Genomic DNA, 56,770 nt, shown 5'->3' with positions numbered 1-56,770 from the left:
CCCTGGCCGTGGCCACGTTCGCGCGCGTGGCGGTGCGCGCCGCCGCGGCCGCCTTCGCCGCGCTGTTCGCCGCGGCGCTGCTCGCGTGGCCGTACCTCGTCGACGAACCGGCGCGCATGGCGGACCAGACGCCCTGGCTCTACTACCTGGTCACGGTCGCGACCACCGCCGCCGTGATCGCCGTCCCTCCGCTGCCCGCGGCGGCCTACACGGTCGTGATCCCGGTCGTGTACGGGGTCATCCGCGCGACCCCGGCCGGCGGCCGGGCGGAGCCGTTCCTCGCCGCGCTCGACGCGATGTACGCCATGATCCTCGGGATCGTCGCGCTCGTGATCATCACCATGCTGCGGCAGGCCGCCGAGGCGGTCGACTCCGCCCAGGACGCGGCCCTGCAGCGATACGACGTGGTCGCCCGGCAGCACGCGAACGAGATCGAGCGGGTCAAGGTCGACGCGCTCGTGCACGACAGCGTCCTCACCACGCTGCTCTCGGCCGCCGCCGCGAGGACCCCGGCCGAGCGCGCGCTGGCGGCCCGGATGGCGGGCGACGCGGTGCGCCGCCTGGACGAGGCCGCGGCGGAGGTGCCCGGCAGCGAAGACCGGGTGGACCTCGAGGTCCTCGTACGTCGCCTGCGCACCGCGGTGTCGGGGTTCTCGGCGCCCATCGACGTGCGCCCCGCCGACCTCGGCGGCGTCGAGCTGCCCGTCGACGCGGTCGACGCGCTCACGTCGGCCGCGGTCCAGGCGATGGTGAACAGCGTCCAGCACGCCGACGAGCCCGGCCGCACGAGCCGGCGGACGGTCGAGGTCCGGGGCGTCGGCTCGACCGGCTGCGTCATCCGCGTGGTCGACGACGGGCGCGGCTTCGACCCGGCCGACGTCCCGATGAGCCGGATCGGGCTGCGCGTGTCGATCGAGGAGCGCATGGCGAACGCGGGCGGGTCCGCCGCGGTCGAGTCCGCGCCCGGACGGGGCACCGTGATCACGCTCGCCTGGCCCGCCGGCGTCGCGGGGAGCGGCTCGTGATCTCCGTCCCGCGCTGGCTGCTGCTCGTGCTCGGCGCGCTCTTCAGCGGATACCACGTCGTGCTCGGCGTCTACTCGCTCGACAAGCCCGCCTCGCCGTGGCCCGCGGTCGCCGCGCTGGGGCTGTACGTGGTCGCCACCGTGCTCAGCCTGTGGCCGGCGCGCCGCGCGCGCATGCCCGACTGGCTCGCCGCCCTCAACCTCGCGGTGAGCATCGTGCTGCCGCTGCTGGTGACCAGCCAGCTCGACGCCGGCGACGACAACGGCTACGCGACCTGGTACGTGGCCGCGGTGGGCACGCTCATGACGATCACCGCCGCCCGGCGGCAGCTCGTCGCCGCGTGGCTCGGGGTCGGTGCGCTCGCCGTCCAGACCGTCCTGTGGGCGGGACCGCTCGCGCTCGGCACGCTCGGCGTCGTCGGCTCCGTCGTGTGGGTCGCGATCGCCCACATGCTCTCGTCGGCGCTCGCCGGGGCCGCGCGGTCCACCCGGCGGTACGTCCAGGCCGAGCGCGAGGCGGCCGCCTGGCAGGCCGCGCAGGACGCGCACCTGTTCGAGGGCCGCATGCGCCTCGCGCAGACCCAGCGCATCGCGGCGCCCATGCTCCGCCGGATCGCGGACGGCGACCACGAGCTCACCGAGGCGGAGCGGCTCGAGTGCCGCACGCTCGAGGCGGCCATCCGCGACGAGATCCGCGGGCGGATGCTGCTCACCGACGCCGTGCGGCGGTCGGTCAAGGAGGCGCGGGGCCGGGGCGCGACGGTCACCCTCCTCGACGAGGGCGGCATCGACGACCTCGACGAGGACGCCCGGGATCGCGTGCTCTCACGCCTGGCCGACGCCATCTCGGCCTCGCGCGCCGACCGCCTCATCGCGCGCACGGCCGCGGCCGGATCGGCCGTCGCGGTGACCGTCGTCGGCCTCCGCGGTGGCGGCGACGGCGAGGTGCTCGAGTCGGACGACGCCGAGGTCGAGCTCTGGCTGGAGATCCCGCGCGCTGAATGACGTGGCGCGGCGTCCGGCGCCGCCGTCGATCGCGGCGGCACGCGCCGGACAGGGAAGCGGGGGGTCGGCCCCTACCGACCCCCCAGCAAGCCCGAGTCACGGCGGCAACCCGAATGCCGCCCTGACTCGCCCCCAGAAAGCGCCGGCGGTACCCAGCCGTCGGCGGTACGACTCCGTGGAGTTCGTACACCCCATGCTACGGATCCGTGGGCGCAGCGGTAGTCAGCATTTCGGGGGACACGGGCGGTCCCCCTCCCGCTCGGGCGCACCACGGGAGTGCCGCATCCGGCGGTCGGGAAGCCCGCCGCCGGGGGACACCCGCTCAGCGAAGGGCGGAGCTCCAGCGACCGGGCCCGACCTCGACCTGCGGCCGCAGCGCGTGCCTCGGGTGGGACCATTCGCTGCGCGCGGTCGGCGGAGGCGCCGACGCCTCCTCGCCGACGGCGGCGAGGATCACCGCGGTCACCGCGGCGGCCGCCTCGGCGGAGACGTCGCGCGTGATGAACCGGAGGTCGATGGCCTCGGCGCCGTCGCGCTCGCCGGATGCGGTGGTCATGTCGGTCCTCACAGGGGGATGTTGCCGTGCTTCTTCGGCGGCAGGCTCGCGCGCTTCGTGCGGAGCGCCCGGAGCGCCTTGGTCACCGAGACGCGCGTGGCGGCCGGCTCGATGACGCCGTCGAGCTCGCCGCGCTCGGCGGCGAGGAACGGCGAGGCCACGTTGTAGGTGTACTCGTTCGCGAGGCGCGTGCGCACGGCCGCGACGTCCTCGCCCGCCTCCTCGGCGCGCTTGATCTCGCCGCGGTACAGGATGTTGACGGCGCCCTGGCCGCCCATGACGGCGATCTCGGCCGTGGGCCAGGCGAGGTTGATGTCGGCGCCCAGCTGCTTGGAGCCCATGACGATGTACGCGCCGCCGTAGGCCTTGCGCGTGATGACCGTGACGAGCGGGACCGTGGCCTCGGCGTACGCGTAGAGCAGCTTCGCGCCGCGACGGATGACGCCGGTCCACTCCTGGTCGGTCCCGGGGAGGTACCCGGGGACGTCGACGAGCGTGAGGATCGGGATGGAGAAGGCGTCGCAGAACCGCACGAACCGCGAGGCCTTCTCGCCCGCGGCGATGTTCAGCGTGCCCGCCATCTGGCTCGGCTGGTTCGCGATGATGCCGACGGAGCGCCCCTCGACGCGCGCGAAGCCGATCACGATGTTCGGCGCGAAGAGCGGCTGCACCTCGAGGAAGTCGCCGTGGTCGACGATGCCCTCGATGACCGCGTGCATGTCGTAGGGCTGGTTCGGGGAGTCGGGGATGATCGTGTTCAGGCGGCGGTCGTCGTCGGTGATCTCGAGTTCCGTCTCGCTCTCGTAGACCGGCGCCTCCGACATGTTGTTGTCGGGCAGGAACGAGACGAGGGTGCGCGCGTAGTCGAGCGCGTCGGACTCGTCGCTGGCCAGGTAGTGCGCGACGCCCGAGACGGTGTTGTGGGTCAGCGCGCCGCCGAGCTCCTCCATGCCGACGTCCTCGCCGGTGACCGTCTTGATGACGTCCGGGCCCGTGACGAACATCTGGCTGGTCTTGTCGACCATGATCACGAAGTCGGTGAGCGCGGGGGAGTACACCGCGCCGCCCGCCGCCGGGCCGCACACGATCGAGATCTGCGGGATGACGCCCGAGGCGGCCGTGTTGCGGCGGAAGATCTCGCCGTACTTGCCGAGCGCGACCACGCCCTCCTGGATCCGCGCGCCGCCCGAGTCGAGGATGCCGATGATCGGCACGCCCGTCTTCAGCGCGTGCTCCATGACCTTGATGATCTTCTCGCCGGCCACCTCGCCCAGCGAGCCGCCGAAGATCGTGAAGTCCTGCGAGTAGACCGCGACCTGGCGGCCGTGGATGGTGCCCACGCCCGTGACCACCGCGTCGCCGTAGGGCCGCTTCCGCTCCATGCCGAACGCGTGCGTGCGGTGGCGGACGAACTCGTCGAACTCGACGAAGGAGCCGGGGTCGAGCAGCTCGGCGATGCGCTCGCGCGCCGTCATCTTGCCCTTGGCGTGCTGCTTCTCGATCGCCGCTTCGCCCGACGCCGTCACGGCCTCGTGGTAGCGCTGCTTGAGGTCGGCGAGCTTGCCCGCGGTGGTGGAGAGGTCGGGGCCGTCGTTCGTCGATTCGGTCACGAGGCTTCACTCTACCGGCCTGCCTCCTGGCGGGATCGTTGATGGATTCCCACAAAAACGGCGGGGAGCGTGGTGGTGATCGCCACCCCGCGCCCCGGACACTAGCCTGATTGCGACGGATCGGGAGGCGCGCATGGAGTGGGTGCGTTCGCGGGCGGCGGTTCCGCGGTTCGAGTGGCTCGACACGGCCGGGTCCACGAACGACGTGGCCCGCGAGGCGGCCACGGGACCGGACGCCGCGCGCTGGCCGCACGGCAGTGCGATCGTCACCGACGACCAGACCAGCGGGCGGGGCCGCCTCGGGCGCACCTGGCTCGCGCCGACGGGCAAGACGCTCGCGATCTCCGTCCTGCTCCGACCCGGGAGCGTCCTCCCGGCCGACTCGTACGGCTGGATCCCGCTGCTCGCCGGCGTCGCGATGACCGAGACGGTGCGCGCGGCGGTGGCCGCGGCATCCGTCGATCGCGGCGGAGAGGACGACGGCACCGGCGGGGTCGAGGTCGAGCTGAAGTGGCCGAACGACGTGCTCGTGTCGGGATACAAGGTGTGCGGCATCCTCTCGGAGCTCGTCGCGGAGGGCACGGTCGTCGTCGGCGCCGGACTCAACGTCGCGCTCGACGAGCACGACCTGCCGACGCTGACGTCGACGTCGCTGCTGCTCGTCACGGGGCGCACGCCGGACGCGGACGCCGTGCTCGCCGACTACCTGTCGCGGCTGATCGCGCTCGTCGACGGGTTCGTCGCCGCGGGCGGCGACGCGGTCGCGAGCGGCGCGGCCGAACGCCTCGTGGCCGTCTGCGGCACCCTCGGCAGGGAGGTCCGCGTCGAGCTGCCCGGAGGCGGCGAGCTCCTCGGCGTGGCCGAGGCCGTCGCGCCCGACGGCCGGCTGATGGTGCGCGACCACGAGGACGGCGAGATCCGGGCGGTCGCGGCCGGGGACGTCACGCACTTGAGGTACTGATGGAGGCCACGGGGGAGGCGAGGGGCGCGGCCGGCCTGCCGCCGGGCGAGCGCGTCGTCGCCCGGCTCCGGCGCCACGCGCGCGTGCTCGTGCTGCCCGCGCTGCTCCTCATCGCCGTCGCCGGCGCGACCGGCTACGTGGTTCCCGCGCTCGACGAGGGCTGGCCGCGGCTGGCCGCGGTCGTCGTGGCCGCGCTCGTCGTGCTGCTCGGCTGCGTCATCCCGTACCTGTCGTGGCTCGCCGCCCGCACGACGGTCACGACCCGGCGGGTCATCGTGCGGCGCGGGCTGTTCGTGCGCGTCCGTCGCGAGCTGTGGCATCGGCGCGGCTATGACGTGCAGGTGAGCCGGGGGTGGCTGCAGCGGGCGGTGGGTTCCGGCGACGTCCGGCTCGAGACCGGCCACGACGTTCCCGTCGTGCTCCGCGACGTGCCCTCGCCGCTCGCGGTGCAGGCGGCGCTGCACGAGCTGATGGCCTCCGCGCACGCGCTGGGCACCCCCGCCGTCGGGCCCGGGACGGGGCCGGATGGCGACACGGCGCCCTGGGCGCGGCGCTGACGCCGGGCGTTCCGTGCCGGGCACACGGCCGGAGCGCGTACTGTAGTCGGGCGGCTCGCCGTCCCCGCGGGCCGAGCGACGAAAGGCACCACTTGGGCGAGGAATGCATCCACGGATTCGACGAGGGCCTCTGCGCGATCTGCTCGCCACCGGCTGAGCCGGACCCGGCGGTGGCCGCGGCGCGGAGCCGCCAGGTCCGCACGCCGGGCACCTCGCACGAGGCCGCCGCGGCGGCGGAGGCGCGCGCCGCGAAGGCGAAGTCGGCCGGGCGTCCCGCGGCTTCCGCGCGCACCGCCCGCCAACCCGGCACGCGCGTCGCGCGCGGCGCAGGAGGTGCGGGCGAGGCGCCCGTCGACGCCGGGGCGATGCGGCTCTACCACGTGACGCACATCGAGAACCTCGGCCGGATCCTCGGCGCGGGCGCGATCCTCGCCGACGCGGGCGATCCGCCCGCCCAGCCCGCCGTCGACCTCGCCGCGCCCGCGGCCCGGGCCTTCCGTCGTTCGGCGACCGTCGGCGCGACCGGCGCGCGGGTCGCGGAGTACGTGCCGTTCCTCGTGAGCACCGACGCGCACGTCTGGGAGTCGATCCGCACCGGCACGCCCGACCCGCGACTGAACGCCGAGGCCGTCGGCCACCCGATCGCCGACCACGTCATCCTCGTCACGTCGGTGGCGGCCGCGGCGGGCGCCCGCCTCGGCGAGGCGGGTCACGTGGTCGTGACCGAGACGGATGCCGCGGTCGCGGGCGGTGCGTTCGCAGCCACCTGGGCCGAGGCCGAGCGTTCGCTCGTGCGGCTCACGCTCGCCGACGAGGGAGCGGGGCTCCGAGCCGCCGAGGTCCTCGTGCACGGCGGCGTCCCCCTCGAGCGCATCGCGCTCGTCGCGGTCGCGAACGACCGCGTGCGCGATCGCGTCAGGGCCGCACTGCAGGCGGTGGGGTCGAAGACCCGGGTCGCGGTGTATCCGCCCTGGTTCCAGGCGCTCGCCGAGTAGCCGGCGGCGCGTCGGGCGGCGCCGACGGCGGGGGCTCCGTCGCCCGGACGGCGACGTCGGGCGCGGGTGCGAGCGGCGGCTCCTCGAACAGCGCGCGCTGCGCCTCCTCGACGCGCGCGAGGTTCGAGAGCCCGTCCACCCGGTGGTGCCCGAACACCCAGTACCGGTAGAGCAGGAACCGGAACGCGGTGCCGAGCGCGAGTCCGACCACGTTCGTCGCGACGTTGTCGGCGAGGAGGCTCGTGAAGCCGAGCAGGTGGTGGCTGATCCACAGGCAGAGCAGGGCGATCGCCATGCCGCCGACCGACACCACCGCGTACTCGGCGAACTCGCGCAGGGCGTGCCGCCTGCGGTGGCGACGGAAGGTCCAGTACCGGTTGCCGAGCCAGTTGAAGATGATCGCGACGGTCGTCGAGATCGTCTTCGCGCCGATCGCGGACTGCGCCCACGTGCCCTCGCCCAGGACGCCGAGCCGCAGGGCGTTGAACAGCGTCACGTCGATCACGAGCCCGATGAGGCCCACCACGCCGAATTTCACGACATAGGCGAGGAACCCGTTCCAGGCCCGCGACGCGAGGGCGCGGAAGGTCTCTGGCACCCCCCGATCCTACGGCGGCCGCGCCGTAGGATGGGGTGTCGCGGGGCACCCGGCCCCGGGGAACGGATGGTGCACCGGTGCGAGTCGGAGTGGTCGGCGCGGGGCAGCTCGCCCGCATGATGATCCCCGCGGCGATCGAGCTCGGCGTCGAGCTCCGGGTCCTCGCCGAGGGCGAGGGCATGGCCGCCTCGCTCGCAGCCGACCGCGTGGGCGACTACACCGATCCCGACACCGTCCTCGCGTTCGCGCGCGAGGTCGACGTCGTCACGTTCGACCACGAGCACGTGCCGCAGCACGTGCTCCGCGCGCTCGTCGACGCCGGGGTCCCCGTGCACCCCGGCCCCGACGCGCTCCGGTTCGCCCAGGACAAGCTGCTGATGCGGGCACGCCTGGCGGAGCTGGGCCTGCCCGTGCCCGACTGGGCGCGCGTGGCCGCGCCGGACGAGCTCGACGCCTTCATCGCCGAGCACGGCGGCGCGGCCGTCGTGAAGACGCCGCGGGGCGGCTACGACGGCAAGGGCGTGCGCGTCGTGCGAGGCGCCGCCGAGGTGGCCGAGTGGTTCGCCGCCGCCGGCGAGGACGGCCGGGAGGGCGCGCTGCTCGTCGAGGAGCTGGTCGACTTCCGCCGCGAGCTCGCGCAGCTCGTCGCACGGCGTCCGTCCGGCGAGGTCGTCGCCTGGCCGCTCGTCGAGACCGTCCAGGTCGGCGGCGTGTGCAGCGAGGTCATCGCGCCCGCGCCGCGCTCGGCCGGGCGGCTCGCCGACGTCGCCGCCGACGTCGCCATCGCGGTCGCCGAGGGCGTCGGCGTCACGGGCGTGCTCGCCGTCGAGATGTTCGAGACCGTCGACGACCGGGTGCTCGTCAACGAGCTCGCGATGCGTCCGCACAACTCGGGCCACTGGACCATGGACGGCGCGACGACGAGCCAGTTCGAGCAGCACCTCCGCGCGGTGCTCGACCTTCCGCTCGGCGGCACCGGATGCCACGACGAGTGGGCCGTCATGGTGAACCTGCTCGGCGGCCCCGCCGAGGGCACCCTGACCGACCGCTACGCCGAGGCGCTCGCCGGCCACCCCACCGTCAAGGTGCACAACTACGGCAAGGAGCCCCGTCCCGGCCGCAAGGTGGGCCACGTGACCGCGATCGGGCCCGACCTCGACGAGGCGGTCTACGAGGCGAGGGCGGCCGCGGCCGCCCTGCAGGACTAGACCCGCGCGCGGGCTCACGGGTTCACCCAGCCGGCGGCCCTACTATCGACGGGTGATCGCAGGCAATTCCCCCGCACCCCTCGTCGGCGTCGTCATGGGCTCCGACTCCGACTGGAACGTCATGCGCGAGGCGTCCGAGCTCCTCGACGAGTTCGGCGTGGCCCACGAGGTCGAGGTGGTCTCGGCGCACCGCACGCCCGAGAAGATGATCGCCTACGGCAAGGAGGCCGCGGGGCGCGGCATCCGCGTCATCATCGCGGGCGCGGGCGGCGCCGCCCACCTGCCCGGCATGCTCGCGTCGGTCACGACCCTGCCGGTCGTGGGCGTGCCCGTGCCGTTGTCACGGCTCGACGGCCTCGACTCGCTGCTGTCGATCGTGCAGATGCCGGCCGGGGTGCCGGTCGCGACCGTGTCGATCGGCGGCGCCAAGAACGCCGGCCTGATCGCCGTCAAGATCCTCGCCACCGCGGACGACGGCCTCCGGGACGCGCTCGCCGACTACGCCGCATCGCTCGCGGCCCTCGTCGAGGAGAAGAACGAGCGCCTGAAGTCCAGCCGATGACCATCGCCGACAGCCCCATCCGCCACCCCGACGCCGCGTCGCGCCCGCTCATGACGCGGCGCGGCTGGTGGCTCGTCGTGTTGAACATCCTCATCCCCGGGTCGGCGCAGGTGCTCGCGGGCGACCGCCGCCTCGGCCGCTTCGGGCTCGGGGCGACGCTCGTGCTGTGGTTCGTGGTCGCCGTGGCCGCGATCACCTGGTTCGCGGCGCCCGCGGTGATCTACACCGTCGCCTCGAACAGCGTCGCGCTGTGGGTCATCGCGCTCGGCCTCGTCTTCTACGCCGTCCTCTGGCTCGTGCTCACGCTCGACACGCTCCGGCTCGTGCGGCTCGTGAAGACGCAGCCCTCGGCGCGCGGCGCGCTCGCGGCCTTCACCGTGCTCGCCCTCGTCGTGGCCTCCGGGGGCGCCGCGTACGGCGCCTACCTCGCCACGACCGCGAGCGGGTTCTTCTCGACCGTCTTCACGGCCGGGCCGAGCGAGCCGCCCGTCGACGGCCGGTACAACATCCTCCTGCTCGGCGCCGACACCGGGCCCGACCGCGAGGGCACGCGCCCGGACAGCATGACCGTCGCGTCGATCGACGCGGAGACCGGCCAGGCCGTCCTCATCGGCCTGCCGCGCAACCTCGAGGACATCCGATTCCCGTCCGACTCGCCGATGGCGGGCGCGTATCCGAACGGGTACGGCACCGAGCAGGGCTGCCTCGTCGACGTGTGCCTGCTCAACTCGATCTACACCGAGGCCGAGACCGTCACGCCCGAGCTCTACCCCGACGCCGCCGCGCGGAACAGCACGCCGGGCATCGAGGCGATGCGGGATGCCGCGTCGGGCGTCACGGGGCTCACCATCCAGTACTTCGTGCTCATCGACATGCAGGGCTTCGAGGCGCTCATCGACGCGCTCGGCGGCGTCGAGATCACGGTCGAGGAGCGACTGCCCATCGGCGGCGACGAGTACCTGCAGAACGTCGACGGATGGGTCGAAGCGGGACCCCAGCGCATGAACGGCTACACCGCCCTCTGGTACGCCCGCTCGCGCTACAGCGCGACCGACTACGACCGGATGCAGCGCCAGCGGGTGCTGCAGGAGGCGATCCTGCGCCAGTTCACGCCGGCGAACGTCCTGACGAAGTTCCAGGCGGTCGCGGCCGCCGGCGCCGAGACGGTGCGGACCGACATCCCGCAGTCGATGCTCGGGTACTTCGTCGACCTCGCCGGCGAGACCCGGGCGCTGCCGATCCAGTCGGTCGAGCTGACGCCCGAGGCGGGGATCGAGCCGGCGTACCCGGACTGGGACCTCGTCCACGGCCTCATCCAGGACGCGATCGCGACCGCCACCGCGTCGCCGACGCCGCCGGCCACCGAGACCGGCTGAGCCGACGCGACGGTCGGGGCCGGCGGGCGCCGCGGCGCATCGGGGCGGCCCGGCCGGGCCTAGAGGTCGGCGTGCAGCTGCCAGACGCGCTCGGCCGAGTCGCGCCAGTCGAAGGCCTGGGCCCGGTCGGCGCCCGCGATGGAGAGCCGCTCGGCGACGTCGCGCTGCTCGACGACGACGGTGATCGCCGCGGCGAGCCGGTCGACGTAGCCGCCGCCCACCCCGACCGGCACGGCGATGCCCGCGTCGGCCGCGACCTCGGCGTACGCGGGCGTGTCGGAGTGGATGACGGGCACGCCCAGGCCGAACGCCTCGATGAGGGCCGTCCCGTCGCCCTCGTCGTGGCTCGGCGCGACCACGGCCGTCGCCCGGGACAGCACCACCGCGTGGGCGGCCGCGTCGGTCGGCTCCACCGCGAGGACGCGCGACGGGGCCACGCCCGCCTCCTCGGCCACCGTGGCCAGGTGCTGCTCGCCCCAGGTCTGCGGCCCCAGCACCACGAGCGGGATCTCCGGCACGCCGGGGCGGGCGAGCGCGTGCAGGACGTCGACCAGGCCCTTGCGCGGCTCGAGGGTGCCCTCGACCGCGAGGTACTCCGCGGGCAGGCCCAGGCGTCCCGCCACGTCGTCGGCGTCGGCCGGTACGGCGAGGCCCGGACGGGCGGCGGTGCCGATCACCCGGATGCGGTCGCCGAGGTCGACGAACTGCGCCAGCCGCTCGGCGAGCGCGTGCGTCGGCACGACGACGGCGTCGGCATGGCGGCGGGCGCGCTTCAGCATGGCCTTCTGCCACGCGACCGAGGACGAGGTCAGCGACTCGGGGTGGGTCCACGCCAGCACGTCGTGCACGGTGACGACGACCTGCTCGCCCGGAACCGTGCGATCGTGCCGGCGCAGCGGCGCGAAGAGGCTGGGGGCGTGGATCATGCCGCCGCCGGGAGAGGTCGTCAGGCCGAACTGCCACGCCGCCGCGAGCTCGCGACGCGCGAGGCTCGACTTGTAGAGCCCCGACAGGCCGGGGAAGGTCTCGAGGAGGCGGTCGTAGTCGCTCGGGAGCGAGCTGGAGACGACGCCCTCCACCTGGCACCCTCGTGGCGCGGTGGCGATCAGGGCACCGGTGAGCGCCTCGGCGTATCGGCCGACGGGCCCGGGCACGGGCGCGACGACCTGGTCGACGATCACGCGGAGCGTGGTGGGCATGCCCCTCCCTCGGATGCTCGTGCGGCGGCCCGTCAACTGTAACGGTCGCACGCGGCCCGTGTCCCCGATCCGGGGGGTGCGCGTGCACGGCGACCCGGTCCGGACAGGGCAAGATGGATGGGTCCCGTCCCACCGAGATCCGAGAGCCGATGAGCCCCAGCACCGCATCCGCGCGCGTCGTCGCGGTGGTCGTCGCCTACAACCGCCGCGACCTGCTCGCCGAGGTGCTCGCCGCGCTCGCGGCACAGGAGACGCCCGTCGCCCGGATCGTGGTGGTCGACAACGCGTCGACCGACGGGTCCGGAGACGTCGCGCGCGCCGCGGGCGACCTCGTCGACGTGGTCGACCTCGCCCGCAACACCGGCGGGGCCGGGGGCTTCGCGGCCGGCATGGCGGTCGCGATGGCCGACCACCGGCCCGACTGGCTCTGGCTGATGGACGACGACACCGTGCCCGAGCCCGCGGCGCTGCGCGAGCTCCTGACGGCGGTCGGCGGCACCGACGCGGTCGTGGCCGGGTCGCGGGTCGTCTGGTTCGACGGCAGCGAGCACCCCATGAACACCCCGCGGGCCAAGCCGTTCGCGGGCCGGGGCGAGCGCCGCGCCGCCGGAGTCCGATCGGTCGTGCCCATCCGCAGCACCTCGTTCGTCTCGATGCTCATCCGCGCCGATGTCGTCCGCGAGGTGGGCCTGCCGATCGCCGACTACTTCATCTGGAACGACGACTTCGAGTACTCGACGCGGGCGCTGCGCGGCCGGCGCGGCGTGCACGTGCCGGCATCCGTCGTCGTGCACAAGACGCGAGTGCTCGGGTCGACGGATGCCGACCCCGGGGCCCGGTTCTACTACGAGGTGCGCAACAAGCTCTGGATGTTCCGCCGGTCCCGGGGCCTCGCGCCGTGGGAGAAGCTCCTGTACGGCGGCTCGAGCGCCCTCCGGTGGCTGCGCACCTTCGTGCGCTCCGCCGACCGGACCGTGCTCGCCGACGGCTGGCGGCGGGGCTGGCGCGACGGCACCCGCTTCCGGCCCCGGCCGAACGCCGACGCGCTCGCCGGGCTGGGCCGGGCCTCCGACGCGGTCGCGGCGGTGGAGGCGCCGTGAGCGAGCCGTTCTCCCTCCTGATGGCCGTGTACCGCGGCGACCATCCCGTGCACTTCGCCAAGGCGTTCGCCTCGAGCGTCGAGGCCCAGACGCGGCGTCCCGCGCAGGTCGTCCTCGTCCAGGACGGCCCGGTCTCGCCCGGGCTCGAGGGCGCCATCGAGACGGCGATCGCCCAGTCGCCCGTGCCCGTGCTGCACCACCGGATCCCCGACAACGCCGGGCTCGCGCACGCGCTCGCCGAGGGGCTCGCGCGCTGCGAGCACGACATCGTCGCGCGCATGGACGCCGACGACATCTCGCTTCCCGAGCGCTTCGCCGCCCAGCTGCCCCTCATCGAGGGCGGACTCGACCTGGTGGGAACGGGGATGCTCGAGTTCCTCGACGACGACGGCTCGATCGTGGGACGACGCGTGCCGCGCACCGAGCAGGCCGAGATCGAGCGGTTCGCCCGCTTCCACGATCCGTTCAGCCATCCCACCGTCGTCTACCGGCGGAGCGCGGTCGAGCGGGCCGGCGGCTACCAGCCGCTCGGCCTCATGGAGGACTACTGGCTGTTCGCGAGGATGATCCACGCCGGCGCGCGCGTCGGCAACCTCGCCGAGCCGCTCCTGATGTACCGGGTGGGCGACGGCGCGTACGCGCGGCGCGGCGGTCGCGCCCAGTGGAGCAGCGAGATGCAGCTCCAGCGCGCGCTCCGGCGCATCGGCTTCACCACGCGCCTCCAGTACGCGCGGAACGTGCTCGTGCGGGGCACGTACCGCTTCGTCCCCGAGCCGATCCGCCGCCGCGCCTACCGGCGGCTGATCGCCCGGGGATCCAGCGCCGACCACGCCTGATCCGCCGCCGGCAGCCGGCGCGCGAGTCGTCGGGGGCTCACCCGCCGCGATGCGACGCGCCGGGAGCCAATACCCCTGGCGGTCCGCACCCCGCGCCTAGCATGAGGCCCGTGTCCCCGCGTGCGGGGACGGTTCGGGGGATGTGCCATGGCGTCGATACGCGCGATGATGACGACGGCGGCGACCGTGGTCGCGCTCGTCGCGAGCGCGCTCACGGCGCAGGCGGCGATGCCGGCCCAGGGGGCGGCGGCCGCGGATCCGAAGAACTTCAACCCCGGCATGATCATCAGCGACCAGGTCTTCTACGACAGCGCCTCGATGACCGCCGCGCAGATCCAGAGCTTCCTGAACGCTCGCGTGCCCACGTGCGCGAGCGGCTACGTGTGCCTCAAGAACTACTCCCAGGCCACCACGAGCCAGCCGGCGCGGAGCGAGGGCTGCGCCGCGTACGCCGGGCAGGCGAGCGAGACGGCGGCCGTCATCATCTTCAAGGTCGCGCGCGCGTGCGGCATCAACCCGCGCTCGCTGATCGTGCTGCTCGAGAAGGAGCAGGGCATCGTGTCGGATGCCACGCCGTCGTCGCGCCAGTACCGGTCGGCGACCGGCTACGGGTGCCCCGACACGGCCGACTGCGACGCGAACTACTACGGGTTCTTCAACCAGGTGTACAACGCGGCCTGGCAGTTCCGGAAGTACCGCGCGAACCCGGGGATCCGGGCGTACCAGGCCGGTCGCTGGAACACGATCCTCTGGCACCCGAACACGTCGTGCGGCTCGTCCCAGGTCTACATCCAGAACCAGGCGACGGCGGGCCTCTACGTCTACACGCCCTACCGGCCGAACGCGGCGGCGCTCGCGAACCTGTACGGCACCGGCGACGCGTGCTCGAGCTACGGCAACCGCAACTTCTGGCGGATCTTCACGGACTGGTTCGGCTCGACCAGCGCGCCGGCGGCGCCGGCGCCGGTCGCCGTCGCGACGGGAGGGATCCCGCTCGTGTACGCCGTGGACGGCGCGGGCGCGCTGTTCCTCTACCCGGGCACGGGCGCGGGGGCATGGCGCACGCGGTACCAGGTGGGCACCGGCTGGGGCGGCATGAGGTTCGTCGAGGGCGCGGGCGACGTGACGGGCGACGGGCGGCGCGACGTCCTCGCGGTCGACGGCGAGGGCCGGCTCTGGACCTATCCCACCGACGGGACGGGACGCTTCCTCGACCGGGTCGCCGCCGGCACGGGCTACGGCGACGCGACGGCGCTCATCTCCGCCGGCGACTTCGACTCGGACGGCGACCAGGACGTCTTCTCGCGGGACGCCTCGGGCACGTTGCGCCTGCACGCGAACAACGGCGCCGGCGTGTTCGCGCCGCCGACGGCCGTCGGCCTCGGCTGGGGCGGCTTCACGGCGCTCGTCGGCGGCATCGACTTCGACGGGGACCGCCGTCCCGACGTGCTCGCGCGCGACGCGAGCGGCGGGCTCTGGCTGTATCCCGGCAACGGCCGGGCGGGCTGGGGCACCGCCGAGCGCGTCGGCAACGGATGGAACACCCTGACGGCGATCCTCACGCCCGGCGACTTCGACGGCGACGGGGCGGCCGACGTCCTCGCGCGCGACGCAGCGGGCGCGCTCCGGCTCTACCCGGGCGACGGGACCGGCGGCTGGAAGACGCCGAAGGTCGTCGGCAACGGCTGGGCCGGCATGAAGACCATCTCCGGTCCGGGCCCGAAGGCCGGCGCCGCCGTGGCGCTCACCACCGGCGTGGGCGACCTCACCGGCGACGGCACCCGCGACCTCATGGCCCAGGATGCCGGGGTCGGCACGTGGATCTACCCCTCGAACGGCAGCGGCGGATGGCTCGCTCGCCGGAATGCACCCGGCGAGTGGTCGGGGCTGGACGCGCTGATCGGCGCCGGCGACTTCGACGGCGACGGGCGGCGCGACGTGCTCGGGCGGGATGCCGCTGGCGACCTGTGGCGCTACCCGAGCGACGGGGCCGGCGGGTTCGGGCCGCGCGTGAAGGCCGGCAACGGGTGGGGCGGATTCACCATCGCCGGCGCGGGCGACGCCGACGGCGACCGCGACTGGGACCTCGTCGCGCGCGACGGCTCCGGCACGCTCTGGCTGTACCCGGGCGACGGGGCCGGCGGATTCGACCCGCGACGCAGCCTCGGCGGCGGCTGGCAGGACCTGCGCTGGCTGTTCAGCCCTGGCGACTTCAACGGCGACGGCCGGGCGGACCTCATCACGATCACCGCGGCCGGCGACCTGCGGCTCCACCCCGGCGGGGCGAGCGGCTACGGCAGCCCCGTGAAGATCGGCAACGGATGGCAGGGCATGACGTGGGTCGGCAGCCCGGGCGACTTCGACGGCGACCTCCTGCCCGACGTGCTCGCGCGGACGGCCGACGGGGCGCTCCGCGTCTACCCGGGGAACGGCAAGGGGGGCTGGCTCACCGTCCGGCAGGCGGGCAACGGCTGGCAGGCCATGGAGCTCATCGGCTGAGGCCCCGCCCCGCCCCGCGCCCGTCCCGGAGCCGCCTCCGGCGGTCCGCTAGGATCGTCGGGTGTGCTGCGCGAGGTCAGGGGAGTGACGGCCGCCGCCGGCACGGTCGCGGAGATCGTCATCGCCGTCCATGACGCGCGGCGCCCGGTCGGACGCGCCATCGGTTCCATCGTCGGCGCCGATCCCGGGCACGGGCCCGTCGCAGTGACGGTGGTCTGCCACAACATCGCCGTGAGCGAGTTCGCCGAGACGGTCGCCCGGTTCGACGCCCACCCGGTCCGCTGGGTCGAGCTGCACGACGGGCTCCGCAGCCCGGCCGGCCCCTTCAACCACGGCCTGGCGCTGGCTGAGGCCCCGTACATCGGCGTGATGGGTTCCGACGACTGGTTCGACCCGGGCGCCGTCGAGGCGCTCCTCGGCCACCTCGAGCGCGATCGTCCCGAGGTGCTCGTCTTCCCCCTGCGATACCAGGACGGGCCGCCCATGGCGAACCCGCTGAGCCGCCGAGGCCGCCATCGGCGGCTCGATCCCGTCCGCGACCGTCTGGCCTATCGGACCGCCCCGCTCGCGCTCATCGAGCGGCGACTGCTCGACGAGCTCGGCCTGCGGTTCACGGCGGGCCGCCGCACGGGCGAGGACGCGATCTTCTCGGCCCGGTTGTGGAACCTCGCAGGCCGCATCGACTTCCACCCGGGCGATCCCGGCTACGTGATCGGCGCCGACGCGGAGGAGCGCGTGACGACGGGACCCATGGACGTCGCTGACGAGACGGGCCCGTACCTCGAGCTGTTCGCGTCGTCGTGGGTCACCGAGCTGCCCGTCCGCAACCGCGAGGCGCTCGTGGTCAAGACGCTGCGCATCCACCTGGTCGGCTCGGTCGTGCGACGTGCGCTCGACGGCACCCTCGGACCCGCCGAGCACGACGCGTACCGAGCGCTCGCGCGGGGGGGCCTCCGCCTCGCACCGCGAGCGCTCGCGCCGATGGCGCGCCGCGACCGGGCGATCCTCGACCTGCTCGCCTCGGAACGTCCGGCCGACCTCGAGGCGGTGCGGTCGGCCGGGCGCCGGCGGAACCACGCCGGCCGGATCGACCGGCTGGTCCCGCGCGACCTGCGTCGCCTGCTCGCGCGCGAGTCCGACCTCCGCCGGCTGCTGCGCTACGTGGGATGGCCACGATGACCGCCGACCGGGCGGACGAGAGGGGAACGATGACCCGACCCGAGCTGCTGATCCTGTCGTTCTCGTCCATCGACGGCGACGCGCGCGTCCTCAAGCAGGTGCGCCTGTTCCGCGAGCGCTACGCGGTGACGACCTGCGGGTACGGCCCCGCCCCCGAGGGCGTGGCCCGGCACATCCGGATCCCCGACGACCGGTCCGCATCCGAGCTCGCCGGCCGCCTCATCACGCTCCGCTGGTACCGGCGCGCGTACTGGTCCGTCCCCGCGGTGCGCTGGGCGCGCGAGGCGCTCGGCGGCCTCTCGTTCGACGCGGTGCTCGCGAACGACCTCGAGGCGGTGCCGGTCGCGGTGCGGCTCGCCGGCGGTGCCCGAGTCCACGCCGACCTGCACGAGTACACGCCGCGGCTCCACGAGGAGCACGAGGCGTGGAACCGCCGGATCCGGCCCTTCCATGAATGGGTCGCCCGCCGGTACGCGTCGCGCGCGGCATCCTGGACCACGGTGAGCGGCGGCCTGGCACGCGAGTACGAGCGCCGGTTCGGCTTCCTCCCGCGCATCGTGACGAACGCCGCCCCGTACGCCGACCTCCGGCCGACGCCCGTGGCCGATCCGATCCGGATCGTCCACAGCGGCGCGTGCCTGAAGAACCGCAACATCCTCGCGATGGTCGACGGCGTGATCGCCGCCGCACGGCCCGTCACGCTCGACCTCTACCTCACCCCCAACGACCCCGGGTACCTCGAGGAGATCCGGCAGCGTGCGCTCGGCAGCGCCGGCCCCGACGGCGTCCAGCGCGTCGTGCTGCACGATCCCGTGCCGTACTCCGACCTCGTGCGCACGCTCAACGAGCACGACCTGGGCATCCACGTGCTGCCGCCCGTGAACTTCAACAACGAGTGGGCGCTGCCCAACAAGCTCTTCGACTACGTCCAGGCACGCCTCGGCGTGGTCGTGGGTCCCTCCTCCGAGATGGCGCACTACGTGCGAACGCACGATCTCGGCGTCGTCGCCGACGACTTCACGGCCGAGGCGCTGACCCGCGTGCTCGACGGACTCGACCGCGATCTCGTCGCGCAATACAAGTCCTCGGCCGACGGCGCCGCCGAGGCGATGTCCGCCGAGGCGCAGGTCCACGTGTGGGCGGAGTGCGTCGACCGGATCGTCGACGGGCGGGTCGCATGAACGGGCGCCGGCTCCTCATCATCTCGTTCTCGAACCTCACCGCCGACGCGCGGGTGCTGAAGCAGATCCGCGAGTTCACGCCCGACTACGAGGTCACGACGTGCGGTTACGGCACGGCTCCCGAGGGCGTGGTCGACCACGTGCGCCTGCCCGACGATGCTCCGGCCTGGCGCTACGACAAGGTCTCGGTCGTCCTGCGCCGATTCCGGCGCGCGTACTGGACCAACCGCGCCGTGGCCGCGGCGTGGTCGCAGCTCGAGGGGCGCCGCTTCGACGTGATCCTCGCCGACGACGTCGACACGGTCCCGATCGCCCTCCGTCTCGCGCCGTCCAAGGGGGTGCACGCCGACCTGCACGAGTACGCCCCCAGGCAGAAGGAGGACGTGCTCGTGTGGCGGCTGTTCCTCGGCCCGCTCATGCGGTGGCTCGTCCGGCGGTCCGTCACGCGGGCCGACTCGGTCACGACCGTCGGACAGGGCATCGCCGACGAGTACCGCCGGGTGTTCGGCATCGACGCCGGGGTCGCCACGAACGCCGCCCCGTACGTCGACGCGGCGCCCGGCCCGGTCGGCGATCCGATCCGGCTCGTGCACAGCGGCGCGGGCCTGCGCGACCGGAACATCATGGCGCTCGTCGACGCGGTCGAGGCGGCGTCCTCGCGCGTGACGCTCGACCTGTACCTCACCGAGAACGACCCGAGCCTCATCGAGGAGCTGCGCGGCCGCCAGTCCGCGCGCGTCACGCTGCACCCTCCCGTGCCCTACGCCGAGCTCTCGGCGACCCTCAACCGGTACGACGTGGGCATCCACGCGCTGCCGCCGACCAGCTTCAACAACCGCTGGGCGCTGCCGAACAAGCTCTTCGACTACGTGCAGGCCCGGCTGGGCGTGCTCATCGGACCGTCCCCGGAGATGGCGCGGATCGTCGAGCAGTACGGACTCGGCGCCGTGGCGAGCGGATTCGGCACGCCCGAGCTCGCCGCCGAGATCGACCGGATGGATGCGGCGACCGTCGCGCGCTGGAAGGCCGCGTCGGATGCCGCGGCGCACGAGCTCTCGAGCGCGAGCCAGGTCGAGGTGTGGCGGCGAGCGATCGACGCCCTCGCCGCCCGGCCCGGCTCAGCGTGAGCGGCGGAGGAGCTCCTCGATGACCCGCTCGGCGGCCCTGCCGTCGCCGTAGGGCGTCGCGTCCGTGGGCGCGGGCGCCTGGCGCGACACCGCACGACGGATCTCGTCGCCGCTGTTGGCGAGCACGTTCCATCCGAGCTCGACCGTCTCGACCCACTCCGTCTCGGTCCGGACCGTCGTGCACGGCACCCGCAGGAGGAACGCCTCCTTCTGGAGACCGCCCGAGTCGGTCACGACGCCGCGGGCCGACAGGGTCGCGTTGATGAGGTCGGGGTAGGCGAGCGGGGCGTGCGAGACGAGCGACCCGGCGTCGAGGTCGATGCCGTGCTGCTGGGCGCGCGCGATGACGCGGGGGTGCGCGAGGAGGACCACGGGGTGGTCCATCGCGGCGAGGGACTCGACGATCATGCGCAGCCGCGCCGGGTCGTCGGTGTTCTCGGCCCGGTGGATGGTCGACAGCGAGTAGCCGCCGGGCTCGAGGCCGAGCTCGTCGAGGAGCGCGACCGGCCGGCCCTGCTGGGCGTCGCGCACCTGCATGAGCACGTCGGTCATGACGTCGCCGACGACGACCGTGCGCTCGGCGAGGCCCTCGTCGGCGAGGTGGCGCGCCGCGACCTCGGTCGGGGCGAGCAGCAGGTCGGCCGCGTGGTCGGTGAGCACGCGGTTGTGCTCCTCGGGCATGCGACGGTTGAACGAGCGGAGGCCGGCCTCGAGGTGGGCCACCGGGAGGTGCAGCTTCACGGCGCTGAGGGCGGCCGCGAGGGTGGAGTTCGTGTCGCCGTAGACGAGCACCCAGTCGGGGGCGTGTTCCTCGAACACGGCGTCGAGCGCGCCGAGGATGGCGCCGGTCTGCACGCCGTGGGAGCCCGAGCCCACGCCCAGGTGGACGTCGGGCGCGGGGATGCCGAGGTCGTCGAAGAAGACGTCCGAGAGCATCGGGTCGTAGTGCTGGCCGGTGTGGACGATCTCGTGGTCGACCCCCGCGGCGGCCGCGGCGTGCGCGATGGGGGCGAGCTTGACGAACTGGGGGCGGGCGCCGACGACGCTGATGACCTTCACGGGCCTCGATTCTACGTGGGCGGGGCGGTGCTAGCGTATTCGGGTGAAGGTCCTGGTCGTCTCCACGTGGTTCCCGTCCGCGTCCGCACCGGCCTCCGGGGTCTTCGTCCGACGCGACGTCGAGCTGCTGCGTCGCACGCACGAGGTCGACGTGCTGCACCTGCACCCGCCCGGTGCGGTGGGGCCGGCGGATGCCGCGCCTGGCGTCCGTCGCCTGGCGATGTCGCCCTCGAACCCCCTCGACGTCCTGCGTGCGTCGCGCGCGCTCCGCGCCGGCATCCGACGCTACGACCTCGTCCACACCATGTCGCCGTCGGCCCTCCTGCCCTTCGCGCCGCTGCGCGTCCGAGTGCCCTGGGTGCACACCGAGCACTGGTCGGCGCTGCTCGACACCTCCACCGTCGGACTCCCGGCCCGGCTCGGACTCCGCGCGGCGCTGCGGCTCATGCGCCGGCCCGACGTGGTGGTGGCCGTGAGCCGCGCCCTCGCCGACCACCTGGCGGTCCGACTCGGGCGCGCGGTCCGCGTCGTCGCCAACGCGGTCGACGGCCCCGAGCACCCGACGCCGCGAGCGCGCCCGGGCGGACCGCTCCGGCTCGTCGCGGTCGGCGGTCTCATCCCGCGCAAGGGACCCACGGTCGCCGTGGAAGCGGTCGCCGAGCTCCGGCGTCGTGGCCACGACGCGCGCCTCGCCTGGGTCGGCGAAGGCCCGCAGGGGCCCGAGGTCGCCGCGCTCGCCGAGCGGCTCGGCGTCGCCGATGCGGTCGAACTCGTGGGCGGGCTCGCGCCCGAGGGCGTGCTCGACGCGCTCGCGGCATCCGACGTCTTCATCCTGCCGACGTCCGTCGAGACCTTCGGGGTCTCGATCGCCGAGGCGCTGCTGAGCGGCCGGCCGGTGGTGGTCGGAGCCGAGGGCGGGCAGCGCGACTTCGTGCGCGAGCCCGACGGCGTCCTCGTCCGCGAGCGGACCGGTCCGGCCTACGCGGACGCGGTCGAGCGCTCGTTGGAGCTCACCCGCGACCGGAGCGCCGAGAAGATCGCCGCACCGCTGCGCGAGCGCTTCGGCCCGCAGGCGCGCGCGGCCGCCTACCGGGCCGTCTACGCCGAGGCGATGCGCGCGCATGGCTGAGCGGCCGCTCGACGTCGACGTCGTCATCGCGGTGCACGACCCGGACCGCGCGATCGACCGCGCCGTCCGCTCCGCGCTCGCCTCGCGCGCGGCGCTCCGCGTCACGGTCGTGTGCCACGGCCTGGCCGCCGCAGAGGTCGCGGATCGGCTCGGGCCGCTCGCGCGCGACCCGCGCGTGCGCCTCATCGAGCACCACGACGGCATCCCGAGCCCGACCGGCCCGTTCAACGCCGGACTCGACGCGGCGACGGCGCGCTTCACCTCGATCATGGGATCCGACGACGAGCTCGAGCCCGGTGCGATCGACGCCTGGCTGCAGGTCGCCGACCACGACGGCGCCGAGGTCGTCATCGCGCCGCTGCGCCACGCGGGCGGCGCGCGCATCCCCACCCCGCCCGCCCGGCCCCTGCGCGCACGTGGGCTCCACGTGGTCGCCGACCGCCTGCACTACCGGAGCGCGCCGCTCGGACTCGTCTCCCGCGCGCGCTTCGGAGCGGCGCGCATGATGGCGGGCGTCCGCGTCGGGGAGGACCTCGACTACTCCGGGCGGCTGTGGTCGTCGGGCGCCCGCATCAGCCTGGCGCGGCGTAGCCCCGCGTACCTCGTGCACGACGACGCGCCCACGCGCGTCACGTTCACCCCGCGCCCCGTCGCCGACGAGCTGGCCTACCTGCCGCGGCTCCTCGAGGCGCCCTGGCTCGTCGGGTCGCCGCTCGGCGAGCGCACGGCGTGGGCGGCCAAGATGTGGCGCATCAACGTGTTCGGCGCCCTGTACTACCGCAGCGACCACGCATGGTCGCGTGGGGACCGCCACGCGCTGGCGGGCCTCGCCCACGACCTCGCGGCCTTCGCCCCCGATGCGCTGGAGCGGCTGTCGCGGCTCGACCGCGACCTGGTCGACGCCGCGGCCGACGAGTCGGTCCCCGATGACGAGCTCAACCGCCGGGCCAGGGCGCGGCGGCGGTTCGCCAGTCCCGGCGCGGTCCTGACGAGGCGACTCCGGTTCACCTGGGCGCGCGAGGCGCCGATCCGCTACATGCTCGCGACGCTGCTCGCGAGCCGGTGACGGATGCCGCGGGGCCGCCCCGGCACGCGAGCGGGCCGGCCCCGCGGCATCCGCTCGGTCAGGCCCGGCCGATCACGCGGTAGACCACGTCGTCGCCCCAGGCCTCGGGGCTGCTCACGCGACGCCCGTCGATGAACGCGCGGATGCCGGGCAGGTCGGCCGGTGCGAGGGAGCGGTACTCGGCGTGGTCCGCCTGCACGATCGCGGCGTCGATCGGCTCGCCGAGGTGGTAGGGCGCGAAGCCGAGACGGGCGAGCTCGTCATCCGCGTACAGCGGGTCGTGCACGAGCACCTCGGCGCCGCGGCGCTTCAGCGACTCGACCGTGTCGAACACGCCAGAGAACGCGGTCTCCTTGACGCCGCCGCGATAGGCGGCCCCGAGCACCGCGACGCGCACGCCGGAGAGGTCGCCGAGCGCGCCCTCGAGCATGCCGACCGCGTAGTCGGGCATGTCGAGGTTCGCCTCGCGGGCCGCACGCACCACGGTCGCCTCCGGGTCGTTCCAGAGGTAGAGGCGCGGGTAGACGGGGATGCAGTGGCCGCCGACCGCGATGCCCGGCTGGTGGATGTGGCTGTAGGGCTGCGAGTTCGACGCCTCGATGACCTTGTAGACGTCGATGCCCGACTTCTGGGCGAACCGGGCGAACTGGTTCGCGAGGCCGATGTTGACGTCGCGGTACGTCGTCTCGGCGAGCTTGGCCAGCTCGGACGCCTCGGCCGAGCCGAGGTCCCACACGCCGTTCGGGCGGGGCAGGTCGGCGCGCTCGTCGAAGTCGAGCACCGCCTCGTAGAACTCGACCGCGCGCTGCGCGCCCGCATCGGACAGGCCGCCGACGAGCTTCGGGTACTTCCGGAGGTCTTCGAAGACCCGGCCGGTGAGCACGCGCTCGGGCGAGAAGACCAGGTGGAAGTCGCGGCCCTCGACGAGGCCCGACGACTCCTCGAGCATCGGCTTCCAGCGCGTGCGCGTGGTGCCGACGGGGAGCGTGGTCTCGTAGGCCACCAGGGTGCCCGGCGTGAGGTGCCCGCCGAGGGAACGCGTCGCGGCATCCATCCACCCGAAGTCGGGGCGGGCGTCGGCGTCGACGAACAGGGGCACCACGAGCACGACCGCGTCGGCGCCCGGGATGGCGTCGGCGTAGTCCGTCGTGGCCCGAAGGCGCCCGGCGGGGACGAGCTCGGAGAGCTGCTCCTGCAGGTGCGCCTCACCGGGGAACGGCTCGACCCCGGCGTTCACGAGTTCGACGGTCCGGGGATTGACGTCGACGCCGACGACGTCGTGGCCCTTCGACGCGAACTGGACGGCCAGCGGCAGCCCGATCTTGCCCAGGGCGATGACGGCGATCTTCACGTGGTGCTCTCCTTCTCAGGTGTGCGACGGGCTCAGCAGCCCGTCACCTCGTACAGTCTCGCGTCGCCCCGCTCGGCCAGCAATGTGAGGCCCTCGGGGTCGCGCGGCAGGTCGGTGAGGCCCGGGTACAGCTCGGCGCGCGCGTCGCCCGTGAACAGCATGCGCGCGTCCGAGTCGATGACGTGGGTCACGCCGAGTTCGGCCGCGGCGGCGCAGGCCTCCGGGGTGGCGTCGGCCAGGCCCTCGGCGATGGCGCGGTGGGACTCCGGGTAGGCGCCGCCGACGTGGGGGAACAGCGCCCGTCGGCCGGTGTACGCGTAGACGAGGGCGCTGCCGTTCCAGGGGTTGCCGGCGATCACGGCGTCCTCCGGGACGAGTTCGGCGACGTCGCCGAAGAGGGCGACCTCGTCGGGGTTCACCGACGGGCTCCACGGGGCGAGGCGATACGCGCCGGCGAGGTTGCCGTCGATGCTCTGGACCGCGCCGAACTGCGTGCCGACCACGGCGAGGGCGGCGACGAGCGAGAGCACCGTGACGCGGAGTCCCGCTGAGGGCTCGGTGCCGCGACGTCGTGCGGCATCGTCGAGCAAAGCCCCGACGCGATCGAGCACCAGCACCAGGCCGACCACCGCGAGGGGGACCGCGACCACCGGGCCGAGCGCGGCGAGCCGGAACGCGTCGTTGTACCAGAGCCCGGTGATCGCCGTCCGCAGGGCTCCCTCGGGCCAGCCGTTCGCGAACGCGAACATCACCGCGGCGAGCAGCCACGACGCCACGAGCCAGACCGGGGTCCGGCGCCAGAGGAGCCCGGCCACGACGCCGATGCCGACGAGGAGCGTCACGACCCAGCCGACCGTGATGTCGAGCGGGCTGTTGCGCAGCGCCTCGGCGAGCGAGAGGTAGAAGGGCCGCACCGAGGGCCATCCGTTGTCGCCGGTCTGGAACCGGGTCCAGATGAAGGCCTCGACCGCGAACAGCGCGACGGTGCCGGCGACCACGAGCACCCGGCGGGACGCGCCCGCGGCGTGGCGGACCGCGCGCACCGCGGCAGCGACGACGAGCGGGGCGCTCAGGACGAAGATCGAGAACAGCGCGTTCGGGTGCGCGAGGGTGGCGGCACCCGTGGCCATGGCGGCCGCGACCGCCCACCCCGCCGGCGCCAGTCCGGCGTCCAGGCGGGCCGGCGGCGCTCCGGCGTCGTCCCCGCGGCTCGTGCCGTCGAGGCGGCGCGCGCCGCCGCGGAGCAGGCCGGCGAGGGCCCCCAGGGCGATCGGCACGAGCGCGATCGCGAGCGAGTTCGGGTAGAGCACCCCGTACCACGCGAGGAGGTACGGGAACGCGGCGAAGCCGGCGCTGAGCGCGCCCGCGAGCGCGAGCACCACCGGACGCGAGCCGAAGAGGAGGCGCACGAGGAACACGCACGCCACCGGCCAGGCGAAGGCGGCGACGACCAGCTCGAGGGAGTTCGCGGCGACCACCGGATCCGAGCCTGCGGCGGGCATCATGAGCGCCGCGAAGGCGTGCCACGTGGTCGGGTAGAAGCCCGACGACGAGCCCGGGGTGGTCATCGTCATGTGGAGCGGCGAGGCGTCCCCGGTGTCGACGATCCAGCGGATCGCGTTCACGTGGAACACCGCGTCGTACGTCTGCGACGGGTTCCGGGGCGAGCCCATGCCGGGCAGGAGCGTCGACAGGATGAGCGCGGCGCCCGCGACGAGGCCGCCGGCGGTGGGCAGCAGGTCGGACCAGCGACCCGCGTCGGGGGAGTCCGCGCGGCGCGTCCACCTGCGGAGGGCGAACGCCCCGAGGCCGGCGAGCACCGCCCCGATCCCCACGGGCAGCAGGCTCCAGTCGAGCCCGGCCAGCGGCGCGGCGAGGCCGGCGATGCCGACGACGCCCACGGACGCGGCGACCGCGACGCCCAGGAAGGCCACGCCGCGCATGCCGAGGAGCAGGGCGAACGGTGCGCCGGGGACCACGAAGAGCGCGATCGCGACGGCGACCGCGGGAAGGGCCTCGAACCAGGTCATCGGTGGCGGCGGCGCGGGATCAGGCCTCGCCGTCGCCGGACTCGAGCGGGCCGGAGCCCTCGAGGAACGGACGGAGGCGGTTGTCGAACATGGTGAGCGCGGAGCCGATCGCCATGTGCATGTCGAGGTACTTGTACGTGCCGAGCCGGCCGCCGAAGAGCACGTCGCGCTCCTGCGTGGCGAGCGTGCGGTACTTCAGGAGCCGCTCGCGGTCGTCCGCGGTGTTCACGGGGTAGTACGGCTCGTCGCCCTGCTCGGCGAACCGCGAGTACTCGCGCATGATCACGGTGCGGTCGGTCGGGTACCAATCGCGCTCGGGGTGGAAGTGGCGGAATTCGTGGATCCGCGTGAACGGCACGTCGGCGTCGGGGTAGTTCATGACGCTCGTGCCCTGGAAGTCGCCGGTCGGGAGGACCTCCTGCTCGAAGTCCAGCGTGCGCCACTGCAGCGCGCCCTCGGCGTAGTCGAAGTACCGGTCGACGGGGCCGGTGTAGACGATCGGCAGCCGCCCCACGGCGGCGCCCTTCGAGAACGGCTGCGTCTCGTCGAAGAAGTCGGTGTCGAGCCGGACCTCGATGTTCGGGTGGTCGGCCATGCGCTCGAGCCACGCCGTGTACCCGTCGGTGGGCAGGCCCTCGTACGTGTCGTTGAAGTAGCGGTTGTCGTACGTGTACCGCACGGGCAGGCGCGAGATGACCTCGGCGGGCAGCTCGCTCGGGTCGGTCTGCCACTGCTTGGCCGTGTAGTGCTTGATGAACGCCTCGTACAGCGGGCGGCCGATGAGCTGGATGCCCTTGTCGTTGAGGTTCTGCGGGTCGGTGCCGGCCAGCTCGCCGGCCTGCTCGCGGATGAGCTCGCGCGCCGCGTCCGGCCCGTGGGCCGACCGGAAGAACTGGTTGATCGTGCCGAGGTTGATCGGCATCGGGAACACCTCGCCGCGGTGCTGGGTGTACACCCGGTGCACGTAGTCGGTGAAGGTCGTGAAGCGGTTGACGTACTCCCACACGCGCTCGTTGGAGGTGTGGAACAGGTGCGCGCCGTACCGGTGGACCTCGATGCCCGTTTGCGCCTCGTCCTCGCTGTAGGCGTTGCCGCCGATGTGGGGCCGGCGGTCGATGACGGTCACTCGGAGGCCGAGTTCGCGGGCCGCGCGGTCGGCGATGGTGAGGCCGAAGAAGCCGGATCCGACGACGAGCAGGTCTGTGTTCACGGGGTGGGGGTTCCTCTCGGGACGACGATCAAGCGTACTCGACGGCACATCCGGGCTTGCCGGGAGCCGGTCGCGGATGCCACGGCTCAGCGGCTCGCTGCCAGGACGGCATCGGCGGCCGCCGTGCCGACGGCGTCGAGCGACGCGTTCGCCTGCACCCAGCCGGAGCGTCCGGCCCGCCCGGCGTCGGTCTCGCCCGAGCGCCACGCGTCGATCGCCCGGATCATGGCCTCGGCCGCCGCCTCCGGGGTGAACGCGACCGCCTCGCCGAGGCCGTGGTCGCGCACGAGCGCGGCGCCGCTGCCGGTGCCGGCGAAGATGACCGGCGCACCGCACGCCGCCGCGGCGTACGTCTTGGTGGGGCGCGCGAAGTCGTAGCCGATGCCGGGCACGATGCTCACGAGCGCGGCGGCGGCGCCGCGGATCCACTGCGCCGCCTCGGCCGGGGGCACGACCCCGCCGAGGACGATCCGGTCTCCTCCGACGCGCGCCGCCTCGGCGCGGATGGCGGGCTCCGACGCGCCCTGGCCGAAGAAGCGCAGGCGGGCGTCGGGGTGCCGCTCGAGCACGGCGGGCATGGCCCTCGCGAACAGCTCGGCGCCCTGCCACTCCGACATGGTGCCCGTGTAGACGAGGTACGGGCCGCCGTCGTCGGCCGCGGGACCGTCGGGCGAGAAGAGGCCCGTGTCGACGCCGTTGCCCACCGTCGCGATGCGCTCGCGCCGGGCGCCGAGCTCGACGAGCCGGTCGGTGACCTCGTCGGAGATCGACAGGACGCTCGCCGCGCGCCGCAGCACCGCACCCTCGACCGCGCGCATCATCCGCACGACGATGCCGGGCGCGCCCATCGAGATGACGCCGTCGGTCCAGACGTCGGCCGCGTAGTAGGCGAACGGCGTGCGCCGCAGCGCGCTCACGATCGAGACGACGAGCCCGGTCGTCGGTGGCGCCTCGGCGACCGCGACGTCGTAGCGGGCGAACAGCAGCCGGAAGAGCAGCGGGATGTCGAAGCTGAGGTACTGCACGTAGCCGCGCACGTTCCCGCCGCGATCGCGCAGCACCGGCACGCGCGAGACCTCGAGCCCCGGCTCCTCGACGCGCATGGCCGGGGCGGTCTTCGGCGGGGTCGTGGTGACGACCCGCACGCGGCACCCGCGACGGACGAAGCCGCGGGCGAGTGCGCGCAGGCGGAACGCGCCGGCGCTCACCTCGGGCGCGAACAGGCGCGAGGCGATGAGGACCCGGGGAGCGTCCGCCATCGATCAGTCGACGGGCAGGGTCTGGGCGACCCCCGTGAGCGCGGACTCGACGACCGCCTCCGCGACGCGCAGGGTCGTGAGGCCCTCGCGCATCGTGACGGTGTGGTTCGACCTGCCGAGGATGGCGTCGCGGAACGCCTCGTGCTCCGAGCGGAGCGGCTCGCGCTTGGTGAGCGCGTACCGGATCATCGATCCCTCGGAGACCCCGCGGAACGCCGCGACGGACTCCCACTCGGTGGTCTGCGTGCCGTTCTCGTAGAACGTCAGGTCGGCGCTCACCGTGTCGGCGACGAAGGCGCCGCGCTCGCCGGTCACGACCGTGATCCGCTCCTTCATGGGCGAGAGCCAGTTCACGAGGTGGTTCGTGATCGCGCCGCTCGCGAGCTGCCCGGTCGCGGACACCATGTCCTCGTGGGGGCGGCCGCTGCGCGTGGTCGTCCGCGCGGCGATGTTCGTGTACGCCGACTGCGCGAGCCAGGCCGTCAGGTCGATGTCGTGCGTGCCGAGGTCCTTGACCACGCCCACATCGGCGATGCGCGCGGGGAACGGGCCCTGCCGGCGGGTGGCGATCTGGTACAGGTCGCCGAGTTCGCCCTCCTCGAGACGGCGCCGCAGGTCTTGCAGGGCCGGGTTGTAGCGCTCGATGTGGCCGACGGCGCCGACGAGGCCGGCCTGCTCGAACGCGGCGGCCACGCGCTCGCCGGCCGCGCTGTCGCTCGCGATGGGCTTCTCGACGAGCGTGTGCACGCCCGCGGCGGCGAGCTCGAGCGCCACGGCCTCGTGGTAGCCGGTGGGCACCGCGACGACGGCGGCGTCGATGCCCTCCTCGATGAGCGCCGCGACCGACTCGAGCACGGGCAGACCGCCGGCGACCCCGTGCGGGTCGCCCTGCGCGTCGGCGACGGCGACCAGGCGCACGCCCTCGAGCTCGCGCGTGACGCGCACGTGGTGGCGCCCCATCATGCCGAGGCCGATGACGCCGATGCGGATCTCCGCCATCACGCACCCGCCTTCGCGAGCGCGTTCACCGCGGTGACGATGCGCTCGAGGTCGGCGTCGGACAGCGAGGGGTGCACGGGCAGCGACAGGGCCTCCCGCGCCGCGCGCTCGGTCTCGGGCAGGTCGAGGTCGAGGCCGAACGACGGGAGACGGTGGTTCGGGATCGGGTAGTACACGCCCGACCCGATCCGGTACTGCTCGCGCAGCGCCGTGGCGAATCCGTCGCGGTCCTCGGGGACGCGGATCGTGTACTGGTGGTACACGTGCTCGGCGCCCTCGGCGACCGGCGGGACCACGACGCCCTCGATGTTCGCGTCGAGGAAGGCGGCGTTGCGCCGACGGGTCTCGGTCCAGCCGAGCACCTTGGTGAGCTGCACCCGGCCGATGGCGGCGTGGATGTTGGTCATGCGGGCGTTGAAGCCCACCACCTCGTTCTCGTACTGCTTCTCCATGCCCTGGTTGCGCAGGAGCCGCAGCATCCGCTCGACGCCCGCGTCGCCGGTCGAGACCATGCCGCCCTCGCCGCTCGTCATGTTCTTGGTGGGGTAGAGGCTGAACATCGCGAACCGGCCGAACGTGCCCACCTTGCGGCCGCCGAGGCTCGCGCCGTGCGCCTGCGCGGCGTCCTCGTAGAGCGCGAGTCCGTGCTTCGCGGCGAGCTCCTCGAACGCGGTCATGTTCGCGGGATGCCCGTACAGGTGCACGGGCATGATGCCGACGGTGCGCTCGGTGATGCGGGACTCGACGTCCGCCGGGTCGAGGCAGAAGTGGTTCGGCTCGATGTCGGCGAACACGGGCGTGGCGCCGGTGAGCGCGACCGAGTTGGCGGTCGCGGCGAACGTGAACGAGGGCACGATGACCTCGTCGCCGGGACCCACGCCGGATGCGAGGAGGCCCAGGTGCTGGCCGGCGGTGCCGGAGTTCACGGCGACGACGGCGCGGCCGTCGAGCAGCACGTCGGAGAACTCCTGCTCGAAGGTGGCCACCTCGGCGCCCTGCGCCAGCATGCCGGAGGCGAGGACCGCGTCGACCGCGGCCCGCTCCTCGTCGCCGACGATCGGCTTCGCGGCGGGGATGAACTCGGTCATGACTGCTCCTCCCGCAGGATCCCTGCGTCTTCGATGTAGCGCTCGCCCGTCTCCGGGCACACCCATGCGTCGCCCTGCTGCTCGAGCGGCACGCCGGCGCGCCCGACCCAGCGGATGCGACGGGCCGGGACGCCCGCGACGAGCGCGAAGTCCGGTACGTCCTTGGTGACGACCGCGCCTGCGGCGACCGTGGCCCAGCGGCCGATCGTGACCGGCGCCACGCACACGGCGCGTGCGCCGATCGAGGCGCCGTCGCGGATCGTGACGCCGACGGGGGTCCAGTCGTGGGCGCTCTTCAGCGACCCGTCCGGGCTGATCGCCCGCGGGTACGTGTCGTTCGTCAGGACGACCGCCGGGCCGATGAACACGCCGCGGCCGAGTTCGGCCGGCTCGTAGACGAGCGCGTAGTTCTGCACCTTGCAGTTGTCGCCCAGCACGACGCCGCTGCCGATGTAGGCGCCGCGGCCGACGATGCAGTTCTCGCCGAGGCGGGCGTCCTCGCGGACCTGCGCGAGGTGCCAGACCTTGCTGCCGTCGCCGATGACGGCGTCGTCTGAGACGTCCGCGCTCGCAGCGATCGTAGTCACGGGCATGTCCTTTCCGGCACGGCGCCCGGAGGTGGGCGCGGGCCGCGATCAGTCGGGGGAGTCGGTCTCGGCGTCGTCGGGTCGTGACGCCCGTTCGAGGCGGTCCAACTTTACCTGCTGGAGCGCGACCTCCTCGGCGAGGGTCCGCGTGCGGTCCTCGAGGTCGGTCAGTTCACCCGCGTGCTGCAGGCTCACGAGGAACAGGATGACGATGCTGACGAAGAACACGAGGTTCGACGGGACCCCGACGTTCAGCAGGTCGGCGGCCCAGGTGAGCAGGCTCGGGAACAGGCCGACGAGGAGCGCGCCGAGCGCGGCGATGAACCACCAGACGGCGTGCCGTTCGCGCAGGCGACGTCGGCGGAGCAGCTCGACGACGGCCGCGAACGCGATCAGCGCGGCGACGACGCCGAGGAGGTACGTGCCCGTGCTCATCGGCTGCCTCCGGTCTCGGGGATGACCACGCGCGGGCGCAGCAGGGCGAACCCGAGCGCGACGAACGCCCGGACGAGGTACACCGCCGCCTTGACGGGGTGGTGCGAGGGGGCGCCGCCCTGCCTCGGGCGCATCGCGACCGGCACCTGCCGGATGCGCAGTCCCGCCCGAGCGGCGATGACGAGCGCCTCGACGGTGTCGCCGAGGTACTCGGCCGGATAGTGCTCGGCGAAGAGCGCGATGGCCCGCGGCCCGTTGGCCTTGAAGCCGCTCGTGGTGTCGGTCAGCCTCGTGCGGCTGATGCCGCTGATCACGCGCGACAGCACGAGCATCGCCCAGCGGCGGGGGCCGCGGGCCGTGTACTCGCCCTTGCCGGCGAACCGGGCGCCGATGGCGATGTCGCAGTCGTCGAGCGCGGCGATGAGCTCGGGCACCTCGGCCGGGTCGTGCTGGCCGTCGGCGTCGAGCTGGACGACCGTGCGGAAGCCCTCCGACCTGGCGTACCGGAAGCCCGCGCGCATCGCGCCGCCGACGCCGAGGTTGTAGGGCAGGCGGAGCACGGTGGCGCCGGCGGCCGCCGCGCGGTCGGCCGTGGCATCCGTCGAGCCGTCGTCGACGACGAGGCAGGGCACGCCCGGCATCGCGCGCTGGATCTCGCCCAGCACGGCTCCGACCGAGGCCTCCTCATTGAACGCGGGCAGCACGATGAGCGTGCCCTGGGGCCTCGGAAGCATGAAGGGATCGTATCAGCGGCGTCGCCGCCCGCCGGGGACGCCGACGCGGACGGCGGCCGACTCAGCGGGCATGCATCGCCGGTGTGGGAGGATGACCCCCGCGACACGTGAGAGGAGAATCTGGTTCCGTGAAGCTCATCTGGCGGACCTTGCGCCGCCTGCTGCCCATCCTGCCCCCCGAGGAGCGCGCCTTCCTCTGGTGGTTCGTGGTCCTCTCCAGCGCCCTCGCCCTGCTCGACATCCTCGCCCTCGGCATCCTCGCGCTGTCGCTCGGGTCGATGGTGCAGTCGGCCCCGATCAACCTCCCCGGCATCGGCGAGGTCGGCATCGACGGGTACGCCTGGGTGCTGCTCGCCGTGTCGCTGCTGATCATCCTCAAGTCCGGCCTCAACGTGCTCCTGCAGTGGGTCGCGACCCGCAAGTTCGCGCAGTACGAGCTCGCCGTCGGCGACCGGTTGTTCGACGCGTACATCCGCGCCCCGTGGGTCGAGCGCATCACCCGGAGCACGTCGCAGCTCGTGCGCCTCGTCGACGTGGGCGTCGCGACGACCACCTCGGGCTTCCTGCTCCCGGTCATCACGCTGCCCTCGCTCATCACGACGTTCATCGCCGTGCTCGTGGTCGTGCTCGTCGCCGCCCCGCTCACCGCGCTCATCACCGTCGTCTACCTCGGCGCGATCGGGCTCCTGCTCTACCGCTGGGTCTCGCGCAGGGCCGTGCAGGCCGGCCGGGTCAACCGCGACTACTCCATCCGCGCCGCCTCGATCATGACCGACATGGTCAACGCGCTGAAGGAGATCACGCTCCGCAACAAGGCGGCCGAGGTCGCCGCGAACGTGCACCGCAACCGCATCTCGTCGACGCGGGCGCGCGCGAACCTGTACTTCCTCGGCGGCGTGCCGAAGTTCGTGCTCGACGGCGCGCTCGTCGGCGGCTTCGTGATCGTCGGCGGCGCCGCCTACCTCGTCGGCGGGTTGTCCGAGGCGATCGCCGCGGTCGCGCTGTTCGGCGTCGCGGGCTTCCGCATCGTGCCGTCGATCATCTCCTTCCAGGGCCTGCTCACGAACGCGCAGGCGAACGCCCCGCACGTCGAGATGGTCGTCGCCGACGTCGAGGACGCGCAGGAGCACCTCCGCCGGGCCGAGGAGATCGGCCACGAGCCGCTCCGCGGCGAGCCCGAGCGACTCGTGCTGAACGATGTCGCCTTCAGCTACCCCGGTGCCGAGCGGCCGGCCGTCCAGGGCATCGACCTCGACATCCCGATGGGGTCGACGCTCGGGCTCGTCGGCCCGTCCGGCGCGGGCAAGTCGACCGTCGTCGACATCCTGCTCGGCCTCATCTCGCCGTCGCAGGGCACCATCGAGGTCGACGGGATGCCGCTCGAGCGCGTGCTCGCGGCGTGGCGCGACCGCGTCGGCTACGTGCCGCAGCAGGTGGCGCTGTTCAACGGCACGGTCGCCCAGAACGTGGCCCTCTCGTGGGAGGGCGAGATCGACTACGACAAGGTGCGGCGGGCGCTCGAGCGCGCGCAGCTCTGGCCGGCCATCGAGTCGCGCCCGGGCGGCATGGACTCGCGCATCGGCGACGCCGGCATCTCGCTCTCCGGCGGGCAGCGCCAGCGGCTCGGCATCGCGCGCGCGCTCTACAGCGAGCCGCTCGTCCTCGTGCTCGACGAGGCCACGAGCGCGCTCGACACGAAGACCGAGGCGGATGTCGCACAGGCCATCCGCGCGCTCGAGGGCAAGGTGACCGTGGTCTCGGTCGCGCACCGGCTCTCGACCGTGCGCGACAACGACCTGCTGTGCTACCTCGACGACGGCCGGATCGTCGCGCAGGGCACGTTCGCCGAGCTGGTCTCGCGGGTCCCCGAGTTCAAGGTGCAGGCCGCCCTCGCCGGCCTGACGTGACCCGGCGATGACGCCCCCGTCGCTCGCCGCGCGCGCTCGCGCGGTCCTGCCCGCCGGCGTCGTGCGCGGGCTCGACCGGGCGATCTCGACCGTGCCCGACCTGCGCCGCCCGCCCGCTCCGCTGCGGCCGCCGGAGGGACGGCGACGCCTGCTCGTGGCACCCGCCAACTTCGCCGGACAGGGATGGGCCTGGGCCCGCGCGGCCGAGCGGATCGACGGCGTCGGCGCGCGCAACATGACCTACCGCGGTGCGGCGGGCTTCGGGTTCCCGAGCGACTACGCGGTCGACACGCGCACCTTCCTGCGTTCCCGCGCCTGGCAGCGGAGCTGGTTCGACACGGTCGCGAGCGGGTTCACCCACGTGCTCGTCGAAGCCGAGCTGCCCGTCTTCGGGCGGATGTTCCGCGGCGACGTCGTGCGCGAGGTCGCCGCCCTGCGCGACGCGGGCGTGCACGTCGCGATGGTCGCGCACGGCTCCGACGTCCGCCTGCCGAGCCGCCATCGCGCGAACGAGCCCGACTCGCCGTTCCGACCCGGCGGGTACGAGGGCACCGAGCAGCTCGAGCGGTCGGTCCGCCGCAACCTCGAGGTGCTCGAGCGCGTGGCGGCGCCCGTCCTCGTCTCGACGCCGGACCTCGTCGCCGACGTCCCCGGCGGCACGTGGCTGCCCGTCGTCGTCGCCGAGCGGTGGCTCGCCCCGCAGCCGGCCCCGCTGCTCGCCGACGAGCGGCCGCTCGTGGTCCACATCCCCAGCCGGGCGGGGCTCAAGGGGAGCGCGGCGATCGAGCCCGCCCTGCGCCGGCTCGACGCCGAGGGCGTCGTGCGCTACGAGCGGCACGAGGGCGTCGCGGCCGACGCGATGCCCGACCTGTACCGGCGTGCCGACGTCGTGCTCGAGCAGTTCGCCATCGGCTCGTACGGGGTCGCGGCGTGCGAGGCGCTCGCCGCGGGCCGCATCGTGGTCGGCCACGTCCGCGACGAGGTGCGCGACCACGTGCGCCGCGAGGGCGGCGCCGGCGAGCTGCCCATCGTCCAGTCTCGCGCGTCGGAGCTCGAGCGCGTGCTCCGCGACCTGGTGGCGGACCGCGCCCGGGCGCGGTCCATCGCGGCCGAGGGGCCGCGGTTCGTGCGCGCGGTCCACGACGGCCGCCGCTCGGCGGAGGTGCTCGCGACGGCGTTCCTCGACCGCTGACGCGACGTTGACCGCTGGCGCGGCCGCGACCGCTGACCCGGAGTCGACCGCCGCGACGCTCAGCCCTCGAACGTGCGGCGCCAGGCCTCCGGGGACGTGATCTGCGGCAGCGCCTCGCGGTACTGCGCCGAGAGCTCCGGCCAGCGGCGCTTCAGCTCGCGGTGCAGCCGGCGGCTCTGCCGCACGAGGCGGCGGAACGTGCGCGGGTCGCGCGTGTAGCGGACCTTGCCCGTGCCGTCGGCCGTGGAGACCAGCGCGCTGTCGTAGACCGGCAGCCGGAACCAGGTCGCGTCGCGCTTGGCGAGCTCGACCTGCGGCGCGGCGATGTTGCGCGGCTGCGGCTTCGTGAACCACTGGCGCGCCACCATCCGGGCCGTGAAGAGCACGAGCGGGATGCCGCGGGGGCCCTTGGCGGGCTTGCCGTCGGGACCGAGCGGGAAGACCTTCTTTCCCTCGACGGTCGCGGGGACCTCCTCCTCGGTCTTCAGCACGGTCTTCTCCGGGAACCGCTTCGCCTCGGCGCGGAGCTCGCCGAGGATGCTGCCGAGCTCGGCCTGCATGTGCTCCGGTCCGCGCAGGATGTCCTTCAGGGCGCGGTGCCGGAGCGTGACCGGGTAGTACTGCATCGAGAGCAGGTGCCGCAGGTCCCAGCGCCAGCTGTCCTCCGCCAGCTGCCCGCCGCCCTCGTGCGGCGAGTGGAGCAGTGCCGCGACGAACCGGTTGCGGGCGTGGAAGTAGGCCTGCCAGTCGATCGAGTCGTCCTTGTCGAGCCACGACACGTGCCACAGCGCGGCGCCCGGCAGGGTCACGGTCGGGAACCCGTGCGCCCGGGCGCGAAGGCAGTACTCGGCGTCGTCCCACTTGATGAACGCGGGCAGGGCGAGGCCCGCCTCGCGCAGCGTCGCCGTGGGGATGAGGCAGAACCACCAGCCGTTGTAGTCGGTGTCCATGCGCGCGTGCATCCAGCGGGTCTGCCGGAGGTTGCTGAACCGGAAGTCGTGCGGCACCTCGTCGTGCGGCTGCGCGTGCCACATGAACGGGCCGAGGTCCATCGACTCGGCGAACGCGTGCATGACCGGGCGGTCGAGGAGGTCGAACATGTGCCCGCCGACGAGCACGGGCTGGGTCGCATAGCGCGCGAAGCGCACGGACCGGGCGATGCTCTCGGGCTCGATCGTCACGTCGTCGTCGAGCAGGATCACGTACTCGCTCGAACCCGCCTCGAGCGTCTCGAGCATCGAGCGCGCGAAGCCGCCGGAGCCGCCGAGGTTCGCCTGCTCGATGACCTCGAGCCGGTCTCCCATGCGCTCGGCGATGCCGGGGTACTCCTCACGGGCGCTCACGAGCTGCGTGCCCTGGTCGACGACGTAGACGCGGTCGAGCACCTCGCCGACCGAGGCGTCGCTCGCGAGGGCCTCGAGCGTGCGCACGCAGTAGTCGGGCTTGTTCATCGTCGTGATGCCGATCGACGCGCGGCCGTCGCGCACGGCGGCCACGTCGGTCTCCCACGCGGCGTCGCTCAGGACGACGTCGCCTCGCCCGGCCACGATGTCGAACCAGTACCAGCCGCCGTCGCCGAACGTCGTGACGGGCAGGTCGACGTGCACGGTGCCGCCCTCGCCCGAGAACGACTCGGATGCCACGCGCTGGGGCACGCCCTGTGCGGTCGAGCGGTACACCAGGAGCGTGCCGGAACCGCTGAGCGCGGCGCGCAGCCGGATGCGGTCGACGACGGTCCAGTGCTGCCAGTACGACGCCGGGAACGCGTTGAAGTAGCCGGCGAACGACATCCGCTCGCCGGACGCCACGCGGAACCGGTCGCGGCCCAGCACGTCGTCGATGTGGGCGCGGTCGCTCACGCGCACCTCGCGCGTGCCGAAGCGCGCCCACACGTCGGCGTCGACGTACAGGGGCAGGACGTCGGGGTCGCCGTCCTGCGGGAAGACGACGCGCTGCAGCTCGGTCCAGGTCGAGGTCACTGGTTGCTCTCCGGGGAAGTCGTTGGGGCCGACGACGGCCGGCCGCTACGAGCCTACCGTCACCGCGGGTCGGAGGCGCGGCGCGAGCTTCCAGAGCTGGACTCCGAGCACCGCCATCTCGGCGGCCGCGAGCCCCCACGCGACGCCCGGCGCGCCGATGAGCAGCAGCAGCGGCACCATGAGCGCCGTGCCCACGATCGCGCCCGCGATGGTGCTCGTCGACAGCACGCGCGACATCCCGAGCGCGGTGAGGCACGCGAACCCGGTGAGCTGGGAGGCGAGGATGGCGGCGAGGTTGACCCCCATCGGGACGGCGAGGTCCCAGCCGATCTCGAGCTCGCCGCCCGAGAGGACTCCGCCGGCCCACGGCGAGAGCAGCGCGTACGCGAGTCCGCCGAGCACTCCCAGCGCCAGCGCGACGCCGGTCACCCTGCGGGCGCGGGCGGCGAGTGCCGCCGGATCGGGATGCGGCACCCAGCCCTGGGCCACCTGCACGATCGGCCGCGTCGCGTACAGTGCCAGCCGCACCATCCGCTCGGCCAGTGCGTACACGGCGGTGGCCGCGGGCACGAACAGCTCGACGAGCACGATGGGCACGTTGACGTACACCGACGAGGTCGCCGACATCGCGACCGTATGGCCCTGGCCGCGCAGGTTCCGCACGGCGCGGACGGGGGAGAGCGTCATCCGCCACCCGGGGTGCCGTCGCAGGATGTCGACGGTGCAGATCAGCGCGGAGACCACGACGCCCGCCAGCTGCAGGCCGGCGAACCAGACCGCGTCGCCCGTCGCGACGACCGCGGCCGCGCCCGCGAGGGTCCCGATGAGGCGCGGCGCGGTGTCGAGCACCAGGAACCGGATGGGACTGCGCTCGCCGACGTAGAACCAGCCCGCGCCCAGCGCGACCAGGATGCCGCTGACGGTCGTGAGCGCGGCGAGCAGCGGCTGGGCCGGCGTGATGGCGATCGCGACGACGACCGCGACGGGCACGACCACGAGGCTCAGCCACGTGCGGCTGAGGACCGAATCGGCGAAGTACCGGCCGCGCTCCTCGACGGGGCGGGAGGCGACCTCGGTCGGGCCGACCACGCCCCACCCGTACACCGCGAGGACGAACGCGAACCCCGAGACCGCCTGGGCGACGGCGATCGTCGCCCACGACTCGGTGCCCGCGGCGATGATCACCGCGGGGATGACGAGCAGGCTCACGATGCCGCTGAGCACGACCGAGAGGCCGTAGCCGCCCAGCGCGCGCGCGATCACGCCCCTGCGCATGCGGTCCTCCTCACCGTCCGGGCGGCGCGCCCGTCGGCGTGCGCTGGATCCGCCCCATTCTGCCGCATCAGAGCGACGGCTCGGGCCCGCGCGCGGCCATCAGGGCGTCGCGCCAGCTCATGTCGCGCGCCGCCTTGACCGCGCACACGACGAGGAGCATCCAGCCGCCCTCCTGCAGGGCGAAGCTCTCCGCGAAGCTCGTCACGGCGATCGCGACGAGCACGAGTGCGGGCCACAGGTAGACCACGCTGCGGCGGTTCGACGCGAGCAGCCAGGAGCGCACGAGCGCGACGCCGACGAGCGCGGCGAAGAGCAGCATGCCGATCACGCCGACCTGGAAGTAGGCGTCGATCCAGGCGCTGAGCGCCGAGCCGAGGTCGCGGCCGATCGCGCGCTCGATCCAGACGTACGGGGCCGAATCCGGCCAGCGGCCCATCCAGCCCCAGCCCTGGAGGGGATTCGCGGCGAGGTAGCGCGACACCTCCCGCCACACGTCGAGGCGCACGTCGAACTCGCCGCGCGCGTCGAGCAGCTCGATGATCCGGATGCGCAGCACCCACGCCGTCACGAGCGCGGCGACGGCCGCCACGAGCAGGCCGAGCTGCCAGCGCCACCGCGTCGCGGCCGGCACGCGCCGCAGCCCGTACAGCGCGGCGAGCGCGATGAGCGACGCGCCGAGCGCGATGAACGTGACGGGGGACCCGGCGAGCACGAGGCACAGCGCGGCGAGCGCGACCGAGGCGATGGCGCGCGGGCGCTGCACGCTCTTCGTGCGCCATTCGATGATGAACGTGAGCAGGGCGATGAGGGCGACGAAGCCGAGCATGTTCCGCGAGCCGAACAGGCCCTGGATGGGCCCGAGCGCGGCGATGTCGCCCTGGATGCCGAGGAACGCGATCGGCAGGTCGAGGAGGATGCCCGAGAGCACCTCGAGCGCGATCGAGACGCCGAGCAGCACTCGGAACACGTCGCCGAAGGCTCGCACGATCTGGATCGTGTCGCGCATGAGCGCGGTGTACAGGCCGAGCACCCCGAACGCGACCAGGTAGGCCACGCGCAGCACCGTCGCGTAGGGCGCCTCGCTCCAGATGACGGATGCCGCGGCCCAGCCGACGAACACCAGGATCGTGAGCGGCAGGATGCCGTACCACTCGACGGCGCGCCAGCGGGCGACGAGCGAGAACCCGCACAGCACGAGGAGGCCCGCGAGGGCGGCGAGGAGCCCGGGCCAGCCGATCATGGCGCGCACCGCATGGGTCGAGAACGCGAGCCCGATCGCGATGAGGGTGAGCGCCTGAGCGAAGCGCGCCGACCCGGCGAACTCGCGCAGCGCGGACCTCACGGACGCACCTGCGGTCTCGCGAAGCGGCGCGGCGACCGCGTGGGCTCCATCGGCGGCAGGGGATCGGGCGACCACTGGCGCTGCTTGGTGCCCCACGCGATCGCGATGAGCAGGAGCCAGCCCGACTCGATGAGGATCCGGCTCTCGGCGAGGGACTGGCCGATGAGCGCGACGAGGGCCAGCAGGGGGATGAGCGAGGCGGCCGAGTACGGCACCCGCGCCCCCCGGTCGTCCATGGGCGGGTCGACGGCGAGGAACCACGACCGCCAGAGCGCGCCCGCCACGACCGAGCCGAACGCGACGAGCCCGAGCACGCCGAGCTGCATCCACACGTCGAGCCAGGCGTTGTGGGCCTGAAGGTACTCGACGCCCTTGCGGACCGCGAGCCCGTCGAACGGCTCGACCCAGGGCACCCAGTACCCCACGTACCCCCAGCCGAACCACGGCCGCTCGGTGGCCAGGCCGATGACGCTCTCCCAGATGTCGAGCCGGCCGGTGAGGTCCTCGCCCTTGCCGAACAGCTCGAGCAGCGCGTTCCACGACACCGCGAGCAGCGCGACGGAGGCCGCGAGCACCGCCGCCGCGGCCGCGTAGACCCGTCGTCGCCGTTCCGGCCCGACGCGTCGCGCCCAGAGCGCGAAGGCGAGCGCGACCGCGACGACCACGGCGACGAGGATCACGGTGGCGGAGCGCGTGAGGACGAAGACGAGGCCGGCCACGACGAGCCATCCGATGCCCTGGACCCGTCGCATGCCGCCGCTCGCGAGCAGCGCGCCGAACAGGACGATCGCGAGCAGTGCGGCCATGGCGAGCAGGTTCCGGCTCGCGACGATCCCCTCGATGGGCCCGCCCTCGAACAGCAGGGCGCGCGACCAGTAGAAGGCCATCGGGATCGACTCCGCGTCGGGATCGAAGTCGGGGAAGTTCGGCAGCAGCGGTTCGCGGACGAACAGCGCGACCCACAGCTCGAACAGCAGCGAGAGCGCGAGCAGCCACTTCAGGGCCCCGCCGAGCGCGCGCAGGAAGCCGTCCCAGCCGAGGCTCAGCGCGAGGGAGAGGGCCACGAACGTCGTCACGAGGAGGAGCCCGAGCCCGAGCAGCGTCGCGCCGGGGTAGAACGACCACGCCGTCGACGCCGTCGCGAGGAGCACGAACGCGAGGGTCGACTTCGGCACGCGGCGCCAGCTGAGACGGGGGCGCCGCGAGAGGACGAGCCAGATCGCGCCCACGAGCACGATGGCCACCATGGCGCCGAAGCCCCACCAGCCGAACAGGTTGCGCCAGAACTGGCCCGCGAACGCCGTGAAGAGGGCGAACGTCGCGTACGCGCCCTCGAGCGCGCGGCGTCGTGCGGTGGTCATGGGCTCAAGGCTATCGCGGCGCGTCGGCCCGCCCGTGGGCCAGAATGGGGCGTGGTCCGCGAGAGGAGCCCCCTGTGAAGATCTCGGTCGTCGGATGCGGTTACCTCGGAGCGGTGCACGCCGCGGCGATGGCGAAGCTCGGGCATGACGTCGTGGGCGTCGACATCGACGCCGCCAAGATCGCCACGCTCACGGCCGGCCACGCGCCGTTCTTCGAGCCGGGCCTCGACGAGCTGCTCCGGGAGGGCGTCGGGACGGGGCGCCTGCGGTTCACGACCGACCTCGGCCAGGCGTCGGACGCCGAGGTCCACTTCGTCGCGGTCGGCACCCCGCAGCTGCCGAACGCCGACGGCGCCGACCTGCGCCACGTCGACGCGGCGTTCGACGCGCTCGCACCCGTCGCCGCCCCGGGATCGCTCATCGTCGGCAAGAGCACCGTCCCGGTCGGCACGGCGGCCGACCTCGTCCGTCGCCTGCGCCGGGCCGGATCGGAGGCGCTCGTGGCGTGGAACCCCGAGTTCCTGCGCGAGGGCTTCGCGGTGGCCGACACGCTCACGCCCGACCGGCTCGTGTACGGCGTCGACGACGAGCGGGCGACCGAGCTGCTCGACCGCGTGTACGCCGACATCCTCGAGCGCGGCACGCCCCGGATCGTCACCGACTTCGCCACGGCCGAGCTCGTGAAGACCGCCGCGAACGCGTTCCTCGCCACGAAGATCAGCTTCATCAACGCCATGGCCGAGATCGCCGAGGCCACCGGGGCGGATGTCACGACCCTGGCCGACGCGATCGGCCACGACGCCAGGATCGGCCGGCGATTCCTCAACGCCGGCATCGGCTTCGGCGGGGGCTGCCTGCCCAAGGACATCCGGGCGTTCGCCGCGCGCGCCGAGGAGCTCGGCCGCGCCGAGTCCGTCGCGTTCCTGCGCCAGGTCGACGCGATCAACCTCCGGCGGCGCGAGCGCGCGGTCGACCTCGCCGTCGAGATGCTCGGCGGGTCGGTGTACGAGCGGCGCATCGCCGTGCTCGGGCTGACGTTCAAGCCCGACTCCGACGACACGCGCGACTCGCCGGCCCTCGACGTCGCGGCCCGCCTGCACGGCCTGGGCGCGCGCGTCCGGGCGACCGACCCGCACGGGATCGGGAACGCCCGGCTGCGGCATCCGCAGCTCGACTACGTCGCGAGCGCCGACGAGGCGCTCGACGGGGCCGACCTCGCGCTCCTCGTGACCGAGTGGCGCGAGTACCGCGACCTCGACCCCGCGGCCGTCGCCGCGCGCATGGCGGCGCCGCGCATCATCGACGCGCGCAACGTGCTCGACCCCGTCGCCTGGCGCGCCGCCGGGTTCGCGTACCGCGGGCTCGGCCGGTCGTAGGCGACGGATGCCGCGCGGCATCCGGTCGCACCGGGCCGCGTGCGCCGGCTCAGGCGAATGCGGCCTCGCCCGTGATCGCGCGGCCGACGATGAGCGTGTTCATCTCGCGCGTGCCCTCGTACGAGTACAGCGCCTCGGCGTCGGCGAAGAAACGCGCGACGTCGTAGTCGAGCACGATGCCGTTGCCGCCGCAGACCTCGCGCGCCCACGCGACGGTCTCGCGCATGCGCTCGGTGGCATAGGCCTTCGCGAGGGCCGAGTGCTCGTCGCGCTGCTCGCCGCGATCGAGCATCTCCGACACGCGCACCACCATGCCGAGCGACGCGGTGATGTTGCCGAGGCACTTCACCAGGAGGTCCTGGACGAGCTGGTGGGCGCCGAGCGGCTTGCCGAACTGCGTGCGCTCCCGCGCGTAGCGCACCGCCGCCTCGTACGCGCCGATCGCGGTGCCGACGGCCGACCACGCCACCTCGGCGCGGGTCTGGCGCAGCACGGCCGCGGTGTCGCGGAACGAGTTCGCGTTCTGGAGGCGCAGCGACTCGGGCACGCGGACGTCGGTGAGGGTGATGTCGGCGTTCTGCACGATCCGCAGGCTCACCTTGCCCTCGATCTTCGTCGCCTCGTACCCGGGCGTCGACGTCGGCACGATGAAGCCCTTGACCTGGCCGTCGGCCTCGTCCTTCGCCCAGATGATCGTGATGTCCGAGAAGGTGGCGTTGCCGATCCAGCGCTTCTGCCCGTTCAGCACCCACTCGTCGCCCTCGCGGCGCGCCGTGGTGCGCAGGCCGCGGGCCGAGTCGGAGCCCGAGAGCGGCTCGGTGAGGCCGAAGGCGCCGATGACCTCGCCCGACGCGAGCTTCGGGATCCACTCGCGGCGCTGCTCCGCCGAGCCCGCGACGGCGATCGACCCCGTCGCGAGGCCGTTCTGGACGCCGACGAAGGTGCCGACCGAGGGGTCGACCCGGGCGAGCTCGAGGGCCACGAAGCCGCGGAACACGGCGGAGTTCTCGAACGGCGTCGTCTCCTCCCAGGCGTAGGAGAGCGTCCCGAGCTCGGCGAGGGGCGCGATGACCTGCTCGGGGAACTCCGCGCGCTCCCAGTACCCGTTGACGATGGGCTTCACGTCGCGCTCGAGCCACTCCCGGAGGGCGGCGAGCGCCGCCTTCTCGCGGTCGGTGAGCTGGAATTCGTACGAGTAGAAGTCGCTCGCGAGCGGCTCGAAGGGCATGTCGGCTCCAGGGTGGGTCGTCGGATGCCACGAGCCTAGGCACGGCCCCGGCCGGCCGGTCATCCGTTGGTAGCCTGCTGCCAAACCCGAAAGGACTCCCTCACGCATGTTTGTCGCCATCCGCAACACGCCCCGAGACTATGCGTGGGGATCCCACACGGCGATCGCGGAGTTCCGAGGGACCGAGCCGAGCGGCGCGCCCGAGGCGGAGCTGTGGCTCGGCGCGCATGCGGGCGCGCCCGCGGAGGTGGTCGACGCGGCGTCCGTCGGCGCCGCCGACCTCGCGGAGCTCATCGCGGCGAACCCGACGGCGGCGCTCGGGCCCGCGCTGGCCCGCGAGGGCGCGCGCCTGCCCTTCCTGCTCAAGGTGCTCGCCGCGGCGCGCCCGCTGTCGCTGCAGGCGCACCCGACGCCCGAGCGCGCTCGCGCGGGCTTCGCCGAGGAGGAGGCGGAGGGCGTCCCGATCGACGCGTTCGACCGCAACTACCGCGACCCGTTCCACAAGCCCGAGCTCGTGGTCGCCCTGAGCGAGCGCTTCGAGGCGCTCTCCGGATTCCGGCCGATCGACGAGGTCCGCGGCGTGCTCGCGGTGCTGCGCGCCGCGGATGCCGCGAGCGACGAGCCGCAGCCCGGCGCGCTCGACCTGCTCGAGGCGCGCCTCGCGGCCGACGAACCCCTCCGCGAGGCGGTCGAGTGGCTGCTGCTGGACGGACGCGGGGGCGACACCGGCGAGGCGGCCTGGGTCGTCGAGCGCGTGACCGCGCTCGCGTCGTCGCCCGTCGCGCCGGCGTCGCCGTACGCCGCGTCGTTCCGCACCGTGTCCGACCTCGCGGCCGAGTACCCGGGCGACCCGGGCATCGTGATCTCGCTCCTGCTGAATCGCGTCACCCTGCGCCGCGGCGAGGCGCTGTTCCTCGCGGCGGGCAACATCCACGCCTATCTGTCGGGTCTCGCGGTCGAGCTCATGGCCGCGAGCGACAACGTGCTCCGCGGCGGCCTCACCCCGAAGCACATCGACGTGCCCGAGCTCCTCGCGGTGCTCGACTTCCGAGCGATCGAGCCGCCCCGGCTCCCGGCCCTCGAGGTCTCGCCGGGCGTCGTGGAGTACCGCCCGCCGGTGCCCGACTTCACGCTCTACCGGGTCGAGTCGGGGCCGGATGCCGCGCGGCTCGCCCTCGCCGGGCCGGCGATCGTGCTCGCCGAGGGCGGCGATGCCGAGGTGTCGGGCGCGTCGGGCCGCGCGCGCGTCCCGCGCGGACAGGCGCTCTTCGCGTCGCCCGACGAGGGCGTGCTCGCGATCGCCGCCGATGCCGTCGCCTGGGTCGCGACGACCGCTCGCCCCGCCGCCGGCTGACCCCCGGATCCGGGACGGAGCGGCCCCGTCCATGGATCGCCCAGCGGGAGCGTGCGTACAATACCCCGCGATGCCCACCATCGAGTTCCCTCGGCTCGCCGTGTCGCCGCGCGTGCGATCCGCCGCGCTCGATCTCGTCCGCGTGGTGGGGCTCGTCGCCGTCGTCCTCGGTCACGTGTCGACCGAGGGGCTCGTGCGGCCGCTCCTGTACAGCTGGCACGTGCCGGTCTTCTTCGTGATCAGCGGCTACCTGTGGCGACGGTCGCGGCCGGTCGGCGACGAGGCGCGGCGGCGCGTGCGATCGCTGCTCGTGCCCTACGTCGCCTGGATCGTCGTCGTGACGGTGGCGTGGGCCGCCTTCACGTCGGCCGTCGGCGTGATGTCGCTGCCCGACCCGGTGGCCCTCGTGCTCGGCGGGTCGGCGATCGGCGGCCAGTACGCCGCCTTCTGGTTCGTGACGGCGCTGTTCGTCGCCGTCCTCGCCATGCGCGTGCTGTCTGCCGTGCACGCGTGGCTCCCCGCGGCCGTCGGGGTCCTGGCGGCGGCCCTCGCCACCGTGCAGCCCGACCTCGTCGCCCGGCTGCCCTGGTCGGTCGGCGTGGGGATGGTCGCCCTCGTCTTCCTCGCCGTCGGCGACGGCCTCCGACGGGTCCGGCACCGCGTGCGGGCACCCCTCGAACTCGGCCTCGCGCTGGTCGCGGGCGGTCTCGTGCTCGCCGGCTCCGGTCTCGTGGCCCCGGTGGACCTCAAGTACGCCGACCTCGGCACCCCGGTCGCGGGCATCGTCGTCGGCGCGGCGATCTCATGCGGGCTCATCCTCGCGGCCGAGTCGCTCGAGCACCGGGTGCCGGAGTGGGGCGCCCGCGCGGCCGCCGCGATCGCCGGCGTCGCGATGCCGGTCATCCTCGGGCACGCCCTCGTCATCTCGGCGGGGCAGCTCGTGGGCGCGCCGTCCGCGGTGGTCTTCGTCGCGGCGCTCGTGGTGCCGATCCTGGCCGGACTGCTGCTCGCCCGTTCGCGTGCCGGACGGCTCCTGCTCTAGACCGGACGGGTTCCGCCGCGAGTCCGCCACGGCGGCGGACCGCCCGCCCTCACCGTGCGACGCAGGGGCCCGGCCGGGCCGGGCCCCTGCGCGCGGGGGATCAGTCGGCCGACGCCGCCGACGCCGCGGAGACGGCGCTCGCGGGGGAGGCCGGGGTCGTCGGCGTCGCGGGGGACGGCGGCGTGGCGGCCGACGCGGGCGTGACCGGCGACACCGTCTGCGGCGCGTCGGCGGGCGACGACGCCGACGCCGTGGCCGCCGTGTCCGCGCTGCCCGTCGAGGGGGCGACGGGCGACGGGCTCGCCGCCGCGCCCGGGGAGCGTTCGGCCACCGCCCCGGCCTGCTCGAGCTGCACCGTGCCGCGCACGTCGCGAAGCTCGAACGCGTTCGCCGCCGTCATCGCCCCGCCGGCGACCAGCCCGAGGCCGAGCGTGCCGGAGGCGCCCATCACGATCCAACGCGTGCTCTTCTGCATGATCCTTCTCCTTCGATCCGTGGACGTGGTCCGTCGTGCGTTCAGGCTCCCGCGACCGGATGAGGTGCGAGGGAGGGGTCGGTGAGAGCGTCCTCATGCGCTCGCGCGACCTCGCCGGCGAGCCGTCGCGCGCGGTCGACGAGGGCCGCGGCGACCTCGGCGTCGTCGCGCGCGCACGCGGCCTGCATCGCCTGGGCGAGCAGGTGCGCCACCGCGTGCGCCCCGTCCGTCCGGTCGGCGCGCCCCGCCCAGGCCGCCTCGGCGGCGTGCGCCAGTGCCCGGAATCCCGCGGCTGCGGCCGGGTCGCCGCGGCGATCGGCCAGCTCCGCGCTCACGGCGGCGTGCGCGAGGAACGCGCCGCCGTCGACGCCCGGGTCGGTCGCGGCGGCGGTGTCCACGTCGATGAGGCCCGTGATGGTTCGCGCGTCGTCGCCGACGAAGAGCTGGCCGACGTGCAGGTCGCCGTGGGCCGTCATCCCGGGGACGGCTGCCGCGCTCGCGCGCCGCGCGACGGCGACGAGCGGGTCGAGCCGGCCCGCGAGTGCGGGCACGCGTGCGGCGAGGCGATCCGCGTACCAGTCGGCGCGAGCGGCGACCGAGGGGCGCGCGGGCGGCGGCGTGCCCGCGACCGACGCGATGCGCTCGCGGAGCGCGTCGACCTCGCGGACGATCGCGTCCGCATCCGCCTCGGCGACGACGGACTCGAGCGGCGTGCCGTCGGCGGGCCCGAGGACGACGAGGCCGGAGGGCGACCAGCCGTGCGCCGCCGGCACGGGCAGCCCCGCGTCCGCGAACACCCGGTGGCGCTCGGCGATCGACGCGACGCGGTCCGGGCGCACGACCTTCACGTACACGGTCCGCCCGCCGACGTCCGCCCGGATCACCGCGCGCCGGGTGGGACGGTAGGCGACGAGCTCGATCGACGTGACGGTTCCGGGCAGGCCGACCCGGGCGAGCAGCACGGCGATCGCGTGCGGGAACGCCGCCGCGGCCAGGGCGGGGAGGTGCGGATCGTCGGGGTGCACCCAGACGGCGACCGGGTCCGACGACTCGTCGACGTACACGATGCGCGAGCCGTCGGGTCCGTCGTCGGCGAGCGAGGCGGCGACCGCGGTGACCGCCGCCGCCCCCCGCGGTTCGACGGACAGCGTCGAGACCGACATGACGCCGGCGCCCGCGGCGGCGAGCGCCTCGGCGGCGATGGCCTCGGCCCTCGACCCGGACGCGGACATCGGATCCCGCTCCATGCCGCCCATCGCACCCCGTGCGCGCGAGCGCGCCGTGAGGCGCTCATGAGAGGTCTCTCATGATCGGGCGGTCGCGGGGTCCGCGACCGCAGGTGCGCTGCGAAGATGGCTGCGATGGACGGCACGCGGAGCGACACCCCCGCCCGGCCGCGCACGCTGACGGTGCGCGGGCGGATCGTGGGGGTCGTCGTCGCGGTCGCGGCCGTGGGCATCTTCGTGTCGGGCTTCGCCGCGTACGCGGTCGAGCGCCAGCGCGTCCTCGCCGCCGTGGAGGATCGACTGCTCGCGAGCGTCGAGAGCGTCCGCTTCGTCGTCGCCGAGGGCACGTGGTCCGGACTCGAGCCCGCGCTCGCCGCGGTCGTGCAGCAGGTGAACCCGGATGACAACGCCGGCTCGATGGGCCTGATCGACGGTCGCGCGGCGCTGGTGCCCGGTACCGCGGTCGACGTGCCGCTCGACCGGTACCCGGCGCTCGTCGGCCGCGTGGTCGAGGAGACCGCGGGCGACCGTGTGGTCTCGGGCACGTACGTCGCCGAGGACGGCACGGCGCTGCGCTACATCGCCACCCCGGTCCGCCTGGAGGGCGACCCGGCCGCCGGGATCTTCGTGAACGCCTACGACCTCCGTGCGGAGCTGGCGGAGATCGACGGGGCCGCTCGCGTGTTCACGATCGCGGCGACCGTCATGCTGGCGGTGCTCGCGATGGCGGCGTGGGTCGTCGCGGGCCGCCTGTTGCGGCCCCTGCGCGAGCTGCGCGAGACGGCCGCGCGCATCACCGCGACCGCGTCCGGGGAGCGCATCCCCGTGCGAGGCCGCGACGACGTCTCCGAGCTCACCGTCACGGTCAACGGCATGCTCGATCGCCTCGAGGGGGCGCTCGAGAGCCAGCGCCGGCTGCTCGACGACGTCGGCCACGAGCTGAAGACCCCGATCACGATCATCCGGGGCCACCTCGAGCTGCTCGACCCCGCCGACCCGGTCGAGGTCGCGGAGGCTCGCGAGCTCGCGATCGACGAGCTCGACCGCATGTCGGTCCTGGTCGGCGACCTGACCGAGATGGCCCGGCTGGGTGCCCCCTCCGCGCTCGATCCGGTCGAGTCGGATGTCGCGGAGCTGACCCGCGCGATCGTGGCCAAGGCACGCGCGATCTCCGGCGCCGAGGTGACCGACGGGCCCGTCGCCGAGGTGCGCGCGGTCCTCGATCCTGCCCGGATCACCCAGGCCGTGCTGCAGCTGGCGCAGAACGCGGTGACGCACGGGGGCGGGGCGGTCACGATCGGATCGCTGGTCGACGCGGCGACCGGCGAGCTCCGCTTCACGGTGTCGGATCGTGGACCCGGGATCCCGGAGTCGCAGCGTGAGCGCGTGTTCGAGCGGTTCGGCCGAGCCGCCGAGGGGCGAGGGGCGCGGGGGTCCGGCCCGGGGCTGTCGATCGTCGATGCGATCGCGCGCGCGCACGGCGGGCGCGTCGAGCTCGCGAGCACGCCCGGCTTCGGTGCGGCGTTCACCATCGTGCTCCCGGACCGCGCTCGGCACGCCGGGGACGACGTGCGGACGCAGCCCATCCCGACCGCGCACCTGTCCGCGGCCGCCGAGGGAGGGTCGCCGTGAGCGCCATCCTGATCGCCGAGGACGAGGACCGCATCGCGGCCTTCGTCGCGAAGGGCCTCCGCGCGGCCGGCTACGCGGTCCAGCGCGCGGCGACCGGCGACGACGCGCTCGAGCGAGCGCTCTCCGGCGACTTCGACCTCTTGGTGCTCGACGTCGGCCTGCCGGGCATCGACGGGTTCGAGGTCCTCGCCCGGCTCCGCGGCTCGGGGTCCGCCCTGCCGGTCGTCATGCTGACCGCCCGGAGCTCGGGCGCCGACACCGTCGCCGGTCTCGAGGGCGGAGCGAACGACTACGTGCCGAAGCCCTTCCGGTTCGACGAGCTGCTCGCCCGCATCCGGCTCCGCATGGCCGAGCGCCCCGCGGCGGGGGCGGTCGAGCTGGTGCACGCGGGGATGACGCTCGACGTGAGGACGCGTCGCGTGCGCGTCGGTGGTCGCGACGTCGACCTGTCGGCCCGCGAGTTCGCGCTGGCCGAGGAGTTCTTCCGCCACGCGGGGCAGGTCCTGAGCCGTGAGCAGCTGCTCAGCCGGGTGTGGGGATACGACTTCGACCCGGGTTCGAACGTGGTCGACGTGTACGTCCGTTACCTGCGCGGCAAGTCGCCGTCGAGGACGGGATCGACGTCCAGGCGCTCGCCCGGCCGTTCGGCCGTCCCCGTGGCCGCCCAGGCGACCCCGAGGCCGACGCCGGCCGCGAGCGCGACGACCGCGGCCGCGATGACCGCGCGGCGTCGCAGACGCCCGCGGCGCGCCGTCTCCTCCATGTTCCATTGCTACCACCGGGCGGGCGCCGCCGCCGCCGCCCATGAGAGGTCTCTCATGCGGCGCCAACGGCGGGGTCGGCGGCGGCGGGCGTCGGCGTCGTCGTCGGAGGACGGCGCCGGTCGCCCCGCATCCGCGAGGGGTCAGCCCGCCTGGCGCGGACCGAACACGCGGCGGTACCGCGTCGGGGTGGTCTGCAGCACCTTGACGAAGTGGTGGCGCATGACGGCGGCCGCGCCGAACCCGGTCTCGCGGGCGATCTCCTCGAGCGTGAGGTCGGTCTCCTCCAGGAGCTGCTGGGCGCGGAGCAGGCGCTGGCGGTTGAGCCAGGCGTTCGGCGTGGTGCCGGTCTCTGCGCGGAACTTGCGTGCGAACGTCCGGGGCGACATGAGCGCCTTGCGGGCCAGCCGGTCGACCGTGAGCTCCTCGTCGAGGTGCTCGAGCATCCAGTCGAGGACCTCGGCGAACGAGTCGGTGCGGCACTCGACGACCGGCGTCTGGATGAACTGCGACTGCCCGCCGTCGCGCTGGGGCGGCACGACCATGCGGCGGGCGATGATGTTCGCGGCGCTCGCGCCCAGCTCGGTGCGCACGATGTGCAGGGCCGCGTCGATGCCGGCGGCGGTGCCGGCGCCCGTGACCACCCGGCCGTCCTGCACGAACAGCACGTCGGGGTCGACCTCGGTGCCCGGGAACATCTCGGCCATGCGCTCGGTGTACATCCAGTGCGTGGTGGCGCGGCGGCCCTCGAGCACGCCCGCGCGGCCGAGCGTGAACGCGCCCGAGCACACGCTCAGCACCCACGCGCCGCGGGCGACGGCGTCGCGGATGACCTCGAGCACCTCGGGATGCGCGGGCTCGTCGATGAGCGAGGCCGGCACAGCGACGAGGTCGGCGGTGCGAGCGGCCTCGAGGCCCTCGTGCACCACCACGTCGAAGCCGAGCTTCGTCGGGATGGGGCCGGGCTCGGCGGCGACGACGTGGAAGTCGAACGTGGGGCCGCCGTGCTCGGTGCGGTCGATCCCGAAGACCTCGCAGATGACGCCGAACTCGAACGGCGCCATCTGCGGGACGGCGATGCAGGCGATGGTCTGGAGCACGGAAGGAGTCCTCGCGTCGGCCAGCAGGCTGGCAGGAATGTGTCGATCAGTGGCGAGTCTGCCACTGTCGGCAGGATGTTGCAAGGGGCAGAATTCCTGCCATGGACATCATCTTCTTCCTGGTGCTGGCGACGCTCGCCGTGTGGGGCGTCGTGGCCACGCTCACGCGGCTCGACACCGACGGCTACGGCCGGCCGGAGATCCGCGACCGCGTCCGTCACGCCGAGCACCTCCCGCCGCGCAGCGCCTGACCCGCCCGCTAGCATCGTCACGACGCCGGAGGCACCGGCGGCGGAAGGCGGACATGAGCTGGCTGGTCACCGGGGGAGCCGGGTACATCGGGGCGCACGTGGTTCGCGCGTTCCGCGCGCAGGGCGTCGACGCGGTCGTGGTCGACGACCTCTCCTCCGGTCGCACGGGCTTCGTGCCCGACGGCGTCCCCTTCGTGAAGGGCACCATCCTCGACGGCGCGCTCCTCGAGGATGCGATGCGCCGCCACGGCGTGCGCGGCGTGGTCCACCTCGCCGGCTTCAAGTACGCGGGCGTGTCGGTACAGCGCCCGCTGCACACCTACCAGCAGAACGTGACCGGCACGGCGACCCTGCTGGGCGCGATGGAGGCGACGGGCGTCGACCGCATCGTCTTCTCCTCCAGCGCCGCCGTGTACGGCACGCCCGACGTCGACCTCGTCACCGAGGAGACGCCCAAGCGGCCCGAGTCGCCCTACGGCGAGTCGAAGCTCGTCGGCGAGTGGCTGCTCGCCGACCAGGGCCGCGCCGCCGGGCTCCGGCACACGTCATTGCGCTACTTCAACGTCGTGGGCTCGGGCACCGACGAGGTCTTCGACCCGAGCCCGCACAACCTGTTCCCGCTCGTGTTCGACGCGCTCCTCGAGGGACGCGCGCCGCGCATCAACGGCGTCGACTACCCGACCCCCGACGGCACGTGCGTCCGCGACTACATCCACGTGGCCGACCTCGCCGACGCGCACCTCGCCGCCGCCCGCCGGCTCGACGCCGGCGAGCCCCTCGAGCCGGTCTACAACCTGGGCTCGGGCGACGGCGTCTCGGTGGGCGAGATCATGCGCGAGGTGGCGAACGTCACGGGCATCGACTTCCAGCCCGAGGTCGGACCGCGCCGGCAGGGCGATCCCGCTCGCATCGTGGCCTCGGGCGAGCTCGCCGCGCGCGACCTCGACTGGCGCATGCGCCACAGCCTCGGCGAGATGGTGGCGAGCGCCTGGTCCGCCCGGCGAGCGGCATCCGCCGCCTGACCGGCGTCACGAACCGGACACGCCGTCCGCGTGTCGCAGGTGCGGCGAAGCCTCGACGGGCCGTTGAGGGTTTACGATTCGCGACTTGACTTCCACCGAATTACACCGATGTAATTGTTCATGACACGCCCTGACGGGATGTCGGTACAACTGGGTGGGAGACGATATGGGCAAGCCTGAATATCGTTCTGGGGTACCTGAGGATTGGTTCGTCGACCCCGTGCGGCTCGGCGTTCCAGGGGTTCGCGGGGTCGCAGACGACGACGACAACCAATTGGCGTGGCAGACCGACGCCCTGTGCGCGCAGACGGATCCGGAGGCGTTCTTCCCCGAGAAGGGCGGCTCCACGCGCGACGCGAAGAAGATCTGCTCGGGCTGCGAGGTGCGCTCCGAGTGCCTGGAGTACGCGCTCGGCAACGACGAGCGCTTCGGCATCTGGGGCGGGCTCTCCGAGCGCGAGCGCCGCAAGCTGCGCAGGCAGGCCGGCTGATCGCGGGTCTCGGGCGAGCCGAATCATGGCGCGCCCGAGATCGGTGACGGATGCCGCGGGGGACGCCGCCTAGGCTTGCCCCGATGTTCCCCAGAGTCACCGCCGTCCTCGTCGTGCAGCACGGCGGCGACCGCCTCCGCGCCACGCTCGACGCCATCCGCGCCCAGCGCCGGCCCGTCGACGGGCTCGCCGTGGTCCTCATGCGCAGCGACGAGGCGACTCGCGCCCTCGTCGAGGCCGCCCATCCCGCCCGGGTCGTGCAGCTCGAGTCGCCGCTGCCGTTCGGCGACGCCGTCCGCACGGTCGAGACCACGCTCGAGCCGCCGCGCACCGGCGACGACGCACTCTGGCTGCTCTCCGAGGACGCGGCTCCCGAGCCGGGTGCGCTCGAGGCGCTCGCCGGAGCACTCTCGACGGCGCGAACCGCCGCAGTGGCCGTGCCCAAGCTCGTCGTCTGGGACGAGCCGGGCCGCATCCTGCGCTTCGGGCGCTCGGTGACGCGAAGCGGCCGCAGCCTCGCGATCGTCGAGGACGAGCTCGACCAGGGCCAGCACGACGACCTCTCGGACGTGCTCGGCGGGGACCCGGCGGGCATGCTCGTCCGGCAGGAGGTCTGGCGGAGCCTCGACGGCTTCGACCCCGCGCTGCCCACGGTCGACGACGGACTCGACCTCGGCGCCCGGGCCCGGCTCGCCGGCCATCGCGTCGTGGCCGTGCCTGCGGCCCGCCTCCGCTTCGCCGACGACGGCGTCGCCGGGCCTGGTTCGGAGGCCGGCGGCCGCGCCGCGCGCCGTCGCGCGCGCGAGGCGCGGGCCGCCCGACTGCACCGACGGCTCGCCTGGGCGCCCGCGGTCCTCGTGCCGCTGCACTGGCTGGCGCTGCTGCCGGTCGCCGTCGGACGATCGCTCCGCCACCTGCTCGTGAAAACCCCGGGCGCGATCCCCGGCGAGTTCCGCGCTGCGGTGGGCGTCATGGCGCGTCCGGCGCGCGTGGCCCAGGCGCGGCGTCGCCTGGCGGCGACCCGGTCGACGGGCTGGAGATCGGTCGCGCCGCTCCGCATCCGTCGTGACGAGGTGCGTCTGCGCCGCCAGCAGGCCGCGGAGGCCCGACGGCAGCGGGCACGCGGCCGCGTCGAGGACGTGCAGTTCCTCGCGACCGGCGGCGGTTGGGTGCTGCTCGGCGCGCTCGTGGCATCCGGCGTGCTGTTCGCACCGCTGCTCGCCGCCGGCGGCATCGCCGGCGGCACCCTGCTGCCGCTCTCCGACGACCTCACGACGCTGTGGCGCAACGCCGCATACGGATGGCGCGACGTCGACGGCGGATTCACCGGCGCGGCGGATCCCTTCGCCGGCGTCCTCGCGCTGCTCGGCAGCGCCGCGTTCTGGGACCCCTCCTGGGCACTCCTCGCGTTGTGGCTGGTCGCGATCCCGCTCTCGAGCGTCGGCGGCTGGTTCGCCGTGGCCCGGCTCACCGAGCGCACCTCGCTCCGCGTGCTCGGCGGCGCCCTCTGGGCGGCCGCACCGCCGCTGCTCGACTCGCTCGCCGCCGGGCGACCGGGCGCGGTGATCGTGCACCTCCTGCTGCCCTGTCTCGCGGTGCTCATGTTCGCGGCCGCGACGTCGTGGGCGGCCGCCGCCGCCGCATCCCTCGTCTTCGCCGTCGTCATCGCGTGCGCGCCGAGCCTCGCCCCGGCGCTCCTGCTCGCGTGGATCGTCTCGCTGGCGCTGAGCGGCCGGGCGGCGGTCCGCCTCGCGGGCATCCCCATCCCCGCCCTCGCGGTGTTCCTGCCGCTCGTCGTCGACCAGGTCACCCGTGGGACTCCGCTCGGCCTGCTCGCCGACCCCGGCGTGCCGCAGCCGTCGACGCCGCCGTCGGAGGTGCAGGCGGCATTCGGGCAGGCGTCGGGCACCTGGGGTCGATGGGAGGACGCGTTCGGCGGCCTCGTCGTCGCCGCGGTCCCCGCCCCGCTCGTCCTCGCCGCACTGCTCGCGCCCCTCGCGATCGCCGCCGCCGCCGTGGTCGCCTCCCGGCGCTACCGGGGCGGCCTCCTCGCCCTCGCGCTCGCGGCGCTCGGCTACGCGACCGCGGTGGCGACGTCGCACGTCGCGGTGGCCGCCGCCGGCGAGCGCCCGGTCGTGCTCTGGACGGGTGCGGCGCTCAGCCTCATGTGGTTCGGGCTCGTCGCCGCGGTGGTCCTCGCCCTCGACGCCCTCCCGCGCGGCGCGGCGCCCGTCGCCGCACTCGTCGGGATCCTGGCGGTGGCGGCCGTCGCGCCCACGCTCGTCGCGCTCGCCCTCGGGCGCACCGCGGTGGGTCCGGCACCCGAGCGGACGTTGCCCGCGTTCGTGGTGGCCGAGGCCGCGACCGACCCGCGCGTGGGCACGCTCCGCCTCGAGCCGACGGCCGACGGCGGCATCCGCTCGAGCGTCGAACGCGGGAGCGGCGCCACGCTCGACGTGCAGTCGACGCTCGCGGCGACGCGGGAGGAGCTCACGCCCACGACGGAGGCGGTCGCGTCCCTCGCCGGGAACCTCGCCTCGCGGAGCGGGTACGACGCCGGCGAGGACGTCGAGCGGCTCGGGCTCACGTTCGTGCTCCTCGCACCCGCCGGGGACGACGCCGCGGCCGCCGCGGTCGAGCAGCGCGCCCGCGTCGCGATGGACGCCAACCCGCAGGTGCTTCCCCTCGGCGAGACCGACTTCGGCGCCCTGTGGCGCTTCACGGACGCCCGCCCGGACTCGGCGGGCGCCCGGATCCCCGAGCCGCCCGGGTACGCCGCGTGGATCGTCGCCGGCCAGCTCGTCGTGCTCGGCTCGGCGCTCCTGCTGTCGATCCCGACCGGCGGCGGACGGGAGCCGGACCGGCGCCCGCCGCAGCGACGCAGGCCGCCGCGCCGCCCGCGCGCGACGCCCGTGCGGAGGCGGCTGCCCTGGGCGCGCGCCACCCGCGGGCCCGTGGTGCCCCCAGGCCCGTCGGAGTCGCGGGACGACGCGGAGGCGACGGAGGCGACGCGGACGACCGACCGTGCGGACGCGGCGGAGACCCCGGACACGACGGTGACGACCGAGGCGGGCACGCCGGACACGTCCGGGACGTCCGAGGCGGAGGACCAGCCCACGGCGAAGGCGAAGGGCAGGTCGAAGGCGAAGGCGAAGACGAAGGCGGACACGAAGGGCAGGCCCGAGGCGAAGGCGACGAAGGCGAAGACCCAGTCCGAGGCGACGAAGGAGGACGCGG

The 56,770-nt window shown here is 74.0% G+C and carries 49 protein-coding genes and 1 pseudogene (2 of these 50 running past the window's edge); 27 read left to right on the top strand and 23 right to left on the bottom strand.

What is annotated here, in order from left to right; translation table 11 throughout:
* Both WBQ80_RS05340 and WBQ80_RS05335 read left to right on the top strand, forming a co-directional pair.
* Positions 1–1,025, top strand: the 3' portion of a protein-coding gene (locus WBQ80_RS05340; RefSeq protein ID WP_337282480.1) for a sensor histidine kinase. The gene continues 211 nt to the left of window position 1, outside the view; 1,025 of the gene's 1,236 nt are visible here — the last part of the coding sequence; its start codon lies off the left edge, out of view; its stop codon occupies positions 1,023–1,025.
* The gene (locus WBQ80_RS05335) at positions 1,022–2,029 is read left to right on the top strand and encodes a hypothetical protein (protein WP_336572984.1); all 1,008 of its coding nucleotides are present in this window, start codon (positions 1,022–1,024) and stop codon (positions 2,027–2,029) included. The genes WBQ80_RS05340 and WBQ80_RS05335 overlap by 4 nt, the downstream gene beginning before the upstream one ends.
* Positions 2,030–2,351: 322 nt before the next feature.
* Here the strand turns inward: WBQ80_RS05335 and WBQ80_RS05330 are convergent, their stop codons facing one another.
* Positions 2,352–2,585, bottom strand: a complete 234-nt coding sequence (locus WBQ80_RS05330; protein ID WP_336572985.1) for an acyl-CoA carboxylase epsilon subunit — start codon at positions 2,583–2,585, stop codon at positions 2,352–2,354.
* Positions 2,586–2,593: 8 nt separating this feature from the next.
* Entirely contained in the window at positions 2,594–4,195 is a 1,602-nt protein-coding gene (locus tag WBQ80_RS05325) for an acyl-CoA carboxylase subunit beta (protein WP_336572986.1), read from the bottom strand.
* A 133-nt stretch (positions 4,196–4,328) separates the two neighbouring features.
* Between WBQ80_RS05325 and WBQ80_RS05320 the strand changes: the two genes are divergently transcribed.
* The 3 genes from WBQ80_RS05320 (at position 4,329) to WBQ80_RS05310 (ending at position 6,708) form a co-directional block, all read left to right on the top strand.
* On the top strand, positions 4,329–5,156 hold the full coding sequence (locus WBQ80_RS05320) for a biotin--[acetyl-CoA-carboxylase] ligase (protein WP_336572987.1): 828 nt from the start codon (positions 4,329–4,331) through the stop codon (positions 5,154–5,156).
* A complete protein-coding gene (locus tag WBQ80_RS05315) occupies positions 5,156–5,713 on the top strand; it encodes a PH domain-containing protein (protein WP_336572988.1) in 558 nt (185 codons plus the stop codon). The genes WBQ80_RS05320 and WBQ80_RS05315 overlap by 1 nt, the downstream gene beginning before the upstream one ends.
* 92 nt (positions 5,714–5,805) lie before the next feature.
* Positions 5,806–6,708, top strand: coding sequence for a DarT ssDNA thymidine ADP-ribosyltransferase family protein (locus WBQ80_RS05310; protein ID WP_336572989.1), 903 nt, complete (start codon positions 5,806–5,808; stop codon positions 6,706–6,708).
* Here the strand turns inward: WBQ80_RS05310 and WBQ80_RS05305 are convergent.
* Positions 6,629–7,306 carry a GtrA family protein gene (locus WBQ80_RS05305; RefSeq protein WP_336572990.1) on the bottom strand — a complete coding sequence of 226 codons (678 nt, stop codon included), beginning with the start codon at positions 7,304–7,306 and terminating at the stop codon, positions 6,629–6,631. The genes WBQ80_RS05310 and WBQ80_RS05305 overlap by 80 nt on opposite strands.
* A gap of 77 nt (positions 7,307–7,383) precedes the next feature.
* On the opposite strand from WBQ80_RS05305, the gene WBQ80_RS05300 reads away from it, so the two are divergent.
* From WBQ80_RS05300 to WBQ80_RS05290, 3 genes are all read left to right on the top strand, one after another.
* Entirely contained in the window at positions 7,384–8,514 is a 1,131-nt protein-coding gene (locus WBQ80_RS05300; protein ID WP_336572991.1) for a 5-(carboxyamino)imidazole ribonucleotide synthase, read from the top strand.
* A 94-nt stretch (positions 8,515–8,608) separates the two neighbouring features.
* Positions 8,609–9,076, top strand: coding sequence for a 5-(carboxyamino)imidazole ribonucleotide mutase (purE, locus tag WBQ80_RS05295; RefSeq protein WP_336573017.1), 468 nt, complete (start codon positions 8,609–8,611; stop codon positions 9,074–9,076).
* A complete protein-coding gene (locus WBQ80_RS05290; protein WP_337282479.1) occupies positions 9,073–10,452 on the top strand; it encodes an LCP family protein in 1,380 nt (459 codons plus the stop codon). The genes purE and WBQ80_RS05290 overlap by 4 nt, the downstream gene beginning before the upstream one ends.
* 59 nt (positions 10,453–10,511) lie before the next feature.
* Here WBQ80_RS05290 and WBQ80_RS05285 read toward each other — a convergent pair whose 3' ends face one another.
* Positions 10,512–11,651, bottom strand: a complete 1,140-nt coding sequence (locus WBQ80_RS05285) for a glycosyltransferase (RefSeq protein ID WP_336572994.1) — start codon at positions 11,649–11,651, stop codon at positions 10,512–10,514.
* A 149-nt stretch (positions 11,652–11,800) separates the two neighbouring features.
* On the opposite strand from WBQ80_RS05285, the gene WBQ80_RS05280 reads away from it, so the two are divergent.
* The 6 genes from WBQ80_RS05280 (at position 11,801) to WBQ80_RS05255 (ending at position 19,573) form a co-directional block, all read left to right on the top strand.
* Positions 11,801–12,751 (top strand): glycosyltransferase, encoded by a 951-nt coding sequence (locus WBQ80_RS05280; protein WP_336572995.1) that lies wholly within the window; start codon positions 11,801–11,803, stop codon positions 12,749–12,751.
* The gene (locus WBQ80_RS05275; RefSeq protein WP_336572996.1) at positions 12,748–13,587 is read left to right on the top strand and encodes a glycosyltransferase; all 840 of its coding nucleotides are present in this window, start codon (positions 12,748–12,750) and stop codon (positions 13,585–13,587) included. The genes WBQ80_RS05280 and WBQ80_RS05275 overlap by 4 nt, the downstream gene beginning before the upstream one ends.
* A gap of 147 nt (positions 13,588–13,734) precedes the next feature.
* Positions 13,735–16,086 (top strand): FG-GAP-like repeat-containing protein, encoded by a 2,352-nt coding sequence (locus WBQ80_RS05270; RefSeq protein ID WP_336572997.1) that lies wholly within the window; start codon positions 13,735–13,737, stop codon positions 16,084–16,086.
* A 63-nt stretch (positions 16,087–16,149) separates the two neighbouring features.
* Positions 16,150–17,265, top strand: coding sequence for a glycosyltransferase family 2 protein (locus WBQ80_RS05265; protein ID WP_336572998.1), 1,116 nt, complete (start codon positions 16,150–16,152; stop codon positions 17,263–17,265).
* A 29-nt stretch (positions 17,266–17,294) separates the two neighbouring features.
* On the top strand, positions 17,295–18,446 hold the full coding sequence (locus WBQ80_RS05260; RefSeq protein WP_336572999.1) for a glycosyltransferase family 1 protein: 1,152 nt from the start codon (positions 17,295–17,297) through the stop codon (positions 18,444–18,446).
* Positions 18,443–19,573, top strand: a complete 1,131-nt coding sequence (locus WBQ80_RS05255; RefSeq protein WP_336573000.1) for a glycosyltransferase — start codon at positions 18,443–18,445, stop codon at positions 19,571–19,573. The genes WBQ80_RS05260 and WBQ80_RS05255 overlap by 4 nt, the downstream gene beginning before the upstream one ends.
* Here WBQ80_RS05255 and wecB read toward each other — a convergent pair.
* The gene (gene wecB, locus WBQ80_RS05250; protein WP_336573001.1) at positions 19,565–20,632 is read right to left on the bottom strand and encodes a non-hydrolyzing UDP-N-acetylglucosamine 2-epimerase; all 1,068 of its coding nucleotides are present in this window, start codon (positions 20,630–20,632) and stop codon (positions 19,565–19,567) included. The genes WBQ80_RS05255 and wecB overlap by 9 nt on opposite strands.
* A 43-nt stretch (positions 20,633–20,675) precedes the next feature.
* Between wecB and WBQ80_RS05245 the strand changes: the two genes are divergently transcribed.
* Positions 20,676–21,761: a glycosyltransferase family 4 protein gene (locus WBQ80_RS05245; protein WP_336573002.1), complete on the top strand. Its 1,086-nt coding sequence runs from the start codon at positions 20,676–20,678 to the stop codon at positions 21,759–21,761.
* Positions 21,754–22,827: a glycosyltransferase gene (locus tag WBQ80_RS05240; RefSeq protein ID WP_336573003.1), complete on the top strand. Its 1,074-nt coding sequence runs from the start codon at positions 21,754–21,756 to the stop codon at positions 22,825–22,827. Before WBQ80_RS05245 ends, WBQ80_RS05240 begins: the two co-directional genes overlap by 8 nt.
* Before the next feature lie 58 nt (positions 22,828–22,885).
* Here the strand turns inward: WBQ80_RS05240 and WBQ80_RS05235 are convergent, their stop codons facing one another.
* The 9 genes from WBQ80_RS05235 to WBQ80_RS05195 form a co-directional block, all read right to left on the bottom strand.
* The gene (locus WBQ80_RS05235) at positions 22,886–24,178 is read right to left on the bottom strand and encodes a nucleotide sugar dehydrogenase (protein WP_336573004.1); all 1,293 of its coding nucleotides are present in this window, start codon (positions 24,176–24,178) and stop codon (positions 22,886–22,888) included.
* A gap of 32 nt (positions 24,179–24,210) precedes the next feature.
* Positions 24,211–26,208, bottom strand: coding sequence for a DUF6541 family protein (locus WBQ80_RS05230; protein WP_336573005.1), 1,998 nt, complete (start codon positions 26,206–26,208; stop codon positions 24,211–24,213).
* Positions 26,209–26,227: 19 nt separating this feature from the next.
* Entirely contained in the window at positions 26,228–27,418 is a 1,191-nt protein-coding gene (gene glf, locus WBQ80_RS05225) for a UDP-galactopyranose mutase (RefSeq protein WP_336573006.1), read from the bottom strand.
* 86 nt (positions 27,419–27,504) lie between these two features.
* Complete coding sequence (locus WBQ80_RS05220) at positions 27,505–28,677, bottom strand: glycosyltransferase family 4 protein (RefSeq protein ID WP_336573007.1); 1,173 nt, start codon at positions 28,675–28,677, stop codon at positions 27,505–27,507.
* Positions 28,678–28,680: 3 nt separating this feature from the next.
* Positions 28,681–29,676 (bottom strand): Gfo/Idh/MocA family protein, encoded by a 996-nt coding sequence (locus WBQ80_RS05215; RefSeq protein WP_336573008.1) that lies wholly within the window; start codon positions 29,674–29,676, stop codon positions 28,681–28,683.
* Entirely contained in the window at positions 29,676–30,764 is a 1,089-nt protein-coding gene (locus WBQ80_RS05210; protein WP_336573009.1) for a DegT/DnrJ/EryC1/StrS family aminotransferase, read from the bottom strand. The genes WBQ80_RS05215 and WBQ80_RS05210 overlap by 1 nt, the downstream gene beginning before the upstream one ends.
* Positions 30,761–31,357 (bottom strand): acyltransferase, encoded by a 597-nt coding sequence (locus WBQ80_RS05205; RefSeq protein ID WP_336573010.1) that lies wholly within the window; start codon positions 31,355–31,357, stop codon positions 30,761–30,763. The genes WBQ80_RS05210 and WBQ80_RS05205 overlap by 4 nt, the downstream gene beginning before the upstream one ends.
* Positions 31,358–31,399: 42 nt before the next feature.
* Positions 31,400–31,786, bottom strand: a complete 387-nt coding sequence (locus tag WBQ80_RS05200) for a DUF2304 domain-containing protein (RefSeq protein WP_336573011.1) — start codon at positions 31,784–31,786, stop codon at positions 31,400–31,402.
* Positions 31,783–32,520, bottom strand: coding sequence for a glycosyltransferase family 2 protein (locus WBQ80_RS05195; RefSeq protein WP_336573012.1), 738 nt, complete (start codon positions 32,518–32,520; stop codon positions 31,783–31,785). Before WBQ80_RS05195 ends, WBQ80_RS05200 begins: the two co-directional genes overlap by 4 nt.
* 128 nt (positions 32,521–32,648) lie before the next feature.
* Here WBQ80_RS05195 and WBQ80_RS05190 point away from each other — a divergent pair, with 128 nt between their 5' ends.
* Positions 32,649–34,427, top strand: coding sequence for an ABC transporter ATP-binding protein (locus tag WBQ80_RS05190; protein WP_336573013.1), 1,779 nt, complete (start codon positions 32,649–32,651; stop codon positions 34,425–34,427).
* Between the two features lie 7 nt (positions 34,428–34,434).
* On the top strand, positions 34,435–35,619 hold the full coding sequence (locus tag WBQ80_RS05185) for a glycosyltransferase family protein (RefSeq protein ID WP_336573014.1): 1,185 nt from the start codon (positions 34,435–34,437) through the stop codon (positions 35,617–35,619).
* A gap of 59 nt (positions 35,620–35,678) precedes the next feature.
* Here the strand turns inward: WBQ80_RS05185 and WBQ80_RS05180 are convergent, their stop codons facing one another.
* The 4 genes from WBQ80_RS05180 to WBQ80_RS05165 all read right to left on the bottom strand — a co-directional run bounded on the left by WBQ80_RS05180 (position 35,679) and on the right by WBQ80_RS05165 (position 41,576).
* Positions 35,679–37,598 (bottom strand): glycosyltransferase, encoded by a 1,920-nt coding sequence (locus WBQ80_RS05180; RefSeq protein ID WP_336573015.1) that lies wholly within the window; start codon positions 37,596–37,598, stop codon positions 35,679–35,681.
* A gap of 45 nt (positions 37,599–37,643) precedes the next feature.
* Positions 37,644–38,873, bottom strand: a complete 1,230-nt coding sequence (locus tag WBQ80_RS05175) for a lipopolysaccharide biosynthesis protein (RefSeq protein ID WP_337282478.1) — start codon at positions 38,871–38,873, stop codon at positions 37,644–37,646.
* A gap of 67 nt (positions 38,874–38,940) precedes the next feature.
* Entirely contained in the window at positions 38,941–40,215 is a 1,275-nt protein-coding gene (locus WBQ80_RS05170; protein WP_336572871.1) for an O-antigen ligase family protein, read from the bottom strand.
* Entirely contained in the window at positions 40,212–41,576 is a 1,365-nt protein-coding gene (locus tag WBQ80_RS05165) for an O-antigen ligase family protein (RefSeq protein ID WP_336572872.1), read from the bottom strand. The genes WBQ80_RS05170 and WBQ80_RS05165 overlap by 4 nt, the downstream gene beginning before the upstream one ends.
* Before the next feature lie 74 nt (positions 41,577–41,650).
* On the opposite strand from WBQ80_RS05165, the gene WBQ80_RS05160 reads away from it, so the two are divergent.
* Positions 41,651–42,952: a UDP-glucose dehydrogenase family protein gene (locus WBQ80_RS05160; RefSeq protein WP_336572873.1), complete on the top strand. Its 1,302-nt coding sequence runs from the start codon at positions 41,651–41,653 to the stop codon at positions 42,950–42,952.
* 49 nt (positions 42,953–43,001) lie between these two features.
* Here the strand turns inward: WBQ80_RS05160 and WBQ80_RS05155 are convergent, their stop codons facing one another.
* Positions 43,002–44,180 (bottom strand): acyl-CoA dehydrogenase family protein, encoded by a 1,179-nt coding sequence (locus tag WBQ80_RS05155; protein ID WP_336572874.1) that lies wholly within the window; start codon positions 44,178–44,180, stop codon positions 43,002–43,004.
* Between the two features lie 106 nt (positions 44,181–44,286).
* On the opposite strand from WBQ80_RS05155, the gene manA reads away from it, so the two are divergent.
* Both manA and WBQ80_RS05145 read left to right on the top strand, forming a co-directional pair.
* The gene (manA, locus tag WBQ80_RS05150) at positions 44,287–45,534 is read left to right on the top strand and encodes a mannose-6-phosphate isomerase, class I (protein WP_336572875.1); all 1,248 of its coding nucleotides are present in this window, start codon (positions 44,287–44,289) and stop codon (positions 45,532–45,534) included.
* 70 nt (positions 45,535–45,604) lie between these two features.
* Positions 45,605–46,576 carry an acyltransferase family protein gene (locus tag WBQ80_RS05145; RefSeq protein WP_337282477.1) on the top strand — a complete coding sequence of 324 codons (972 nt, stop codon included), beginning with the start codon at positions 45,605–45,607 and terminating at the stop codon, positions 46,574–46,576.
* 100 nt (positions 46,577–46,676) lie between these two features.
* On the opposite strand, the gene WBQ80_RS05140 is transcribed toward WBQ80_RS05145, so the two are convergent.
* Entirely contained in the window at positions 46,677–47,051 is a 375-nt protein-coding gene (locus WBQ80_RS05140) for a hypothetical protein (RefSeq protein WP_336572878.1), read from the bottom strand.
* A 41-nt stretch (positions 47,052–47,092) separates the two neighbouring features.
* Entirely contained in the window at positions 47,093–48,298 is a 1,206-nt protein-coding gene (locus tag WBQ80_RS05135) for a hypothetical protein (RefSeq protein WP_336572879.1), read from the bottom strand.
* 114 nt (positions 48,299–48,412) lie between these two features.
* Between WBQ80_RS05135 and WBQ80_RS05130 the strand changes: the two genes are divergently transcribed.
* Positions 48,413–49,909, top strand: a complete 1,497-nt coding sequence (locus WBQ80_RS05130; protein ID WP_336572880.1) for a sensor histidine kinase — start codon at positions 48,413–48,415, stop codon at positions 49,907–49,909.
* Positions 49,906–50,508, top strand: a pseudogene (locus tag WBQ80_RS05125) (response regulator transcription factor); the annotation flags it as partial. The gene WBQ80_RS05130 and the pseudogene WBQ80_RS05125, both read left to right, overlap by 4 nt.
* On the opposite strand, the gene WBQ80_RS05120 reads toward WBQ80_RS05125, so the two are convergent.
* Together WBQ80_RS05120 and WBQ80_RS05115 are read right to left on the bottom strand one after the other, a co-directional pair.
* The gene (locus tag WBQ80_RS05120) at positions 50,493–50,672 is read right to left on the bottom strand and encodes a hypothetical protein (RefSeq protein ID WP_336572881.1); all 180 of its coding nucleotides are present in this window, start codon (positions 50,670–50,672) and stop codon (positions 50,493–50,495) included. The pseudogene WBQ80_RS05125 and the gene WBQ80_RS05120 overlap by 16 nt on opposite strands.
* Before the next feature lie 141 nt (positions 50,673–50,813).
* Positions 50,814–51,770: a GlxA family transcriptional regulator gene (locus WBQ80_RS05115; RefSeq protein ID WP_336572882.1), complete on the bottom strand. Its 957-nt coding sequence runs from the start codon at positions 51,768–51,770 to the stop codon at positions 50,814–50,816.
* A gap of 101 nt (positions 51,771–51,871) precedes the next feature.
* Between WBQ80_RS05115 and WBQ80_RS05110 the strand changes: the two genes are divergently transcribed.
* From WBQ80_RS05110 to WBQ80_RS05095, 4 genes are all read left to right on the top strand, one after another.
* The gene (locus tag WBQ80_RS05110; protein ID WP_336572883.1) at positions 51,872–52,021 is read left to right on the top strand and encodes a hypothetical protein; all 150 of its coding nucleotides are present in this window, start codon (positions 51,872–51,874) and stop codon (positions 52,019–52,021) included.
* A gap of 53 nt (positions 52,022–52,074) precedes the next feature.
* Positions 52,075–53,043 (top strand): UDP-glucose 4-epimerase GalE, encoded by a 969-nt coding sequence (gene galE / locus WBQ80_RS05105; protein ID WP_336572908.1) that lies wholly within the window; start codon positions 52,075–52,077, stop codon positions 53,041–53,043.
* Positions 53,044–53,209: 166 nt separating this feature from the next.
* Positions 53,210–53,533, top strand: a complete 324-nt coding sequence (locus tag WBQ80_RS05100; protein WP_336572884.1) for a WhiB family transcriptional regulator — start codon at positions 53,210–53,212, stop codon at positions 53,531–53,533.
* Positions 53,534–53,616: 83 nt separating this feature from the next.
* A protein-coding gene (locus WBQ80_RS05095; RefSeq protein ID WP_336572885.1) for a glycosyltransferase crosses the window boundary here: on the top strand, positions 53,617–56,770 show its 5' portion. Its footprint extends 20 nt past the window's final position; only the first 3,154 of its 3,174 coding nucleotides appear in the window; it begins with the start codon at positions 53,617–53,619; its stop codon lies beyond the right edge, outside the window.

The organism is Agromyces sp. CCNWLW213 (genome assembly GCF_037199545.1).
Taxonomy (GTDB): domain Bacteria; phylum Actinomycetota; class Actinomycetes; order Actinomycetales; family Microbacteriaceae; genus Agromyces.
This window is presented reverse-complemented; position numbering and strand designations above follow the sequence as displayed.

What these genes read in the sequence shown, in the direction of transcription:
- purE (WP_336573017.1), top strand. Translation starts at nt 8,609, where the DNA reads ATGGGCTCCGACTCCGACTGGAACGTCATGCGCGAGGCGTCCGAGCTC.
- WBQ80_RS05130 (WP_336572880.1), top strand. Translation starts at nt 48,413, where the DNA reads ATGGACGGCACGCGGAGCGACACCCCCGCCCGGCCGCGCACGCTGACG.
- WBQ80_RS05200 (WP_336573011.1), bottom strand. Translation starts at nt 31,786, where the DNA reads ATGAGCACGGGCACGTACCTCCTCGGCGTCGTCGCCGCGCTGATCGCG.
- WBQ80_RS05140 (WP_336572878.1), bottom strand. Translation starts at nt 47,051, where the DNA reads ATGCAGAAGAGCACGCGTTGGATCGTGATGGGCGCCTCCGGCACGCTC.
- WBQ80_RS05270 (WP_336572997.1), top strand. Translation starts at nt 13,735, where the DNA reads ATGGCGTCGATACGCGCGATGATGACGACGGCGGCGACCGTGGTCGCG.
- manA (WP_336572875.1), top strand. Translation starts at nt 44,287, where the DNA reads ATGTTTGTCGCCATCCGCAACACGCCCCGAGACTATGCGTGGGGATCC.
- WBQ80_RS05165 (WP_336572872.1), bottom strand. Translation starts at nt 41,576, where the DNA reads ATGACCACCGCACGACGCCGCGCGCTCGAGGGCGCGTACGCGACGTTC.
- WBQ80_RS05290 (WP_337282479.1), top strand. Translation starts at nt 9,073, where the DNA reads ATGACCATCGCCGACAGCCCCATCCGCCACCCCGACGCCGCGTCGCGC.
- WBQ80_RS05260 (WP_336572999.1), top strand. Translation starts at nt 17,295, where the DNA reads ATGACCCGACCCGAGCTGCTGATCCTGTCGTTCTCGTCCATCGACGGC.
- WBQ80_RS05120 (WP_336572881.1), bottom strand. Translation starts at nt 50,672, where the DNA reads ATGGAGGAGACGGCGCGCCGCGGGCGTCTGCGACGCCGCGCGGTCATC.
- galE (WP_336572908.1), top strand. Translation starts at nt 52,075, where the DNA reads ATGAGCTGGCTGGTCACCGGGGGAGCCGGGTACATCGGGGCGCACGTG.
- WBQ80_RS05330 (WP_336572985.1), bottom strand. Translation starts at nt 2,585, where the DNA reads ATGACCACCGCATCCGGCGAGCGCGACGGCGCCGAGGCCATCGACCTC.
- WBQ80_RS05110 (WP_336572883.1), top strand. Translation starts at nt 51,872, where the DNA reads ATGGACATCATCTTCTTCCTGGTGCTGGCGACGCTCGCCGTGTGGGGC.
- WBQ80_RS05195 (WP_336573012.1), bottom strand. Translation starts at nt 32,520, where the DNA reads ATGCTTCCGAGGCCCCAGGGCACGCTCATCGTGCTGCCCGCGTTCAAT.
- WBQ80_RS05155 (WP_336572874.1), bottom strand. Translation starts at nt 44,180, where the DNA reads ATGCCCTTCGAGCCGCTCGCGAGCGACTTCTACTCGTACGAATTCCAG.
- WBQ80_RS05175 (WP_337282478.1), bottom strand. Translation starts at nt 38,873, where the DNA reads ATGCGCAGGGGCGTGATCGCGCGCGCGCTGGGCGGCTACGGCCTCTCG.
- WBQ80_RS05210 (WP_336573009.1), bottom strand. Translation starts at nt 30,764, where the DNA reads ATGACCGAGTTCATCCCCGCCGCGAAGCCGATCGTCGGCGACGAGGAG.
- WBQ80_RS05320 (WP_336572987.1), top strand. Translation starts at nt 4,329, where the DNA reads ATGGAGTGGGTGCGTTCGCGGGCGGCGGTTCCGCGGTTCGAGTGGCTC.
- WBQ80_RS05205 (WP_336573010.1), bottom strand. Translation starts at nt 31,357, where the DNA reads ATGCCCGTGACTACGATCGCTGCGAGCGCGGACGTCTCAGACGACGCC.
- WBQ80_RS05135 (WP_336572879.1), bottom strand. Translation starts at nt 48,298, where the DNA reads ATGGAGCGGGATCCGATGTCCGCGTCCGGGTCGAGGGCCGAGGCCATC.
- WBQ80_RS05240 (WP_336573003.1), top strand. Translation starts at nt 21,754, where the DNA reads ATGGCTGAGCGGCCGCTCGACGTCGACGTCGTCATCGCGGTGCACGAC.
- WBQ80_RS05230 (WP_336573005.1), bottom strand. Translation starts at nt 26,208, where the DNA reads ATGACCTGGTTCGAGGCCCTTCCCGCGGTCGCCGTCGCGATCGCGCTC.
- WBQ80_RS05220 (WP_336573007.1), bottom strand. Translation starts at nt 28,677, where the DNA reads ATGGCGGACGCTCCCCGGGTCCTCATCGCCTCGCGCCTGTTCGCGCCC.
- WBQ80_RS05185 (WP_336573014.1), top strand. Translation starts at nt 34,435, where the DNA reads ATGACGCCCCCGTCGCTCGCCGCGCGCGCTCGCGCGGTCCTGCCCGCC.
- WBQ80_RS05215 (WP_336573008.1), bottom strand. Translation starts at nt 29,676, where the DNA reads ATGGCGGAGATCCGCATCGGCGTCATCGGCCTCGGCATGATGGGGCGC.
- WBQ80_RS05285 (WP_336572994.1), bottom strand. Translation starts at nt 11,651, where the DNA reads ATGCCCACCACGCTCCGCGTGATCGTCGACCAGGTCGTCGCGCCCGTG.
- WBQ80_RS05100 (WP_336572884.1), top strand. Translation starts at nt 53,210, where the DNA reads ATGGGCAAGCCTGAATATCGTTCTGGGGTACCTGAGGATTGGTTCGTC.
- WBQ80_RS05280 (WP_336572995.1), top strand. Translation starts at nt 11,801, where the DNA reads ATGAGCCCCAGCACCGCATCCGCGCGCGTCGTCGCGGTGGTCGTCGCC.
- WBQ80_RS05145 (WP_337282477.1), top strand. Translation starts at nt 45,605, where the DNA reads ATGCCCACCATCGAGTTCCCTCGGCTCGCCGTGTCGCCGCGCGTGCGA.
- WBQ80_RS05255 (WP_336573000.1), top strand. Translation starts at nt 18,443, where the DNA reads ATGAACGGGCGCCGGCTCCTCATCATCTCGTTCTCGAACCTCACCGCC.
- WBQ80_RS05315 (WP_336572988.1), top strand. Translation starts at nt 5,156, where the DNA reads ATGGAGGCCACGGGGGAGGCGAGGGGCGCGGCCGGCCTGCCGCCGGGC.